The organism is Curtobacterium sp. MCSS17_005 (assembly GCF_003234225.2).
Classification (GTDB): domain Bacteria; phylum Actinomycetota; class Actinomycetes; order Actinomycetales; family Microbacteriaceae; genus Curtobacterium; species Curtobacterium flaccumfaciens.
This window is the reverse complement of sequence record NZ_CP126258.1, coordinates 1,755,954-1,810,739: the sequence shown is the minus strand read 5'-3', so window position 1 is coordinate 1,810,739 and position 54,786 is coordinate 1,755,954. Positions and strand designations below refer to the sequence as shown.

Annotated in this window: 59 protein-coding genes and 1 tRNA gene (2 of these 60 running past the window's edge); 33 read left to right on the top strand and 27 right to left on the bottom strand. The window is 72.1% G+C overall.

The window, feature by feature from the left end; all coding sequences use genetic code 11:
- On the top strand, positions 1-583 hold the 3' portion of the coding sequence (locus DEJ20_RS08755) for an amino acid ABC transporter ATP-binding protein (protein ID WP_111235946.1). It extends 191 nt beyond the left edge of the window; only the last 583 of its 774 coding nucleotides appear in the window; its start codon lies beyond the left edge, outside the window; the stop codon is at positions 581-583.
- A gap of 40 nt (positions 584-623) precedes the next feature.
- The gene (locus tag DEJ20_RS08750) at positions 624-1,640 is read left to right on the top strand and encodes a transporter substrate-binding domain-containing protein (RefSeq protein WP_111235947.1); all 1,017 of its coding nucleotides are present in this window, start codon (positions 624-626) and stop codon (positions 1,638-1,640) included.
- 141 nt (positions 1,641-1,781) lie between these two features.
- Here DEJ20_RS08750 and DEJ20_RS08745 read toward each other — a convergent pair whose 3' ends face one another.
- The 3 genes from DEJ20_RS08745 to DEJ20_RS08735 are packed head-to-tail and all read right to left on the bottom strand — an operon-like array spanning position 1,782 to position 5,547.
- Entirely contained in the window at positions 1,782-2,924 is a 1,143-nt protein-coding gene (locus DEJ20_RS08745) for an LLM class flavin-dependent oxidoreductase (RefSeq protein WP_111235948.1), read from the bottom strand.
- Positions 2,921-4,306, bottom strand: coding sequence for an NtaA/DmoA family FMN-dependent monooxygenase (locus DEJ20_RS08740; protein WP_111235949.1), 1,386 nt, complete (start codon positions 4,304-4,306; stop codon positions 2,921-2,923). Before DEJ20_RS08740 ends, DEJ20_RS08745 begins: the two co-directional genes overlap by 4 nt.
- Positions 4,303-5,547, bottom strand: coding sequence for an LLM class flavin-dependent oxidoreductase (locus DEJ20_RS08735; RefSeq protein ID WP_111235950.1), 1,245 nt, complete (start codon positions 5,545-5,547; stop codon positions 4,303-4,305). The genes DEJ20_RS08740 and DEJ20_RS08735 overlap by 4 nt, the downstream gene beginning before the upstream one ends.
- Positions 5,548-5,650: 103 nt before the next feature.
- On the opposite strand from DEJ20_RS08735, the gene DEJ20_RS08730 reads away from it, so the two are divergent.
- Complete coding sequence (locus DEJ20_RS08730; protein WP_111235951.1) at positions 5,651-6,211, top strand: histidine phosphatase family protein; 561 nt, start codon at positions 5,651-5,653, stop codon at positions 6,209-6,211.
- 69 nt (positions 6,212-6,280) lie between these two features.
- Here the strand turns inward: DEJ20_RS08730 and DEJ20_RS08725 are convergent, their stop codons facing one another.
- Both DEJ20_RS08725 and DEJ20_RS08720 read right to left on the bottom strand, forming a co-directional pair.
- On the bottom strand, positions 6,281-7,303 hold the full coding sequence (locus tag DEJ20_RS08725) for an SLAC1 family transporter (RefSeq protein ID WP_111235952.1): 1,023 nt from the start codon (positions 7,301-7,303) through the stop codon (positions 6,281-6,283).
- Between the two features lie 99 nt (positions 7,304-7,402).
- Positions 7,403-8,251: a DUF1684 domain-containing protein gene (locus DEJ20_RS08720; protein WP_220035009.1), complete on the bottom strand. Its 849-nt coding sequence runs from the start codon at positions 8,249-8,251 to the stop codon at positions 7,403-7,405.
- Between the two features lie 382 nt (positions 8,252-8,633).
- Here DEJ20_RS08720 and DEJ20_RS08715 point away from each other — a divergent pair, with 382 nt between their 5' ends.
- Complete coding sequence (locus tag DEJ20_RS08715) at positions 8,634-9,860, top strand: cobalamin-independent methionine synthase II family protein (RefSeq protein WP_111235115.1); 1,227 nt, start codon at positions 8,634-8,636, stop codon at positions 9,858-9,860.
- 215 nt (positions 9,861-10,075) lie between these two features.
- Here DEJ20_RS08715 and DEJ20_RS08710 read toward each other — a convergent pair whose 3' ends face one another.
- A complete protein-coding gene (locus DEJ20_RS08710) occupies positions 10,076-11,038 on the bottom strand; it encodes an SDR family NAD(P)-dependent oxidoreductase (RefSeq protein WP_111235116.1) in 963 nt (320 codons plus the stop codon).
- Between the two features lie 75 nt (positions 11,039-11,113).
- Between DEJ20_RS08710 and DEJ20_RS08705 the strand changes: the two genes are divergently transcribed.
- Entirely contained in the window at positions 11,114-11,374 is a 261-nt protein-coding gene (locus DEJ20_RS08705; RefSeq protein ID WP_110894369.1) for a hypothetical protein, read from the top strand.
- 125 nt (positions 11,375-11,499) lie between these two features.
- Positions 11,500-12,354: a glycoside hydrolase family 16 protein gene (locus DEJ20_RS08700; RefSeq protein ID WP_111235117.1), complete on the top strand. Its 855-nt coding sequence runs from the start codon at positions 11,500-11,502 to the stop codon at positions 12,352-12,354.
- Between the two features lie 25 nt (positions 12,355-12,379).
- Here DEJ20_RS08700 and DEJ20_RS08695 read toward each other — a convergent pair whose 3' ends face one another.
- Together DEJ20_RS08695 and DEJ20_RS08690 are read right to left on the bottom strand one after the other, a co-directional pair.
- Complete coding sequence (locus tag DEJ20_RS08695) at positions 12,380-12,595, bottom strand: hypothetical protein (protein ID WP_138803199.1); 216 nt, start codon at positions 12,593-12,595, stop codon at positions 12,380-12,382.
- 23 nt (positions 12,596-12,618) lie between these two features.
- Positions 12,619-12,957, bottom strand: a complete 339-nt coding sequence (locus tag DEJ20_RS08690) for a DUF3140 domain-containing protein (protein WP_111235118.1) — start codon at positions 12,955-12,957, stop codon at positions 12,619-12,621.
- A gap of 123 nt (positions 12,958-13,080) precedes the next feature.
- On the opposite strand from DEJ20_RS08690, the gene DEJ20_RS08685 reads away from it, so the two are divergent.
- The 3 genes from DEJ20_RS08685 (at position 13,081) to DEJ20_RS08675 (ending at position 15,585) form a co-directional block, all read left to right on the top strand.
- Complete coding sequence (locus DEJ20_RS08685; protein ID WP_111235119.1) at positions 13,081-14,301, top strand: alcohol dehydrogenase catalytic domain-containing protein; 1,221 nt, start codon at positions 13,081-13,083, stop codon at positions 14,299-14,301.
- Positions 14,302-14,426: 125 nt separating this feature from the next.
- Positions 14,427-14,573 carry a hypothetical protein gene (locus DEJ20_RS08680; protein ID WP_155896806.1) on the top strand — a complete coding sequence of 49 codons (147 nt, stop codon included), beginning with the start codon at positions 14,427-14,429 and terminating at the stop codon, positions 14,571-14,573.
- A gap of 64 nt (positions 14,574-14,637) precedes the next feature.
- A complete protein-coding gene (locus tag DEJ20_RS08675; protein ID WP_111235120.1) occupies positions 14,638-15,585 on the top strand; it encodes a methyltransferase family protein in 948 nt (315 codons plus the stop codon).
- On the opposite strand, the gene DEJ20_RS08670 is transcribed toward DEJ20_RS08675, so the two are convergent.
- The 3 genes from DEJ20_RS08670 to DEJ20_RS08660 form a co-directional block, all read right to left on the bottom strand.
- Positions 15,566-15,982 carry a VOC family protein gene (locus tag DEJ20_RS08670; protein ID WP_111235121.1) on the bottom strand — a complete coding sequence of 139 codons (417 nt, stop codon included), beginning with the start codon at positions 15,980-15,982 and terminating at the stop codon, positions 15,566-15,568. The genes DEJ20_RS08675 and DEJ20_RS08670 overlap by 20 nt on opposite strands.
- A gap of 242 nt (positions 15,983-16,224) precedes the next feature.
- Positions 16,225-16,839, bottom strand: coding sequence for a DapH/DapD/GlmU-related protein (locus tag DEJ20_RS08665; protein WP_111235122.1), 615 nt, complete (start codon positions 16,837-16,839; stop codon positions 16,225-16,227).
- Between the two features lie 119 nt (positions 16,840-16,958).
- On the bottom strand, positions 16,959-17,915 hold the full coding sequence (locus tag DEJ20_RS08660; protein ID WP_111235123.1) for an AraC family transcriptional regulator: 957 nt from the start codon (positions 17,913-17,915) through the stop codon (positions 16,959-16,961).
- A gap of 105 nt (positions 17,916-18,020) precedes the next feature.
- Between DEJ20_RS08660 and DEJ20_RS08655 the strand changes: the two genes are divergently transcribed.
- A complete protein-coding gene (locus DEJ20_RS08655; RefSeq protein WP_110862172.1) occupies positions 18,021-18,350 on the top strand; it encodes a hypothetical protein in 330 nt (109 codons plus the stop codon).
- A gap of 10 nt (positions 18,351-18,360) precedes the next feature.
- On the opposite strand, the gene DEJ20_RS08650 is transcribed toward DEJ20_RS08655, so the two are convergent.
- Positions 18,361-18,675, bottom strand: a complete 315-nt coding sequence (locus DEJ20_RS08650; RefSeq protein ID WP_111235124.1) for a hypothetical protein — start codon at positions 18,673-18,675, stop codon at positions 18,361-18,363.
- Positions 18,676-18,864: 189 nt separating this feature from the next.
- Here DEJ20_RS08650 and DEJ20_RS08645 point away from each other — a divergent pair, with 189 nt between their 5' ends.
- Entirely contained in the window at positions 18,865-19,698 is an 834-nt protein-coding gene (locus DEJ20_RS08645; protein WP_071405286.1) for an SDR family oxidoreductase, read from the top strand.
- A 137-nt stretch (positions 19,699-19,835) separates the two neighbouring features.
- The gene (locus DEJ20_RS08640) at positions 19,836-20,333 is read left to right on the top strand and encodes a hypothetical protein (RefSeq protein ID WP_111235125.1); all 498 of its coding nucleotides are present in this window, start codon (positions 19,836-19,838) and stop codon (positions 20,331-20,333) included.
- Between the two features lie 343 nt (positions 20,334-20,676).
- Here the strand turns inward: DEJ20_RS08640 and DEJ20_RS08635 are convergent, their stop codons facing one another.
- The 4 genes from DEJ20_RS08635 to DEJ20_RS08620 all read right to left on the bottom strand — a co-directional run bounded on the left by DEJ20_RS08635 (position 20,677) and on the right by DEJ20_RS08620 (position 26,763).
- A complete protein-coding gene (locus DEJ20_RS08635; RefSeq protein ID WP_181431521.1) occupies positions 20,677-22,446 on the bottom strand; it encodes a collagen-binding domain-containing protein in 1,770 nt (589 codons plus the stop codon).
- Positions 22,443-24,137 (bottom strand): aspartate 4-decarboxylase, encoded by a 1,695-nt coding sequence (aspD, locus tag DEJ20_RS08630; protein ID WP_111235127.1) that lies wholly within the window; start codon positions 24,135-24,137, stop codon positions 22,443-22,445. Before aspD ends, DEJ20_RS08635 begins: the two co-directional genes overlap by 4 nt.
- A 20-nt stretch (positions 24,138-24,157) precedes the next feature.
- On the bottom strand, positions 24,158-25,864 hold the full coding sequence (locus DEJ20_RS08625; RefSeq protein WP_111235128.1) for an aspartate:alanine exchanger family transporter: 1,707 nt from the start codon (positions 25,862-25,864) through the stop codon (positions 24,158-24,160).
- Positions 25,865-26,094: 230 nt separating this feature from the next.
- Positions 26,095-26,763, bottom strand: a complete 669-nt coding sequence (locus DEJ20_RS08620; RefSeq protein ID WP_111235129.1) for an arsenate reductase/protein-tyrosine-phosphatase family protein — start codon at positions 26,761-26,763, stop codon at positions 26,095-26,097.
- Between the two features lie 45 nt (positions 26,764-26,808).
- Here DEJ20_RS08620 and chrA point away from each other — a divergent pair, with 45 nt between their 5' ends.
- Together chrA and DEJ20_RS08610 are read left to right on the top strand one after the other, a co-directional pair.
- Positions 26,809-28,029, top strand: coding sequence for a chromate efflux transporter (chrA, locus tag DEJ20_RS08615; protein WP_111235130.1), 1,221 nt, complete (start codon positions 26,809-26,811; stop codon positions 28,027-28,029).
- Between the two features lie 14 nt (positions 28,030-28,043).
- A complete protein-coding gene (locus tag DEJ20_RS08610; RefSeq protein WP_111235131.1) occupies positions 28,044-28,439 on the top strand; it encodes an arsenate reductase ArsC in 396 nt (131 codons plus the stop codon).
- A 10-nt stretch (positions 28,440-28,449) separates the two neighbouring features.
- Here the strand turns inward: DEJ20_RS08610 and DEJ20_RS08605 are convergent, their stop codons facing one another.
- Both DEJ20_RS08605 and DEJ20_RS08600 read right to left on the bottom strand, forming a co-directional pair.
- Positions 28,450-29,025, bottom strand: a complete 576-nt coding sequence (locus tag DEJ20_RS08605) for a GrpB family protein (protein WP_111235132.1) — start codon at positions 29,023-29,025, stop codon at positions 28,450-28,452.
- Between the two features lie 65 nt (positions 29,026-29,090).
- Positions 29,091-30,290 (bottom strand): MFS transporter, encoded by a 1,200-nt coding sequence (locus DEJ20_RS08600; RefSeq protein ID WP_258377143.1) that lies wholly within the window; start codon positions 30,288-30,290, stop codon positions 29,091-29,093.
- A 124-nt stretch (positions 30,291-30,414) separates the two neighbouring features.
- Between DEJ20_RS08600 and DEJ20_RS08595 the strand changes: the two genes are divergently transcribed.
- From DEJ20_RS08595 to arr, 5 genes are all read left to right on the top strand, one after another.
- On the top strand, positions 30,415-31,257 hold the full coding sequence (locus DEJ20_RS08595) for an SDR family oxidoreductase (protein WP_111235174.1): 843 nt from the start codon (positions 30,415-30,417) through the stop codon (positions 31,255-31,257).
- A gap of 73 nt (positions 31,258-31,330) precedes the next feature.
- Positions 31,331-32,179, top strand: a complete 849-nt coding sequence (locus DEJ20_RS08590; RefSeq protein ID WP_111235134.1) for an alpha/beta fold hydrolase — start codon at positions 31,331-31,333, stop codon at positions 32,177-32,179.
- On the top strand, positions 32,172-32,744 hold the full coding sequence (locus DEJ20_RS08585; RefSeq protein ID WP_111235135.1) for a TetR/AcrR family transcriptional regulator: 573 nt from the start codon (positions 32,172-32,174) through the stop codon (positions 32,742-32,744). Before DEJ20_RS08590 ends, DEJ20_RS08585 begins: the two co-directional genes overlap by 8 nt.
- Positions 32,745-32,833: 89 nt before the next feature.
- Complete coding sequence (locus DEJ20_RS08580; RefSeq protein ID WP_258377144.1) at positions 32,834-33,133, top strand: hypothetical protein; 300 nt, start codon at positions 32,834-32,836, stop codon at positions 33,131-33,133.
- Between the two features lie 20 nt (positions 33,134-33,153).
- Positions 33,154-33,576 (top strand): NAD(+)--rifampin ADP-ribosyltransferase, encoded by a 423-nt coding sequence (gene arr / locus DEJ20_RS08575; RefSeq protein WP_111235137.1) that lies wholly within the window; start codon positions 33,154-33,156, stop codon positions 33,574-33,576.
- Between the two features lie 6 nt (positions 33,577-33,582).
- Here arr and DEJ20_RS08570 read toward each other — a convergent pair whose 3' ends face one another.
- The gene (locus DEJ20_RS08570) at positions 33,583-34,887 is read right to left on the bottom strand and encodes a glutathionylspermidine synthase family protein (protein WP_111235138.1); all 1,305 of its coding nucleotides are present in this window, start codon (positions 34,885-34,887) and stop codon (positions 33,583-33,585) included.
- Positions 34,887-35,258 (bottom strand): tRNA-dihydrouridine synthase, encoded by a 372-nt coding sequence (locus DEJ20_RS08565; RefSeq protein ID WP_258377145.1) that lies wholly within the window; start codon positions 35,256-35,258, stop codon positions 34,887-34,889. Before DEJ20_RS08565 ends, DEJ20_RS08570 begins: the two co-directional genes overlap by 1 nt.
- Before the next feature lie 160 nt (positions 35,259-35,418).
- Here DEJ20_RS08565 and DEJ20_RS08560 point away from each other — a divergent pair, with 160 nt between their 5' ends.
- Positions 35,419-35,928 (top strand): hypothetical protein, encoded by a 510-nt coding sequence (locus DEJ20_RS08560; protein WP_146245411.1) that lies wholly within the window; start codon positions 35,419-35,421, stop codon positions 35,926-35,928.
- Positions 35,929-35,942: 14 nt separating this feature from the next.
- Here DEJ20_RS08560 and DEJ20_RS08555 read toward each other — a convergent pair whose 3' ends face one another.
- Positions 35,943-36,113: a hypothetical protein gene (locus tag DEJ20_RS08555; RefSeq protein ID WP_181431522.1), complete on the bottom strand. Its 171-nt coding sequence runs from the start codon at positions 36,111-36,113 to the stop codon at positions 35,943-35,945.
- Between the two features lie 39 nt (positions 36,114-36,152).
- On the bottom strand, positions 36,153-37,124 hold the full coding sequence (locus tag DEJ20_RS08550) for an SDR family NAD(P)-dependent oxidoreductase (protein ID WP_111235140.1): 972 nt from the start codon (positions 37,122-37,124) through the stop codon (positions 36,153-36,155).
- Between the two features lie 106 nt (positions 37,125-37,230).
- On the opposite strand from DEJ20_RS08550, the gene DEJ20_RS08545 reads away from it, so the two are divergent.
- A complete protein-coding gene (locus DEJ20_RS08545) occupies positions 37,231-38,157 on the top strand; it encodes a helix-turn-helix transcriptional regulator (protein ID WP_111235141.1) in 927 nt (308 codons plus the stop codon).
- A gap of 16 nt (positions 38,158-38,173) precedes the next feature.
- Here DEJ20_RS08545 and DEJ20_RS08540 read toward each other — a convergent pair.
- Positions 38,174-38,246, bottom strand: a tRNA-Val gene (locus DEJ20_RS08540).
- An 85-nt stretch (positions 38,247-38,331) separates the two neighbouring features.
- Between DEJ20_RS08540 and DEJ20_RS08535 the strand changes: the two genes are divergently transcribed.
- From DEJ20_RS08535 to DEJ20_RS08515, 5 genes are read left to right on the top strand one after another with little or no spacing between them, the layout of a single operon-like run.
- Positions 38,332-38,976, top strand: a complete 645-nt coding sequence (locus tag DEJ20_RS08535; RefSeq protein WP_111235142.1) for a SatD family protein — start codon at positions 38,332-38,334, stop codon at positions 38,974-38,976.
- Positions 38,976-39,854 carry a hypothetical protein gene (locus DEJ20_RS08530; RefSeq protein WP_111235143.1) on the top strand — a complete coding sequence of 293 codons (879 nt, stop codon included), beginning with the start codon at positions 38,976-38,978 and terminating at the stop codon, positions 39,852-39,854. Before DEJ20_RS08535 ends, DEJ20_RS08530 begins: the two co-directional genes overlap by 1 nt.
- Positions 39,855-39,898: 44 nt before the next feature.
- Positions 39,899-40,432, top strand: coding sequence for a hypothetical protein (locus tag DEJ20_RS08525; protein WP_111235144.1), 534 nt, complete (start codon positions 39,899-39,901; stop codon positions 40,430-40,432).
- Positions 40,433-40,466: 34 nt separating this feature from the next.
- Positions 40,467-41,447 (top strand): aldo/keto reductase, encoded by a 981-nt coding sequence (locus tag DEJ20_RS08520; RefSeq protein WP_111235145.1) that lies wholly within the window; start codon positions 40,467-40,469, stop codon positions 41,445-41,447.
- Positions 41,444-41,992 (top strand): hypothetical protein, encoded by a 549-nt coding sequence (locus DEJ20_RS08515; protein ID WP_111235146.1) that lies wholly within the window; start codon positions 41,444-41,446, stop codon positions 41,990-41,992. The genes DEJ20_RS08520 and DEJ20_RS08515 overlap by 4 nt, the downstream gene beginning before the upstream one ends.
- A gap of 18 nt (positions 41,993-42,010) precedes the next feature.
- On the opposite strand, the gene DEJ20_RS08510 is transcribed toward DEJ20_RS08515, so the two are convergent.
- Together DEJ20_RS08510 and DEJ20_RS08505 are read right to left on the bottom strand one after the other, a co-directional pair.
- On the bottom strand, positions 42,011-43,585 hold the full coding sequence (locus tag DEJ20_RS08510) for a phenylacetate--CoA ligase family protein (protein ID WP_258377146.1): 1,575 nt from the start codon (positions 43,583-43,585) through the stop codon (positions 42,011-42,013).
- Complete coding sequence (locus DEJ20_RS08505; RefSeq protein ID WP_258377147.1) at positions 43,582-44,442, bottom strand: nitroreductase family protein; 861 nt, start codon at positions 44,440-44,442, stop codon at positions 43,582-43,584. The genes DEJ20_RS08510 and DEJ20_RS08505 overlap by 4 nt, the downstream gene beginning before the upstream one ends.
- 282 nt (positions 44,443-44,724) lie before the next feature.
- Here DEJ20_RS08505 and DEJ20_RS08500 point away from each other — a divergent pair, with 282 nt between their 5' ends.
- From DEJ20_RS08500 to DEJ20_RS08480, 5 genes are all read left to right on the top strand, one after another.
- The gene (locus DEJ20_RS08500; protein ID WP_171907809.1) at positions 44,725-45,099 is read left to right on the top strand and encodes a holo-ACP synthase; all 375 of its coding nucleotides are present in this window, start codon (positions 44,725-44,727) and stop codon (positions 45,097-45,099) included.
- Between the two features lie 81 nt (positions 45,100-45,180).
- Complete coding sequence (locus tag DEJ20_RS08495) at positions 45,181-45,480, top strand: acyl carrier protein (protein WP_111055374.1); 300 nt, start codon at positions 45,181-45,183, stop codon at positions 45,478-45,480.
- On the top strand, positions 45,477-46,652 hold the full coding sequence (locus DEJ20_RS08490; RefSeq protein ID WP_071405339.1) for an acyl-CoA dehydrogenase family protein: 1,176 nt from the start codon (positions 45,477-45,479) through the stop codon (positions 46,650-46,652). Before DEJ20_RS08495 ends, DEJ20_RS08490 begins: the two co-directional genes overlap by 4 nt.
- Entirely contained in the window at positions 46,649-47,635 is a 987-nt protein-coding gene (locus DEJ20_RS08485) for an amino acid--[acyl-carrier-protein] ligase (protein WP_220034979.1), read from the top strand. Before DEJ20_RS08490 ends, DEJ20_RS08485 begins: the two co-directional genes overlap by 4 nt.
- The gene (locus tag DEJ20_RS08480) at positions 47,632-49,218 is read left to right on the top strand and encodes an alpha/beta fold hydrolase (RefSeq protein ID WP_111235147.1); all 1,587 of its coding nucleotides are present in this window, start codon (positions 47,632-47,634) and stop codon (positions 49,216-49,218) included. The genes DEJ20_RS08485 and DEJ20_RS08480 overlap by 4 nt, the downstream gene beginning before the upstream one ends.
- A 15-nt stretch (positions 49,219-49,233) precedes the next feature.
- Here DEJ20_RS08480 and DEJ20_RS08475 read toward each other — a convergent pair whose 3' ends face one another.
- Positions 49,234-50,160 (bottom strand): alpha/beta fold hydrolase, encoded by a 927-nt coding sequence (locus DEJ20_RS08475; RefSeq protein WP_181431523.1) that lies wholly within the window; start codon positions 50,158-50,160, stop codon positions 49,234-49,236.
- 56 nt (positions 50,161-50,216) lie between these two features.
- Positions 50,217-50,705: a peroxiredoxin gene (locus DEJ20_RS08470; protein ID WP_071248033.1), complete on the bottom strand. Its 489-nt coding sequence runs from the start codon at positions 50,703-50,705 to the stop codon at positions 50,217-50,219.
- Between the two features lie 241 nt (positions 50,706-50,946).
- Between DEJ20_RS08470 and aceE the strand changes: the two genes are divergently transcribed.
- Together aceE and DEJ20_RS08460 are read left to right on the top strand one after the other, a co-directional pair.
- Positions 50,947-53,691: a pyruvate dehydrogenase (acetyl-transferring), homodimeric type gene (gene aceE / locus DEJ20_RS08465; protein ID WP_111235148.1), complete on the top strand. Its 2,745-nt coding sequence runs from the start codon at positions 50,947-50,949 to the stop codon at positions 53,689-53,691.
- Positions 53,692-53,698: 7 nt separating this feature from the next.
- A protein-coding gene (locus tag DEJ20_RS08460) for a PucR family transcriptional regulator (RefSeq protein WP_111033506.1) crosses the window boundary here: on the top strand, positions 53,699-54,786 show its 5' portion. 139 nt of this gene lie beyond the right edge of the window; the window shows 1,088 of its 1,227 coding nt (coding positions 1-1,088); the start codon lies at positions 53,699-53,701; its stop codon lies off the right edge, out of view.

Here is a 54,786-nt window from a genome sequence, read left to right as displayed (position 1 = left end):
TGACGAGCCCATCGGGGTCCGCCTGCGCACCGGCCGCGACAGGGTCCCGCGCTGGAAGGAGCTGCCCGAGCGGCACATCCTGCGGCAGCGTGCCCGGATCGGGTTCGTGTTCCAGCACTTCAACCTGTTCCCGCACCTCACCGCGCTCGAGAACGTCGCCGAGGGGCCGATCGCCGCCGGGGTCCCCGTCGCCACGGCCCGAGCGCGGGCTCAGACCCTGCTCGAGCGGGTCGGACTCGGCGACCGCGGCTCCGCCCGCCCCCGGCAGCTGTCCGGCGGGCAGCAGCAGCGCGTCGCGATCGCCCGGGCCCTGGCGCTCGAGCCGTCGGTGGTCCTGCTCGACGAGCCGACCTCGGCGCTCGACCCGGAGCTCGTCGGCGAGGTGCTCGGGGTCATCCGGGGGTTGGCGGACACGGGCACCACGCTCGTCATCGTCACGCACGAGATTGCCTTCGCCCGCGAGGTCGCCGACCACGTCGTGTTCCTCGACCACGGGCGGGTCGTCGAGCAGGGGCCGCCGGCCCAGGTGCTCGACCACCCGCAGCACACCCGCACGCGCGACTTCCTGTCCCGCGTCCGCTGACCCCCGACCCCCGATCCCCGCACGCACCCCAAGGAGAACCATGTCCACGATCACCCCCGCCCGCTGGCGCAACCGCGCCGGCTTCCTCGTCCTCGCAGCCGGCGTCGTCGTCGCCCTCGCCGGGTGCTCCGCGGGCGCTTCCGCCGACACGAGCGGCGCACCCGACGGCTCCGTCACCATCGGCGCCGCCTCGAACGGTGCGGCGAAGGAGACGACCGTCGAGGTCACCGAGGACACGAAGCTGCACGACGCGCTCCCCGCCGCAGTCCGGAAGTCCGGCAAGCTCACGATCGGCGTGGGGGCCCTGCCCGCCGGGTTCCCGCCGCTCGCCTTCACCGGTGACGACCAGAAGACGATCACCGGTTCGGAGCCCGACCTCGGACGGCTCGTCGCAGCGAAGCTCGGGCTGCGCGCGGACGTGCAGAACGCCACGTGGGACAACCTGTTCGTCGGCATCGACAGCGGCAAGTACGACGCCGGCTTCTCGAACGTCACGGTCACCGAGGAGCGCAAGGAGAAGTACGACTTCGCCTCGTACCGGCAGGACAACCTGGCGTTCCAGGTGCTGGCGTCGAGCTCGCTGCGCTTCGACGGCGACCCGTCCGTGCTCGCGGGGAAGACCCTGTCCGTGAGTTCCGGCACGAACCAGGAGAACATCCTGCTCGAGTGGCAGAAGGAACTCCGGGCGACGGGCGAGGACTTCACGATCAAGTACTACCCGGACGGCAACGCGATCAAGCTCGCGCTCGACTCGGGCAAGATCGACGCGTACTTCGGCCCGAACCCGACGATCGCCTACCAGAACACGCAGAGCAAGGGCACCGCGAAGGCGACGAAGACCGCGGGCACGTACTCCGGCGCCGGCTCGTCACTGCAGGGGCTCATCGCAGCGACGACGAAGCAGGGCAGCGGGATCGCGAAGCCCGTCGCGGCGGCGATCAACGAGCTGATCGAGGACGGCACCTACGCGAAGTGGCTCGCGGCCTACAACCTGTCGAACGAGGCCGTGAAGACGTCCGAGGTGAACCCCGAGGGCCTGCCGCTCGACAACAGCTGAGGTGTGCCGGGACACCCCCGTGGCCATCGTGGTCGCGGGGGTGTCGTGCGTGCGGGGGCCATGCAGCCGATGTGTGCGCAACGAACGACGTCCCACCCGTCGAACGACAGGTGGGACGTCGGAACATGCACACGCAGCGAGCTAGCGCGCAGCCAGAGCGGACTCCCCTTGGACGACAGGCGCCGCCCACTCCGCGGCGAGCAGTTCGTAGGAGCGCACCCGAGCGTCGTGGTCGTGCGCGATCGTCGTGACGAGCAACTCGTCCGCTCCCGTGACCCGTCGGAGCGTCTCGAGCCGTTCCGCGACGTGTGCCGGGTCGCCGACGAACCGGGTCGCGAGCCGGTCCGCCACCGACGCGGCGGCCTCGTCCGGGAGCCGAGCTGCTCGTGCCTCGTCCGGCGTCGAGTACTCGATCGCCCCGACGCCGGAGCGGATCGAGTGCACCCACTGGGCGTACCCGTTCCCGAGCTCGTCCGCCTCGGCCGCGGTCGGCGCCACGAGCACGTCGGCCGACACGATGACGTGCGGGGCCTGGAGCACCCCCGGGCGGAAGGCGTCGCGGTAGGCCTGCACCGACGCCAGGACCGTGCCGGGCGACGTGTGGTAGTTCGCGCCGTACGGCAGCCCGAGCGCGGCGGCGATCCGGGCACTCTCGCCGCCGGTGGAGCCGTGGATCCACAGTTCGACGGCGGCGCCCGCGGCCGGCGGGGCCTCGATCAGCGCACCGTCCCGTGACCACGTGCCCGCGAACAGGCCGCGGATCAGGTCGAGTTCGCCCGCGAACCGCTCGACGTCGCCCGGCACCCGGCCGAGCATCTCTCCCTGCAGGGCGAACCTGCTACCCGGCGCGATGCGGAACTCGAACGGCGCGGGGACGAGCAGGCCGTCGACGACCTGGTCGGTCCGCGGGGCGAGCGACGGCGGCTTCGGGGTGCCGGGTGCTGGTGCTCCTGAGCGGCCGAGCCCGAGGTCGATGCGCGGCCCGTACAGCGCGGCGAGCGTGCCGAAGGTCTCGGCGATCTGCAGCCCCCGGGTGTTGCCGACCAGGGTCGCCGCGCTGCCGACCCGGATGGTCGAGGTGGCTGCGGCGACCGCACCGATGACGATCGTCGGGGCGCTGCCGGCGACCCCGGGGTTCAAGTGGTGCTCGGCGAGCCAGTAGCGGGCGTACCCGGCGCGTTCCGCGGCGACGGCCAGGTCGACCGTGTTCGCCAGGGCCTGGGCCGGCGTCGACCCGGTGCTCACCGGGACGAGGTCGAGGACGGAGAGCGGGACCCGGCTCATGCGAGCACCCGCTGCCGGTCGAGGACCCGTCCGGGCAGGTCGAGCGTCTGCCGGAGCGTTGCCCCCTCGTCGTACGACCTCCGGTAGACCCCGCGCTCCTGCAGCAGCGGGACGACCCGGTCGACGAACTCGTCGAGGCCGTAGGGGTTGGTGTGCGGCACGACGACGAACCCGTCGGTGGCGCGCTCCTGCACGTACCGGTCGATCTCGGCGGCGATGTGTGCGGGCGTCCCGACGAAGCCGCCACGGGTCGAGGCGCGGATGACCAGGTCACGGATCGACAGGTGTTCGGCCGCGGCGAGGTCGCGCCACGACTGCACCAGCGCGGGGACGTCGCGGGTGTGGCGGACGCGGCCACGGGTGATGTCGGCGCCCTCCAGGTCCGGCTCGATCGAGGGCAACGGCCCGTCGACGTCGTACGACGACAGGTCACGGTTCCACACCTGTTCGAGGAACGCGATCGCGGTCGCCGGGCTGACCTGGGCGCGGCGGATCGCCCGGGAACGTTCCTCGGCCTCGTCCGCCGTGTCGCCGAGCACGAAGGTCGCGCCGGGCAGGATCAGCAGCTCGTCCTTCGACCGGCCGACCCGTTCGAGTCGCTCGGTCACGTCGCGGTAGAACGACTGCGCGTCGTCGAACTCGGTGTGCAGCGAGAAGATCACCTCGGCGTGCCCGGCGGCGAGGTCGCGGCCCTCGTCGGAGTCGCCGGCCTGCACGATCACGGGGTGACGCTGGGGGCTGCGCGGGACCGGGAACGTGCCGGCCACGTCGAACTGCGGGCCGTGGTGGTCGACGTCGTGGATGCGGGAGCGGTCGGCGAACACGCCGGCCGCCAGCGGCCCGGCGGCGCCCGACCCGTTCGCCACGATCGCGTCCGACTCCCACGAGTCCCAGAGCTCGCGCGACAGCTCCACGAACTCGGCGGCTCGCGTGTACCGGTCGGCGTGGTCGAGGAACCCGCCACGGCGGAAGTTCGCACCGTGGAACGCGTCCGAGCTCGTCACGACGTTCCAGCCGGCGCGGCCGACGGTCAGGTGGTCGAGCGTGGCGAGCTGCTTCGCGAGCTCGACGGGCTCGTTGAAGGTCGTCTGCAGGGTGCCGACGAGCCCGATGTGGTCGGTGACGCCGGCCAGCGCCGCAAGGATCGCGAGCGTGTTCGGACGCCCGACGACGTCGAGGTCGTGGATGCGTCCCTTCTGCTCGCGCAGCCGCAGCCCCTCGGCGAGGAACAGGAAGTCGAAGAACCCGCGCTCGGCGTTCCGGGCGAAGTGCTCGAACGACGAGAACGCGATCTGGCTCTCGGCGCGGTCGTCGCTCCAGACGGTGGTGTTGTTGACGCCCGGGAAGTGGGCGGCGAGGTGGACCTGACGCTTGACGCTCATGCTGAGACCCCCGAGGAGACGGAACCGACACCGACACCGGAACCGACACCGGCACCGGTGACCGCAGGACGCGCGTACCGGCTGACCGCCGGCGCGATGCCGAGCCGCGTGCGCAGGTCGGCGGTGGGACGGGACGCCACGTCGGCGCGGAGCCCCGCGGTGACGAGCGCCGGGACGAGCTGGCGCGCGATGGCGGTGCTGTCGACCGGGATGCGCAGCGGACGGAGCCGCACGCCGGCGTACCCGAGCGCCCGCAGGTCCGCGATCCGTGTCACCAGGTCCGGCACCGTCGTCGCGAGGACGGACGTGTCCGACCCGGAGCCGACGGCGTACGGGCCGCCGGCGGCCGCGTCGAGCGCGGCGAGCTCGTCGGCGGCGGCGGCCGGCGACGACCCGATGAGCACCGCGAGATCCGCGAGGACGGGACGACGGAGGTCGGACCCGGCCGCCTGCTCGGCGTCACGGACGAGTGCCAGCGCAGCACGTTCCTCCAGGCCGTCGAAGCCGGGCGTGACCAGCACGACGTCCGCGGCGTCCACGGCGAACGCCGCAGCGTCGGCGCGGTGTGCGAGCGAGAAGACCGGCGGCCGTCCCTGCGGCGACCGCGGCACGATGGACGCGCCGTGCACCGACACGAACGAGCCGGAGAACGCCGCGTCGTGGATGCGGTCGCGGTCGATGAAGCGGCCGGTCGTGACGTCGCGGATGATCGCGTCGTCGTCCCAGCTGTCCCAGAGGCGGGCGACGACCTCGGCGGCCTCGCGGGCCTCGTCGAACAGCGTGGCCGCGTCGTCGCCGCCGGGGCGGCGGCCGAACAGCGCGGCCTCGCGGGTCGTCGGGCTCACCTGGATCCGCCATCCGGCTCGCCCCAGCGAGACGTGATCGAGGGTCTGGAGGCCCGTGGCGACGTGGAACGGTTCCGTGTGCGTGACCGAGACGGTCGGCACCAGACCGATCGCGCGGGTCGCGGGGGCGACCGCGCTCGCGACCAGGAGGGCATCGAGGCGGCCGACGACGGTCGACGTGTCGAGGTCGCCGTCGGGGTCGGTGGGGCCGGCGGTGAACGAGTCCTCGAGGGTGACGGCGTCGATGCCGAGCCGGTCCTGCTCGACGACGACGTCGCGCCAGTGCCGGAGGCTCGTGAGGCGCTGTGCTGCCGGGCCGGCGGCGCGCCAGGCGGCGGGGTGCCACCCGGCGCCCTGCAGCGCGGTGACGAGGGTGATGCGGTCGGGCACGGTCATGGGGCGACGCTAGGACGGTTCGGCCGGGCGGCGAAGCGGTGTTGCGGAACGTGACCGACGGTGTCGCCGTGTGACGCGCCTCGCACCGTGCGAGGATCGCCGGATGGTCTCGTCGTTCCTGACCCACGCTGAAGTGGTGGTCGACCCCGCGGTGCCGATCGAGTCGTGGGGGCTGTCGCCCGAGGGTCGCGTCCGGGCCGCCGCCGCACACCGGCTCGCGTGGGCCCCGGGCTCGCGGCGGATCGTCTCGAGCACCGAGCGCAAGGCCGTCGAGACCGCCGACCTGCTCGCCAGCGCCGTCGGGCTGCCGGTCGAGCACGACCCCCTGCTGGGCGAGATCGACCGGAGCGCGACCGGGTACCTGCCGCCGTCCGAGTTCGAGGCCGTCGTCGACGCGTTCTTCGCGGAGCCCGAGCAGTCGGTCCGCGGCTGGGAGCGAGCCATCGACGCCCAGGCGCGCATCGTCGCGGCCGTCCGCCGGCACTGCGCCACCGGCGACGCCACGATCGTGTCGCACGGCGCGGTCGGCGCGCTGCTCCTGGCCCACCTGCGCGGCGTCCCGATCACGCGCGCCCTCGACCAGCCCGGCATGGGCAGCGTCTTCCACTTCGACGCGCCCGCCTGGCGGGCGACCGGCGGCTGGAGACGCGTCCCCGCGACCTGACGGGAGGCGCGGGGCGGGGCCGCCACGGGCCTCCCGTCCGCCGCCTGTGCAGCCCGACCGCCCTGCTCGTCAGACCACGCGGGTCGCGCCCGTCACGGGGCCGGGGGCGGCGTCCTCGTCGTCGGCGTCGTGCAGGGTCCGCTCGGCCTGCCCGAGCAGGTGGTGCACGGCGAGGCCGATCGAGCGGGCACCGACGACCGCGACGAGCACGCTCAGCAGCGCCAGCAACGCGGCGGTGGGGATCCAGGCGGACGGCAGCGCGAGTGCCCGGAACCACTCCACTGCGGCGGTGGCGACCGCGGCGGCCGGGAACACGAACGACCAGAACCCGAGCGAGAACGCCAGGCGGACGTACCGCGGCAGCAGGGCCAGCTGCACGAGGACCATCAGGACGCCGAGGCCCGCGATGGCCTGCACGGGCAGGGTCACAGCACCGTCGGTGAGGGCGAACACCGACAGGGTGGCGACCGCCGGCGGCGCGACCAGGATCGCCATCGTCGGCACGAGCGGCCCCGGCAGCGCCGGTCGGAACGCCAGCCGGATGAGCAGCAGGCCGGTCATGACGCCCCAGAAGAACACGCCGACGCCGAGGGCCGGCCAGGACAGCCAGCCGACGCCGACCTCGTGCGTGGCGACCGAGGCGACCAGGGCCGCGGCGACGGTCGGCAGCAGGTAGCCGCCGTGCACGGACTCCAGGGCGAGTCGACCCTCGAACCAGGTGCTCAGCAGCCAGGCGGCGAACCCCGCCGCGGTGGCCACGGCGGCGAGCACCACGACCTGCCCGGCGACGGGGGCGAACCGCGCCAGGTCGACGCCGAGCAGCATCGCGGTCGCGGGGACGAGCGCGGCGATCGGGCCCTGCGCCGGGTGGCGGAGCTGGTCGACGAGCCGTTCGCTGACGCGTGCGCCGCGGACGGCGTGCGCACCGAGCAGCCACACCCACGCGACGGCTGCGATCGCCCAGAACACCTGCGGCACCACGTCGGGCAGGTGCAGCACGGGGGCGGCGTACGACCACGTCTCGGCGAAACCGGCGAGGCCGAACGGGACGGCGAGGGTGTTGAGCGGGATGCGGGAGGTGGGTCGTGGCATGGCTCCCCCATTCTCCTGGACGGGTCGGCTGCACCGGTGCGCGGCCGCGGGCCGTGCGCGCTCGGCCGTGCGCGCCCGCGGGCCGTGCGTGCTCCGCGGTCAGGCTGCGGGCAGCTGCTCGCCTGCCTCGACCGCGACGTCGAGCCGGTTCTCGGCGGGCGGCAGCGGGCAGGTCGCGTGCGGGGTGTAGGCGCACGGCAGGTTCGTCGCCCGGTTGAAGTCGATGCGGGTGGCACCGTCGGCATCCGGTGCGGCGATGTCGAGACTCCGGTTCGCCGCGTAGGTCGTGACCCCGCTCGTGCGGTCGGTGAACAGCACATGCAGGCCGCCGGCGTGCCCGTTGAACGCCAGGAGCGACCGTGGCCCGTCGAGGTCGAACGTCAGGACGCCGGGGGCCTCGTACACGTGCAGCAAGCCGTCGACGACGCTGCCGACGGTGACCTCACGCGGAGTGTCGAACGGCTCGAAGTGCGCGTCCACGACGAAGCGCTCAGCAGGGGCGTACGCCGGGGTGCCCTGGTACTCGACGCGAGTCGGGTTCGACGGGTGCCGCGGGCGCAGCAGGTCACTGCCGCCGCGCCGGGCGACCTCGATCACCCCGGTCTCGTCGCCGTCGTGCCACACCACGTTCGTGCTCGAGCGCTCCGGCAGCGGGCCGAACCGGTGCGTCCCGGTGACCGGCTGTCCGTCGACGTCGATCGTCTCGTCGTCGGCCAGTGCGACCACCGGGCCGTCCTCGTCCGTCGACCAGCTGCCCGGGGCGTCCTCGAACCGTTCCGGCGTCGCGGTGAGCCAACGGATGCTCGTGATCGCGAGGAAGCCGTGTTCGCTCGCCCGGGCCTGCTCGTGGTCGTCGTGCCACGTGGTCCACGCTTCGGCGAAGGTCGGTGCGGTCGGGGCGGTCGGGTTCGTCGTGGTGGTGTCGCTCGTCGGGGTCGTCGTGCTCATGGGTCGACCGTACGACTCGTGGCCCGGTGGCGCGACGATCGTGTCGCCGTGCGTCGGCGGGGGTCGGGCGCGGGCGGGGCGGGGGCGGGCGGCGGGCGGGGGCGGGCGCGCACGGGCCGGGCCGATGCGGAACGACACCGTCGACGTCGTACGACATCGACCCTGTCGTTCGCACGCGCCCGCAACTGTCCGCGCGCGCAACAGGCGACCGAGTCGGTGTCGTACGACATCGACCCTGTCGTTCGGCGTCCACACGAAGCCACAGTCGCGCAACGTAACGGGCCCGTCCCCTCGTGGCAGAGTGGCACTGCAGCGCACCGCGAAGCCTCGCGCGCGGCCCCCGACTCCCGACAGTCCGCACCCATCGAGAGGAAGGCAGCGCATGCCCTTCGAGAACACCGACCGCATCCAGGCCACCACCGCCGGATCGCTCCCCCGCACCCCGGAGCTCATCGCCGCGAACGCCGCGCGGCCCGTGGCCGCCGACGGCTTCACGCTCGAGGCCACCGACGAGGTCCGTGCCCTGACGAGCGCGGCCGTCGACGACGTGGTCGCACGGCAGACCGCGCTGGGCATCACGCAGCCCGGCGACGGCGAGTTCGGCAAGGCGATGTCGAACAGCGTCGACTACGGCGCCTGGTGGGGCTACTCGTTCCAGCGCGTCAGCGGCCTGAGCCTGACCGACGAGAACATCTTCTCGCAGCAGCCGGTCCGGTCCACCCCGGGAGACATCCGGCTGACGAGCTTCCCGGATCGCCGCGACTGGACGATCTTCCACGACGCCTACACCGACCCCGAGTCGGGCATCGGCACCGGCAAGAACGCCACCGCGTTCCCCACCACGACCGGCCCGATCACCTACACCGGCCACGAGGCCGCAGCCACCGACGCCGCCAACCTCAAGCACGCGGTCGAGGCCGCCGGCGCGGACAACGGCTTCATCACGGCGCTCTCCCCCGGTTCAGCCGCCCGCATCGCGAACGAGTACTACGCGACGGAGGACGAACACATCTGGGCGTGGGCCGACGCCCTGCGCGAGGAGTACACGACGATCCTCGACGCCGGCCTCGTGCTGCAGATCGACGACCCCTCGATCGCCGAGAACTGGGACCAGATCAACCCCGAGCCGAGCATCGAGGACTACCGCGCCTTCACCCGCATCCGTGTCGAGGCGCTCAACCACGCACTGCGGGGCCTCGACACCAGCCGCGTGCGCTTCCACCTGTGCTGGGGTTCCTGGCACGGACCGCACACCACCGACATCGAGCTCCGCCACATCGTCGACCTGATGCTCGACATCGACGCCGGCGCCTACTCGTTCGAGGCCGCGAACGCCCGCCACGAGCACGAGTGGACCGTCTGGCAGGACGTCACCCTGCCCGAGGGCAAGGTCATCGTCCCCGGTGTCGTCGGCCATGCCACGAACGTCGTCGAGCACCCCGACCTCGTCGCGCAGCGCATCGAGCGGTTCGCCTCGGTGGTCGGGCGTGAGCGCGTCATCGCCGGCACGGACTGCGGCCTCGGCGGCCGCGTGCACCCGCAGATCGCCGCGGCGAAGCTCGAGTCGCTCGGTGAGGGTGCCCGGCGCGCGAGCGCGAAGCTCTTCTAGCCGCCCGTTCCTTCCCAGAACGGCCGCGATAGCTGGCGAGATCGGGCGTACCTGCTACGAAAGACACGGCAGGTACGCCCGATTCCGCCAGGTACGCCCGATTCCGCCAGGTACGCCCGGTTCGGGCAGGTACGCCCGGATTCGGACGCATGCGCGGACGGACGGGAGGCCCGGTGCCAGCTGGCACCGGGCCTCCAGTCCGTCCGCGGATGCGTCTACCGACGCGAGCGGCCGAGCACGACCGCCGCGCCCGCAGCGGCGACGCCGAGCCAGACGAGGGGGCGCGTGACGCGCCGTCGCTTCGCGACCCAGCCGCCGTCCGTCGCGTTCGCGGCGTCGGCGGGGGCGTAGAGGTTCCCGTCGGTCGGGGCGCCCTCGCCACGGAGCGCGAACGTCTCCACCATCGGCTTCGTGATCTTGTGGAACAGGCCCGGGAACACGTACTGCAGCGGCACGAGCGATGCCTGGATGCGTCCGACGAAGCGGTAGCGCTTGGGGTGCGTGGCGGCCTGCACGACGGCACGTCCGGCCCGCTCGACCGAGACGGTGGGCGGCAGCGGGTGCGAGGTCTTGCCGGTGTAGTTGGCACCGTTCTGGTAGATCGGGGTGTCGATCGTGGACGGCAGCAGCGCGGTGAACTTGATGCCGGTGCCCGCGAACTCGTCACCGAGCACGTCGACCAGGCCGAGCGCAGCGTGCTTGCTCGTCACGTACGCCGACTGGTACGGCGCCGAGAGCAGCGACTGGATCGAGCCGACGAGCACGTAGGTGCCCTTCCCGCGCTGCTTCCAGTGCGGCAGCAGGTGCGTGATGGCGTTGAGGTGCCCGTACAGGTTCGTGTCGACGACGCGCTTGAACGCCTCGGTGGGGGTCTGCTCGAACAGGCCGTAGACGAACAGGGCCGCGTTGCCGACGAAGACGTCGATGCGACCGAAGCGGGTCGTCACCGTGCCGATGAGGTCCTTGACCTGGTGCTCGTCGGCGACATCCGTCGGGATCGCGATGGCTTCGGCGCCGAGCTTCCGGCACTCGGCGGCTGCGGCCTCGAGCGAGTCGTGCCCGCGTGCGGCGAGCACGAGCGTGGCGCCCTGCCGGGCGAACTCGTGTGCGGCGGCCCTCCCGATGCCGCTCGATGCTCCGGTGATGACGACGATCTTCCCGCGGTACCGATGTCCCATGTGTCCTTGGTACCCGGCCGTGGTCCGTTCCCGCACAGCCGGGTCGTACCCCTGCACGCGGTGCGAAGATGGAGCATGCGCAAGGACGACCTGACCGTCGACGAAGCCGCGGTCATCGCCGAGCACGCCCGCGCCGGTGTCCTCGACGTCGACGACCCCGAGGTGCGGAAGGTCGTCGAGCAGGCGAACCGGGTGCTGGTCCGTGCACAGATGTGGGGCGAGGAGCGGAGCCCGAAGCTGCGCCGCCGCCGACGGTTCATCGCGGTCGGCGCCCTCGTGATGGTGCTCGTCTGGGTTGCGGGGTTGCTCGTGCCGCTGGCGATGCGCTTCGGCTGACGGGTCCGTCAGCGCCGGCTGCGGTGTGCGCGGGGTGGATCAACCACGGTGCGGCCCTGGTCTGACTCGTCCGGATGGTGCATGATCCGACGACCACACCACCATCGCGCTGCAGGGAGCACGACATGGACCAGCACATCGATCGACGGCGCTTCATGACGCTCGGACTCGCCGGAGCCGCGACGACCGCCCTCGGCGCGACGGCGATCCCGGATGGCTCGGCACAGGCCGTGACCCGAGTTGCGGCGCCGGCCGCTGCCCCTGTGCTGCTCGCCGCCGACGAGTTCGACGGCTCGGCCGGCAGCGCGCCGAACCCGGGGATCTGGCGGTACGACCTGGGCGCGGGCGGCTGGGGCAACGCGGAGCTGCAGACCTACACGGACTCGCGGCGGAACGCGGCGCTCGACGGTGCCGGCAACCTCGTGATCACCGCACACCGCGAAGCCGACGGCTCGTACTCGTCGGCCCGGCTGAAGTCCGAGAGCACCTACACCGCGCAGTACGGCCGCATCGAGGCGCGGATCCGGATCCCCCGCGGCCAGGGCATCTGGCCGGCGTTCTGGATGCTCGGCGCGGACATCGGGCAGGTCGGGTGGCCGGCGTGCGGGGAGATCGACGTGATGGAGAACGTCGGGTACGAGCCGGGGATCGTGCACGGCACGGTGCACGGGCCCGGGTACTCCGGCGCGCAGGGCATCTCGGCGGCGTACACGAACCCGTCCGGAGCAGCGTTCGCCGACGACTTCCACGTGTACGGGGTCGACTGGCGCCCCGGCTCGATCACCTGGACGGTCGACGGTGTCGCGTACCGGACGGTCACCCGGGCCGACGTCGGCTCGGCCCCGTGGGTGTTCGACAAGCCGTTCTTCGTGATCCTCAACGTCGCGGTCGGCGGGGACTGGCCGGGTTCGCCGGACGCCTCGACGCGGTTCCCGCAGCAGATGACGATCGACTGGCTGCGGGTCCACCAGAACGCCTAGCCGGGATCCCCGAGGCGGAAGAGCGTCAGGGACGGCGGTTCGCCCGGGCGACGAGCCACAGGTAGGTGCTGTGCCCGACCAGGGCGAGTCCGAAGAACACCGCGGCGACCGCGTACACCCGGTCGAGCTTGCCCTGCCCGATCACGAGCATCACGACGCAGAACGCGACGGCGATCGCGAGGACCCCGACCTGCACGGTCGACCAGATCCGTCGGAAGCGCGGCATGCCCGTCTCGTTCACGCCACCCATTCTGCCCGATGCCGTCAGTGCTTCTCCGGGTCGTGGCCCCAGTTCATGAGCGAGTACCGCCAGGGGGTGTCGTGCACGTCGCCGTCGGGCCGCTGCTCCGAGTGCCGGGCGACGTAGCCGACGACCTTCCGCATGTGCGCCAGGTCGTCGTCGGTGCGGTCGGCCTTGTGCTTCTCGAGGATGCGGATGATGTGCCGGCCGCTCTCGTGCCCGGTCGATTCGCCGCCGCCGGAGGGCTTCTGCCCGACGGCTTTCGACTCGTCGGTGTCGAGCCACTTCCGCAGCTCGGTGGCCGTCATGTTCACCGCGTGGTCGAAGTCGGCCCGGGTCTGCTCGTCGTCGTGCTCGCTCATGCGGTCGAGACAACCCGACGGCGCTGGACGACCGCGCAGGGCGGATGCGCCTCCGACCGCGCCCAGCCCCTCGCGCGTTTCCTGACCCTGCGAACCCCGCACCCGAACAGGAAGAGGCATCACATGCGCGCAGTCGTGTGGCACGGCATCGGCGACATCCGGCTCGACGAGGTCCCGCAGCCGTCGATCCAGGACCCGGAGGACGCGATCGTCCGGATCACCCGCAGTGCGATCTGCGGCACCGATCTGCACTTCGTCCGCGGCACCATGGCACCGATGGTCGAGGGCACGATCCTCGGTCACGAGGCCGTCGGCGTCGTCACCGAGGTCGGGGACGCGGTGCGCGGCTTCAGCCCCGGCGACCGCGTCGTCATCAACTCCACGGTGTCCTGCGGTGCCTGCCGGTACTGCCGGATGGGCAAGACCGCCCAGTGCGACCGCTCGAACAGCAACGGACCGCAGGCGGGCACCGCATTCTTCGGCGGCCCCGCCTCGACCGGACCGGTCGACGGCATGCAGGCCGAGTACGTCCGCGTCCCGTGGGCCCGCAACACCATGCACCCGCTCCCGGACACCGTCTCCGACGAGCAGGCGATCCTGCTGTCCGACATCTTCCCCACGGGGTGGTTCGGCGCGGAGCTCGCGGGCGTCACGCGCGGTGACGTCGTGGTGGTGTTCGGCGCCGGGATCGTCGGACAGTTCGCGGCGGCCTCGGCGTACAAGCAGGGTGCTGCCCGCGTCATCGTCGTCGACGGCGAGGAGACCCGGCTCGCCGCCGCGCTCGCCCAGCACTGCGAGGTCGTCGACTACAACGCCGAGGACCCGGTCGAGACGATCATGTCGCTGACCGACGGCATCGGTGCGGACTGCGTGATCGATGCGGTCGGCGTGGACGCCGAGCGCCCGAAGCGCGGCCCGGCGGCGGTCGACCAGGACCAGGCGGCGGCGTTCGACGCCGAGGTCGCGGCGGTCGCGCCCGATGCCGCGCCCGACGGTTTCGGGGAGCAGCAGCAGTGGAAGCCCGGCGACGGCCCCTCGCAGGTGGCTCGCTGGGCGGTGGCGAGCGTGGCGAAGTACGGCCGCATCGGGATCATCGGGGTGTACGGACCGACCGCCGAGCACTACCCGATCGGCGAGGCGATGCTCAAGAACCTGACCGTGCGGATGGGGAACTGCGACCACCACTCCGTCACCCCGCCGCTGATCGACATGGTGGCCGCCGGACAGTTCGACCCGACGGCCCTGATCACCGAGCACGAGCCGATCACCGACGCGATCGCTGCCTACCAGGCGTTCGACCGACGCGAACCCGGCTGGATCAAGGTCGAGCTCGGCACCTCCTGAACCGAACGCGACGCACCGGAACGCGCTGCACCGGAACGCGCTGCGCCGGACCGAGACGACACCGGGTGGGAATGGAACGGCCCCGCCCGGTGTCGAACTCTCCACCGACCACGAAGGAGCCCACCATGAGCCTTGACCTCCACAAGAGCACCGGCACCGGAACCGTCACCGACGAGCGCACCTGCCTGCCGAAGCCCGTCCTGCCCAGCCTGCACGACGAGCGCACCCCGTCCTTCGGCCGCTGGCTCGGACAGATCAACCACACCGACTGACCCACCAGCGGGGGCGAGGGTGCCCACGGCCCGGGCCCTCGCCGCGCACTGCTACCGTGCACCCATGTCCTGGGGCCGGCGGTACTACGCGCTGCAAGCCGTCGGCGGAGCGGCCTGGTGGATCGCCGTCGCGACGCTGCCGTGGATCCGCACGGCGACGCTCGGCTCGCTCGACCCGGTGCTCGTCGCCGTGTTCGACATCCCGCTGTTCGTCGTCGGTTCGGCCCTCGCCGCCGCCGGTGTCCGAGCCGCCGCGGTGGTCACGACGGTGTGGACCGCCCTGGTGCTCGTCGCCCTGAGCGTCTGGGCCACCGTGACCGGCGAGGCCGGCTGGGGCGTGCTCGTCATGCTGGCCGCCACGATCGGCTCGGCCCTCGCCCTCGCCCTGGTGCTGCTCGGACGGGTCCCGACGGAGTGGGTGACGACCGGTCCGCTGCGGATCCGAACCGCTGACGCCAGCGCCCCGCGCTCCCGCCACGTCACCGCGACCGTGCTGCAGATCATCGTCTTCTGGGGCCTGTTCCTCGGGGTGTTCCCCCTGGTCATCGCGTTCGCCGAGCACCGCTGGGGCCTGCACCCGCAGCTGCCGACACCCTTCGTCACCACCCTCACCGTCGTCGGTGTGGTCGTGCTCCTGCTGGCGAGCGCGCTCGGCATCGCGTCGGCAGCGGCGATGTCGACGAAGGGCGCGGGCACGCCGCTGCCCTCGGCCACCGCGAACCGCCTGGTGGTCGCCGGGCCGTACCGGTCGGTGCGGAACCCGATGGCACTGGCCGGCATCACCCAGGGCGTCGCCGTCGGCCTGCTGCTGTCGTCGTGGCTGATCGTCGTCTACGCGGTCGCCGGTTCCGTGGTCTGGAACTGCGTCGTCCGCCCGGTCGAGGAATCCGACCTGGCGGAACGGTTCGGCGACGACTTCCGTCGCTACGCCGAGCAGGTCCGGTGCTGGGTGCCGCGGTGGCCGGTGCCGGCACGCGTGGGTTCGGTGCCGCTCAGCTCGTCGCGCCGCTGATGTTGACCAGCCACGACACCCCGTGGCGGTCGGTCAGCATGCCGAAGGTGTCGCCCCAGGGCGCGGTGGTGAGTGGTTCGATGATCGTCGCGCCCTGGGCGAGGCCGTTCCACCAGCGCGTCAGCAGTTCGTGGTCGTCACCGCTGAGCGACAGCGAGATGCTGCTCTCGGCCGGCGTCGGCATGCCGGACGGCGCGTCCGAGGCCATCAGGAGCAGGCCCTTGTCGCCGTCGAGCTGGCCGTGCATCACCTTGTCGGCGTCGGCGGGGTCCTGGCTCATGCCGGCTTCACCGAACGTGCCGATGGTGAGCGTGCCACCGAAGACCGAGTGGTAGAACTCGAGCGCTTCGCGGGCGCCGCTCCGGAACCCGAGGTAGGGGTTGAGGCGAACGGTCATGACGATCTCCCTCGTCCTGCGCGGGCGCCGTCGCCCGCGTCGTGATCATCGTGGCAGGTCCCGCGTCCCCGCGGAAGGAGACGCCGTCGTCTTCGTTCGGCGCCGCCAGGTCGTCGAGACGCCTCCACATTCGGCGGCGTCTCGACGACGGCACGGCGTCGCAGCAACACACCGGCGTGTTCGAAGCAGCACCAACGCCGGACGGGAGGCGCGTGGCGGCGCCGCCACGGGCCTCCAGGCCGTCACGCGGCGGGGTCCACCACCGGCGGTCGCGCGGACGGGGCGAGCTCACGGATCCGCTTCGCGGGGACGCCGGCGTAGACGCCGTGCGCCGCCAGGCGGCCGACGACCACGGCGCCGGCGGCGACCACGACGTCGTGCTCGATGTGGGCGCCCGGCAGGATCGTGGCGCGGCCGCCGATCCAGACGTGCTCCTCGACGACCACCGGGCGGCCGGTCGCGACGTCGCTCCACCGGCCCTCGGCGTCGATCTCGTGGTGGCTCGTCATGATGAGCACCTGCATCCCGATCGCGGTGTTCGCACCGATCGTCACGGGTGCCACGGCCTCGACGGTGACGTTGCGGTTGCAGAAGACGCCCCGGCCGATCGTGAGGTGCTTCGGGTCGCCCGTCAGTGAGAACCCGGTGCCCACACCGGACTCGGCGCGTGCACCGGCGGCACGGAGCAGCAGCCGCCGGACGATCCGGGGCAGCAGCGGGGATCCGAGCAGTGCGGTGAAGACGAAGTGCTCACGGGCGTAGGAGGCGTCCTCGACGAGCCGGCGGCCGAACGTCGACGGATCGGTGACCGGCGGGACGGCCGCAGTCGGGACGGGTGGTGCTGCTGAGCCGGCCATGGGGTCTCCAGTCGTCGTGGCTGCGTGTCCGTGCAGCGCAAACGTAGGGCGACGATCAGCGGCGATCGGCCGGACGGCGGGCGGTTGCGGGATTCTTGCGGGGCCGCGCGGCAGCTCGTCTACGCGCGGGCGCCGTCGCGCGCGGTGGACGCCGTCTGCCGGGGCAGCTCGCCGAACTCCTCGCGGTAGCTCCCCGCGAACCGGCCGAGGTGGGCGAACCCGGTGGCCCGGGCGATCTCGGCGATGCTCCGCCCGTCGCCCGACTCGAGCTGTTCGCGAGCGAGCAGCAGCCGGATGCGGCGCAGGTACATGGTCGGGGTGATGCCGTGGTGCCGCTGGAACGCAGCCTGCACGCCGCGCACGCTCAGGCCGGCGGCCTCGGCGACGTCGTCGACGGTGATCGGCTCGGTGGCGTGCTCGAGCAGGAAGGTCTCGGCACGGGCGAAGCGGGCGGTGGCGGCCATCGCCGGTTCGTGCTGCCCGACCGGCCAGTGCGGGATCGCGGTGAGCAGACCACCGGCGGCGAAGCGCGCGAGCTCCCGCTCGCGTTCGATCGGGACGGCGTCAGGTCCGGCCAGCACCTCTTGTGCGACGGACCGCACCATGAGCCACCAGGCAGCGAGCGGTGCGCCCTCGGGCACGTGCCGCGGACGGAACTCGATGGGACCGGGGGCCCAGTCGCCGCGCTCGGCCGCGACCTGTTCGACGACCGAGCGGTCGATGCGCAGGACGTCCTTGTTGCAGGCGATCCAGCGGAAGCGCTGGGGGCCCTGGCGGAAGAGCGTCGGGCGGCCGATCTTCACGGCGTTCTCGTCGAGCTGGGCGACGCCGGACTTCATCCAGAAGATCATCACCGCGCTGCCCGGCTCGATCGCGCCGCTGAGGACCCCGGTGCAGCGTGTCGACTCGAGCGACAGCAGTGCCGTCCCACGCACGCGCTCCTCGAACACGAACTCGGCGTCCGTCGGTTCGACCGACAGCCCGTGGGTGATGTGGGTCCGAGCCATCGCCTCGGCCGCGATCGACGGCTCGGCGGTCTGGATCTCCCGCAGCATGCGGTGCATCGTCTCGGGCACGTGATGATCCTCCCGACAAGTCGGCGTCTGCGCAACGCGCGACGCGCCGCGTTCCTGTACGGCGACCAGCGGGCGCGCTGTTGGCTGTGCTCCAGGAGGTCGAACATGAAGTACATCCAGTACGACCGCTCGACGATCCTGACGAGCGACGACGTGGCCGATGCCGTGATCGAGTACGCGGCCGCACTGGCCGGGGGCAGCCGTGCGGACACCGTGGCGATCCCCGCCGTGGCGGCCGACGGCACCATGACGACCACCAAGGTGCTCATCGGTCCGTCGAGTCAGCTCGTCGTCGAGGACGCCGAGGAGGACGAACTCGAAGGTGAGGACACCGTGTTCGTGGCACGGCTGCGCGCCGCCGCGCTGACGTTCGACCATGACGAGGTGATCCACGCGGACACCCGGTCGGACCTGACCGAGGGGCCGGTGGCGTAGGGGCGCCGGCTCAGCGCCCGAAGTCCGGCGGCGACGCGTTGGTGTCGACGGCGAGCACGGCCTCGGTGCGCCGCCCGAGTTCGAGCAGGAAGGCATCGCCCTCGGGTTCGAGGTCGTCGTCCGGAGCGGGCTCGAGGGCGACCGGGATCGCCGGGGCCAGGAGCACCTCGATGGTGCTCGCCACCCCGAAGTCGTCGGCCGTCGGGATCGACACGACGTCGCTCAGCCGACTCTGGTGCAGAGCGGCGGCGTACCGGATCACCGCGTCCGCGATCGTGTCGCTCGTCAGGACACGGACCGTGCCCGCGTAGTTCACGTACTTCACACTTGCTCCCTGGTGAAGAGGAGCTTCCGTCGCGGTGACGGTTCCCTGATCCGGTGCCACGGTAGGCCGCCGTCGCGCGCCGCACACATCTTCGCTTTCCGGACGGGGTACGCCCGGAGCCTGAACCGGTGCTCAGTGGGGGTCGCAGACGATCGGGAACGTCCAGGGAAACCGACCACAGGGAGAGACATGACCGAGCAGCAGCAGCCCCCGGGGAGCGACCAGGAACTCACGCCGAAGGCCGACCACGGCGAGGAGTCGTACCGCGGCTCCGGCAAGCTGACAGGCAAGCGCGCCGTCATCACCGGCGGGGACAGCGGCATCGGGAAGGCCGTCGCGATCGCGTTCGCGCGCGAGGGCGCTGACGTCCTGATCAGCTACCTGCCGGAAGAAGAGGACGACGCCCAGGACACGAAGCGCTGGATCGAGGAAGCCGGGCGGAAGGCCGTGCTGTTCCCGGGCGACGTGAGCGATCCCGCGTACTGCCGATCGGTCATCGACCAGGCCGTCTCGGAGCTCGGCGGGCTCGACGTCCTCGTGAACAACGCCGCCTACCAGATGACCCACGAGACGATCGAGGAGATCAGCGACGAGGAGTGGGACCACACCCTCGCGACGAACCTCAGCGCCTACTTCCACCTCGTCAAGGCCGCGCTGCCGCACCTCGGGCCAGGGTCGTCGATCATCGGCTCGAGTTCGGTGAACTCCGACAACCCGAAGCCGAACCTGGCGCCCTACGACGTCACGAAGGCCGGCGTCGCGAACCTGTCCGCCGCGCTCGCACAGCTGCTCGGCGAACGCGGCATCCGCGTGAACAGCGTCGCGCCCGGTCCGATCTGGACGCCGCTGATCCCGTCGACGATGCCGCCGGAGCAGGTCGAGCAGTTCGGCAAGCAGTCGCCACTCGGCCGTCCCGGCCAGCCGGCCGAGCTCGCCCCCGTCTACGTGCTGCTCGCCAGCGACGACGGCAGCTACGTCTCCGGCGCGCGGGTCGCCGTCACCGGCGGGACCCCGATCCTGTGACGGGACGCCGGTCCGGCAACGGGACCAGGTGACGGACGGGAGGCCCGGGGCACGACGTGCGCCGGGCCTCCCGTCCGTCGTCGGGGGACGCTCCTGGCTGAATCGCCGCCCACCGGGGCCGGCCTACGTTCAGGGCCATGTCCACGCGAGCGAAGACCGTCACGGCGCTGTTCGGCGCCGCCACCGTAGCCCTCCTGCTCACCGCCTGCGACCCCGGCGGAGCCCAGAACATCAACCCCGTCGGCAAGGTCCCCGGCTCCGAGGAGAAGTCCCAGTCGGCCCAGTGCGACGTGGCCGCCAGCGCCGCCGTCGACATGATCGACAAGGCGGTCGGGTCGCACGACACCACCGAGTTCGCGAACATCCAGAAGGGTGACGGCGGCTGGTACCTCGGTGCCGCGATCGTCCCGGCGGACAGCAACGACTCGAACGACGACGAGGTCACCATCTGGGCGACCACCGCCGACCCCACGGCCGACGACTTCGACGGCCCGCTGTACGCCGTGAACGACGTCGCCAAGCAGGCCGTCGCCGACGAGACCACCAACACCTCGGACGCACCGACGCCGTTCGCCGACGACTCGAAGGCCGCCCAGCAGGTCGAGAGCTGCGTCGTCGAGGCGTCCGACCGCTAGTCGTCGGACACGGTGCTGTGGCCGGTCAGCCCTCGGGCTGGTCGGCCACTTCCACGTCCACGTGGTGGTCGACACACCCGTCGGTGCCGTCCGTCGACGGTGGTGGGAAGGTGCGAGGACGTCTGCCACGAGTTCGGGTCAGGAGCAGACGTCCTCGCGCTACGACGCCGTCGGGTTCGACGCGGTGGTCATGACGAGGCCAGCCCGGTAACGGGGGGTCGGGCACCCGCCGGTAGGGTCCGACGGGGTAGCTTCCCGCGACTGTACGACGACCACGGCTCAGACGTGTACAGAATCCGCCGGAACCGGACAGGACCGACCCGTCCCCGATCCATCGCCGCGCTCACCGACCAGGGCCCGGCTCGTCGACACGACGGCCACGCGGGGGCGCGGCGGTCAGCGTCGCCCCGACGGTCAGCGTCGCCCCGGCGGTCAGCATCGCCACGGCGAGCAGCGTGAGGGGCAGCGGATCGGCGCCGGTGGCGGCCAGGCTCCCGGTCCCGCCGCCGGGCTCCACGCCGGCGATCGGCGCCGTGTCGACGCCACCGCCCGTGCCGGGTCCGCCGTCGCCGCCCTGGTTGCCGGCGCCGGTCCCGCCCGGGCCGGGGGTCGGGGTGCCGGACCCGCCACCGCCACCGGGCTCGCCGTTGCCACCGCCGCCGCCGCCGTTGCCGCCGCCGTTGCCGCCGTCCGACACCGCCGTGTTCACGATGGTGCAGACCACGTCGTCGCCGTCCGCGACGGTGACCACCCCGTCCGTCACCGGCGCGCCGGTGCAGGTCCAGTCCCCCGCCTCGTAGCCGTCGGGGCCGCCCGACTCGGTCAGCGTGTAGTCCCCCGGCGGCACCGGTCGGCCCGTCACCGCGTCGCTGCCCGACGTGCCGGAGACCGTGGTCGGTCCGCTCGCGGTCAGGGTCCAGTCACCCGGGTCCGCGTCGCCGCCGACGACCTGCTTGACCAGGGTGAGGTCTCCTTCGACCGCGTCGGTCGACAGGCACGACACCGTCGTCGAGAACGGGAACCCGTGGATCTCACGTGGCACCGGCCCGGCGGCGGTCGCGACCCCGTGCGTGAACGACGCCGCGACGACGTTGCCCTCGACGTTCTGCGTCACGTCCCACCGCAGGTCGGCGCGGGGAGCGTAGATCGTGCCCTCGAGGACGTCGGCACCGGTGACGTGCACGGTGGTCGCGTCCGGGAAGTTCCAGAGCACGAACGGTGCGTGGGCGTTCGTCAGGTTCGCGAGGTTCGGGACGGAACCGTCGAAGGTCGTCCCGGTGACGTTCACGACGAGCGGCGATCCGGGGCCGGGCAGACCGTCGAAGGTCAGCAGGTCGAGGGCGTCGAGGTCCTCGGCGGCCACCGTCAGCACGTTCGTGACGCCGGGCTGGACGTCGGCGTACGCGGCCGTCCCCGGCGCGATCGGCGTCGCCAGGGGTGCACCTGCGGCATCGTGGAGCACGGTCGTCACCGGGCACGTCCCGAGGTCGGCGGACAGCGACCGGTAGCGGGTGAACGACGACGCGAAGTCCAGCACCGACGGGTCGGCCATCGTCGGGACGGAACTCGCCGGCTGCCGAGTGGTCCCCTCGATGCGGGGGAACGTCTCGGCGGTGGTGCCCTCCGGAGCGAGCCGGTAGTCGATCGTCGCGCCGTTCTGGTCGGTGTCGAAGGCGTCGTAGCTCGCAGTGTCACCGACGTGGGCGTACCCGCCGTTCAGCACGCGGAGCACGGCCGACTGCGCCGACGGGAACCGGATGCCGCCGTCGACGTACAGGAAGGTGGGACGACTCTCCCCCGGCAGCGTCAGGGCGTTCGCGGGCGGGTTGCCCGCACCGACGTTGTAGCTGGTCTCGAAGGCCAGGTCACCACCGGCGGCGAGCGTGCCCTCGGCCTCGTCGGCGGCGAGTTCGACGTCGCCCTCGACGAAGACCAGGAACCCCTGGTTCGCCGGGTGCCCGTCCACCGGCACGGTGACGGGGTTGACGGGCGGGACGTCGGCCGCCGCTGCCGGCGCCGTCGCGAACAGGGCCGTCGGCGTGACCAGGGCCGCCGGCACGAGCAGCGCGGCGACGCCGAGCAGCGCCGCCCGGCCGCGGACCCGCGCCGTCACGGCCGGGCCGCCCGACCGGCGTCGGCCTCGGTGTCGGCGTCGGCGTCGGCGCCGGCTCCGGCGCCCTGCTCGTCGCGCCACTCGTCGAAGTACTGCTTGCCGATCGCCCGCAGGCTCCGGCCGATCTGCGTGTAGTCCTCGTCGCGCAGGTTCGCCAGCGACACCCGGACCGACCACTCGGGGCCGTCGAACCCGCCCCCGTTCAGCAGGATGATGCCGGTCTGGTCGGCGAGCCGGAACAGGATGTCGGTCGGTTCGTAGTGCTCGCGGAGGAACGCCCCGATGCCCGGCCCACGCAGCCGTTCGGCGTAGGCCAGCACGTCGAGTTCCACGTAGTAGCCGACCCGGTTGACGTCCTCGGGCAGGGTGACCTGCATGCCGTCGAGCAGCAGCTCCAGGCGGTGCCGGATCAGCCCCTGCGCCTGGTGCTTGTAGTGGTCGGTGTCGTCGAGCACGGCGTAGGCCGCGAAGAGCAGCATCTGGCACTGCTGCGGGAGTGACAGCCCGGCGGTGTGGTTGAGCGCCACCGAGCGGCTGTCGGCGACGAGCCGGTCGACGAACCGGATGTCGCGCGGGTGCAGGGAGAGGGTGCCGTACCGGGCGTCGAGGGCGGACCGGTCCGCTTCGGGCAGTGCGGCGAGCCGCTCGTCGAACACGTTGTCCCGGTTGACGGCCACGACGCCGAGCCGCCAGCCGGTCGCGCCGAAGTACTTCGAGAACGAGTAGACGCCGATCGTGTTCCGCGGGACCTCGGCCATCAGCGAGCGGAAGCCGTCGATGAAGGTGCCGTAGACGTCGTCGGTGATGATCGTCAGCTCGGGGTTGTCGGTGGCGACGACGTCGGCGATCGCGTCGAGCGTCTCCTGGGCGATGCGGACCGAGGGCGGGTTCGTCGGGTTGACGACGAACAGGGCCTTGATGGAGGGGTCGCGCAGCCGGTCGATCTCCTCCGGCGGGTACTGCCAGGTGTGCAAGCCGTCCCGGTCCACGGTGCTGGCGTGCAGGTGCACCTGCTCGAGGTCGTAGTCGGCCAGCGCGGGGATCTCGAGGTACGGGGTGAAGATGGGCGTCATCAGGGCGATCCGGTCGCCGCGGTGCATCAGCCGGTTCTCGAGCAGCGAGTCGAACACGTAGCACATCGCCGCGGTGCCGCCCTCGACTGCGAACAGGTCGTACGGCTGCGCCGGCGGTTCCCCGGCGCACATCTCCTGGACGAGGTACTCGTGCACGATCTGCTCGGCGTGGTGCAGCATCCGGTCCGGCTCCGGGTAGTGGTCGCCGATCACGGAGTCCGCGAGTTCCCAGACGAAGGAGTCGGGTGCGAAGCCGAGGTCGTCCACCCCGTGCCGGAGCACCCTGCGCAGCAGGTCGACCCCGGGTTCGCCGTCGTGCTCGGTCAGCCACGACCCGAAGCGTTCGGCGATGCCGTCCTTCTGCGGCACGCCGACGAGTTCGGGGTCCCACTCCCGGTTCTCACGCGAGACCGTGAGCGCGAACTGCCCGAGGGCGAAGAACGCCTCGCGTGGGGTGGGCGCGATGAAGTTCGGGTTGCCGCGGCCGGCGTTGAGCATCTGGAACGCGGTGCGTGCTTCGTGCTCGCCAGCGATGCGCTGGAGCTCGGCCTTGAGTTCGAACGGGGACAGCTGCTGCAGGCGCGCGATCTGCTCGCGGGAGACGCTGGCGACGGGCATGTGGTGCTCCTTGTGCGGGGTCAGTGTGCGGTGATCGCGACGACGACGGCGCCGCCGATGCTGAGGACGATGTTGCCGATGGCGTAGGGGACGGTGAAGCCGAGCAGCGGCACACTGCTCTTCGCCGTCTCCTGCAGGGACCCGACCGCCGCCGTGGTGGTCTGTGCACCCGTGAGCATGCCGAGGACCAGGACGGGGTCGGTCTTCCGGAAGAAGAACCGGCCGACGAAGGTCATGACGACCAGGGGCACGAGGGTGACGACGACCCCGGCGACGAGCAGCTGGACGCCGTACTGCGCGAGCCCGTCGATGAAGCCCGGCCCGGCGTTGATGCCGACGACGGCCACGAAGAGCGTGAGCCCGACGGTCTCGAAGAACCACTGTGCGCCGGGCGGGACGTGCCCGAACGTGGGGCTCTTCGAGCGTCGCCAGCCCAGGATCAGCCCGACGACGAGCGCGCCGACGCTGGTGGTGAGGGACAGCGGCACGGCGCCCACCGTGATCGACGGCACACCGATGACGGCACCGACGGTGATGCCCAGGGCGACGGTGACCATGTCGGTCTTCGGGTCGGTCCGCTCCGGGAACCCGACGTACCGGATCCCCTGCTCCAGCAACGGCAACGGCCCCTGGACCCGCAGCTCGTCACCGGCGTGCAGGGCCGTGTCGGGGCCGAACGGGATCGCGTGCCCACCCCGGCTGATGCCCTTCAGGAAGATCTGCCGGGCCCGTTCGGTGTGCCGGAGCTCCTCGACGGTCCGGCCGACGACCGCCTTGTTGGTCACGACGACGGACAGTTCCTCGATCGGCACGTCGAGCAGCGCCGGGTCGTCGATCTCGACCGCGAACGCGGCCAGGTCGTCCTCGATGATCGCCGCGTGGTGGCCGGCGACGACCACGACGTCGCCGGGGGCGAGCGTCTGGTCCAGGTGCGGCTCCACGATCGTGTCCCCGTGCCGCACCCGGGCGATGAAGACCCGGGAACCGACGCGGGCGTCCGAGGCCTGCTCGAACTCGCCGACGGTCTGCGGCGTGAAGGCCGACGTCAGCCGGTACGCGCGACGGACGACCTGCTGGTACGCCGACGTGACGTCGGGGTTGTCGTCGTGCACCCCGAGGCGCTGCTCCAGGTCGTGCGCGGCGGCGGGCAGGTCGCGGATGCCGAGGAACCGCGGGGCCACCAGGGAGATGTAGAGCGCCGCGCCGACGGTGCCGAAGATGTAGGTCACCGCGTACGCCACCGGGACCAGGTCGCTCCACGCCTTCGCCGTCGCGTCGCTCACCGGGAGTCCGGCGATGGAGTCCTGCGCGACGCCGATGATCGACGACTGCGTCAGCCCGCCGCCCGCCAGACCGGCGGCCAGACCCGGGTTGTAGCCGAGGATGCTGCTGATGACGATCGTCGTGCCGAAACCGACCACCGCGAGCACGACGGCGAAGACCGCCTGCGGCAGCCCGGAGCCCTTCAGCCCCGCGACGAACTGCGGGCCGAGCTTGTAGCCGAGCGAGAACAGGAAGATCAGGAAGAAGACCTGCTTGACGATCGGGTCCACCTGCAGGTCGTCCCCGAGCACCGCGCCGATGACGACGCCGGCGAGCAGGGTGCCCGTCACGGCCCCGAGACCGATGCCGCGGTAGCTGAAGCGCCCCACGAAGAACCCGACCCCGAGCGCCAGGAACACGGCGATCTCGGGGTGCTCGATGATGGTGTCCCTGACCCAGGTCATGCGGCCGCCCTCGCCCTCGGGGCCCCTGCCTGCCCCGTTGGCCGAGAACGTAAACCAACCTCACATCCGGCGTTCCCAGGAACGCGCGCGCCGCCCTGGGCGCACCACGGGACGGACGGGAGGCACGGTGCGGGCCCGCCCCGCGCCTCCAGTCAGCAGGCGGTCGAGCAAGGAGAACGCCCCGATGAGGAGGGGGGATCTCATCGGGGCGTTCCGTTCGTGGGGCCGCGTCAGGCGGCGAGGCGCGCAGCGAGCGCGGTGGCGCGGGACCGGAGGTCCGCGTAGGTGGCCTCGTACGCGTCCGGCGTGCCGATGCGCGAGGGGTTCGGCAGCGACCAGTGCAGGCTGCCGCCGCCGTCGATCGACTCGTGCGCACGGTCGCAGACCGTGACGACCAGGTCGCCGTCGGCGACGAGGTCGCGGAAGGCACGCGGGACGTGGCGGCCGAGGTCCAGGCCGTGGCGTTCCCCGACGGCGACCGCCCCGGGGGCGATGGCGGCCGCGGGACGTGTCCCGCCGGACAGCGAGCCGATCTCGCTGACCTGCGCCCAGACGCCCGCGGCCAACGGGGAGCGTGCGGAGTTGCCGGTGCAGACGAACAGCACGCGGGACACCGGTCTCGGCACCGCTGCCGAACCGTGCGGGACACCGCTCGGTTCGAGGTGCAGGTAGCTGCGGCGCCCGTCGCCGTCGGAGCGGCGTCGCGTGACCAGACCGGCCTGCTCGAGGACGCGCAGGTGGTGCGCCAGGAGCGGCCCCGAGATCCCGAGGGCGGCCCGCACCTCGCTCGGGCTGGCGTCGGACGCGGCGAGCAGGTCGACGATCGCCAGGCGGGCGACGTCGCCGAGGGCCGCGTGCTGCGCCGCACGCCGCTCGAGGTCCTGCCGCCGGGTGTTCATCGGTTCAATGTTGACTGAACCATCTGCCGTCGTCAAGATGAGCGGGTGACGACCAGCCCCGAGCCCCTGCGGTCGTCCGCGGGATCGGTGTTCCTGGTGTTCCTGCGGCTCGGGCTGACCTCGTTCGGCGGGCCGGTCGCGCACCTCGGGTACTTCCGTGAAGCCTTCGTGGTGCGTCGCCGCTGGCTGCGGGACGACGCCTACGCCGACCTCGTCGCGCTGTGCCAGTTCCTGCCCGGACCGGCGTCGAGCCAGGTCGGGATGGCACTCGGGCTGCAGCGCGCCGGACTGCTCGGACTCCTCGCCGCGTGGTGCGGGTTCACCCTGCCGTCCGCGATGCTGCTCGTCGCGTTCGCCCTGCTCGTGTCCGGCACGCCCGACCTGGCCGGCGCCGGGTGGCTGCTCGGGCTGCAGGCCGCCGCCGCCGCGGTGGTGGCGCAGGCGGTGCTCGGCATGGCGCGCTCGCTCACACCGGACCGCCGTCGGGCGACCATCGCGGCCGCCGCCGCGATCGTGGTGCTGCTCGTCCCCGGCCCGGCGGCGCAGGTCGCGGTCATCGCGGTGTGCGGTGTGGTCGGCGTGCTGTGGCTCGGTCGGGTGGTCGGCCCGGTCGAGGACGTCGGAGACACCGAGGACGCCGGCTCCCAGATCGCCGTGCGCCTCCCCCGCTGGGTCGCCGTGTCGGCGCTCGTCGCGTTCGCCGCCCTGCTCGTCGCGGCACCCGTCGCCGCGAGCGGCACCGGGGCCGTTCGCCTGTTCGGGGTCTTCGCGCAGGCGGGCTCGCTCGTCTTCGGCGGCGGCCACGTCGTCCTGCCGCTGCTCGAGTCACAGACCGTGGCCACGCACCTGGTGGGCCACGCGGACTTCCTGGCCGGGTACGGCGCCGCACAGGCCGTGCCCGGGCCGCTGTTCACCTTCGCCGCCTACCTCGGCGCCGTCGCCGACGGCAGTCCGAGCGGGCTCGTCGGCGCGGCGGTGGCACTCGTCGCGATCTTCCTGCCGGCGGCGCTCCTGGTCATCGGCGCGCTGCCGTTCTGGCACGTGCTCCGTGCCCTGCCGTGGGCCCGGCGCGTGCTGGCCGGCGTGAACGCGGGGGTCGTCGGGCTCCTCGCCGCGGCGCTCTGGGACCCGGTGATCACCGAGGGGGTCCGCTCGGCACCCGCACTGGCGCTCGCCGTGGCCGCCTTCACCGCCCTCACCCGCTGGTCCGCTCCCCCGTGGGCCGTCGTCATCGGAGCCGGCCTGCTCGGCGCCGTCGTCCTCTGATCGGAGCACCCCGCATGCCCACCGTCCTGTTCGTCTGCGTCCACAACGCCGGCCGTTCCCAGATGGCCGCCGGCTTCCTGCAGCACCTGGCCGGTGGCCACGTCGACGTCCGGAGCGCCGGCTCCGAACCGGCCGACCAGCTCAACCCCGTGGTCGTCGCGGCGATGCTCGAGGAGGGCATCGACATCCGGAGCGAGCAGCCGGCCCTGCTCAGCACCGACGCCGTCCGTGCCGCCGACGTCGTCATCACGATGGGGTGCGGGGACGCCTGCCCGGTGTTCCCAGGCAAGCGCTACGAGGACTGGGAGCTCACCGACCCCGCGGGGCTCGACCTCGACGCCGTCCGGCCGATCCGCGACGACGTGCGCGCCCGGGTGCAGGACCTGCTCGCCGGACTCGCGATCGCCTGAGCGGCGCGTCTCAGGACGCGCGGCTCCGTCGCGCCCGCTCCGTGATCACGGTGATCACGGCCGTCTTCGCGTCGGCGTAGGCGTTCATGTCGTCCCAGCGCCGGTCGAGCAGCTCCCGCTTCGTCCGTTCGTACAGTGCCCGGTCGTCGGCGTCGGCGCGCAGGTGGTCCCGGAGGAGCAGGTACTCGTCGACCGCCGTCGCGCCCCGCTCGTAGACGTGCACGTGGACGTCGCGGGCCGGCGTCCGGACCAGACGGTGGCCCGGCTCGCGGACACGCAGCTCGTACCCGGCGGCGAGGAGCTGGTCGAGGTACGCTGCCTCGGCGGTGATGTCGGCGACGACGACCACGATGTCGACGATGGGTTTTGCTGCCAGGCCGGGGACGGCCGTGGAGCCGATGTGCTCGACGACCGGGGCGTCCGTGCCGGAGCCGGGGAGGGCCTCCAGGATGCGTCGCCGGTGGTCCGCGAAGACCGCAGCCCACGCGCTGTCGGCTGGGTGCAGGGTCACGGTGACCGGTTCCGGGCCGCCGATGATCTCGACGGTCGTGACGTCCGGGCGGGGGTGGACTTCGTCGTGGTGCACCCGGACATGATCGCAGCCCGTGGTTGCGGTTGCGGTCGCGGTCGCGGTCGCGGTCGTCGATCGCGTCAGAGCTTCGCGGGGAACGCCGATCCGCGGCCGATGACGGTGAGGAGCGCCGCGACCGCCCCGAACACGATCATCACCACGGCGAGCACCAGCCCGTCGAAGGCAGTCAGCAGGGCGGCGCCGAACAGGCCGGCCGCGAAGATCGCGATGTTGAACGCGACCGGCAGGAACGCGCTCGCGACGTCGGCGTCCTCGCCGCCGGCGGTCGTCAGGGCGGCCTGCAGCTGCGTGGAGGACCCTCCGAAGCCGATGCCCCACAGGCCCGCGGCCACCAGGACCGCGACCGGCGACGTGTGCCCGACGAGCAGCACCACGCCCGCCAGGACGAACAGGCCGACGCTGCCGTGCAGCAGGGGTCGGGGGTGCCGGTCGAGCAGCGCGCCGGTCACGACGACGCCGAGGATCGCGGCGATCCCGTAGACGAGCAGCACCAGCCCGGCGCTCAGGTCGGTGCCGGTCGCCCGCAGGTACGGCGAGATGTACGTGTAGATCGTGTTGTGCGCCACCATCCACGTCGCGATCACGGCGAGGATGACCGCGATGCCGCGGATCCGGAACACCCGCACGACGGACAGCTTCGCGCCGCTCGTCTGCCCGGGGGCATCCGGCACGAACAGCGCGATCAGTGCCAGGACCACCACGCCGACCAGGCTCAGCCCGATGAACGACGACCGCCAGCCCAGGGCGTTGCCGATGAAGGACCCGAGCGGGGTGCCCAGCGCGAACCCCACCGGCGCGCCCGTCGAGACGATCGCGAGCGACACCCCGGCGGAGCGGGCCGGGCTGATCCGCCGGGCGTAGGTGGCGAACATGCCCCAGATCGTCCCCGACATCGCGCCGGCGACGAACCGGGTGACCAGCGCGACTGCGACGTTCGGCGCGAACGCGGTCAGGGTGTTCGCGACGAGCAGCACGGCGATGGCGGCCACGATGAGCGGCTTGCGGCGGAACCCGCGGGTCAGGGCGATCGCCGGGACCGTCGCGATGACCGTGCCCATCGCGTACGCGCTGACGAACAGGCCGACCGTGCCCTCGCTCGTGCCCATCCCGTCGGCGATCGCGGGCAACAGCCCGGCCGGCATCGTCTCCATGGCGACGAGGAGGAACCCGATCGCGGCGAGCAGGGCGAGCGGGAACCAGGGCAGTCGACCGTCGGTGGCCCGGTCGGTCGTGGGGAGGTCGGAGGTCGTCGTGGTCACGGACCGACGGTAGGGGCATGGTCCGGCGCACAGGGAAGTTCAGCTGGACCCCGTTTCGCCGGAGCCTCACTGGGCGGGTGGTGGTGGGGCTTCGATGGTGGTGTCCACGAACGAAGGGAACACCATGACCGGAACCAGCACCGTCCTCATCACCGGCACGAGCCGCGGGATGGGCGCCGACTTCGCCCGGACCGCCCTCGACGCCGGGCACCGGGTCGTGGCGACCGGACGCGACCCCGAGCGGGTCCGCGCCGTCCTCGGCGACCACGAGCGCCTGCTCGCCGTCGCGCTCGACGTGACCGACCCGGAGTCGGTCCGAGCCGCAGTCGACGCCGCGACCGACCACTTCGGCGGAGTCGACGTCCTGGTGAACAACGCCGGGAGCTTCCAGGCCGGGTACTTCGAGGAGATCTCGGCCGAGCAGTTCCGCGCGCAGATGGAGACGAACTTCTTCGGGGCGCTCGCGGTGACGCGTGCCGTGCTCCCGGTCATGCGACGGCAGCGCTCCGGGCACGTCATCAGCATCAGCTCCACCGCTGGCATCGTCGCCGGCGCCGGTGGGAGCGCCTACTCGGCGTCGAAGTTCGCGCTCGAGGGCTGGATGGAGGCCCTGCACGACGAGGTGGCGCCCTTCGGCATCCACACCACCGTGGTCGAGCCCGGCTTCTTCCGCACCGACCTGCTGGCCGAGGGCGACTCGACCTTCTGGGGCGACGTCGCGATCGACGACTACGCCCCGCTCTCGGCCGGGTCGAAGGAGTTCTTCCGCGGCATGCGGGGCAACCAGTCCGGCGACCCCGCGAAGCTCGCGCAGGTGCTGCTGACGCTGATCGCGATGCCCGAGCCGCCGCTGCGGTTCGCCGCCGGCGCGGACAGCGTGGCGGGGATCGTGCAGAAGGGACAGCAGCTCGTCGACCAGGCGCAGGCGTTCCCCGAGCTGTCGACGACGCTCGACCTGGATGCGTGACGACTGCCCCTTGCCAACGTCGGCTACGGGTATTAGCCTCTGAGTTACTACCCGTAGCCGAAGGAGCCACGTCATGCTCGAACACCTGGACACCGAGGGCGGCACGGTCGCCTACGACCTCTCCGGAACAGGCCCGCTCGTGGTCCTCGCCCACGGCATGGGCGACAGCCGGCACGCCTACCGTTTCGTCGTACCGGAGCTCGTCGCGGCCGGCTACCGGGTGGCGAACGTCGACCTCCGCGGCTGCGGCGACTCGAGCACCGGGTGGGACGGCTACCAGCGCACCGACATCGCACGTGACCTCGTCGCCGTGGCCCGCCACCTCGGTGGCCCGGCCGTGGTCGTCGGGCAGTCCATCAGCGGGGGCGCGGCGACCATCGCCGCAGCCACCGCACCGGACCTGGTCGCGGGCATCGTCGAACTGGCGCCGTTCACGCGCAAGCAGTCCGTCGACCTGGGCGGACTGCTGCGCAACCGCCGACACCGCGCCGGCACCGTCCAGCTCGCGCGGGTCATGACGAGCGGCAGCCTGCCCGGCTGGCTCGCGTACCTCGACATCGCGGTGCCCACCAAGCCCGCCGACTGGGCGACGGAACGCAGCCGCATCGAGACGACCCTGCGGCAACCGGAACGGATGGCGGTCCTCCGTGCCATGACCCGCACGTCCCCCGCCGACGCCGGCGAGCAGCTGGGCGCCGTCCGGTGCCCCGTGCTGGTCGTCGAGGGCAGTGCCGATCCGGACTGGGCCGTGCCCCGCGCCGAGGGCGAGCGGATCCTCGCCGACCTGCCGGACGGCCTCGGCGAACTCGCCGTGATCGACGGTGCCGGCCACTACCCCCACACCGAGACGCCGGCCGCACTCCTCGCCCTGCTGCTGCCGTTCCTCGCCCGCACGCTCCCCGTCGCAGGTCCCGTTGCCTAGGGCGGGGCTCGACCCGGCGACCGTCACCGAGGCCGCGGCGACGCTGGCCGACGAGATCGGCCTGGCCCAGCTGAGCATGAGCGTCGTCGCCGACCGCCTCGGGGTGAAGGCGCCGTCGCTGTACAAGCACGTCGACGGGCTCGGCGACCTCACCCGCAGGATCGCGATCCTCGGCGCGAACGAGCTCGGTGACGCGCTCCGCGACGCCATGCAGGGGCGCAGTGGTCGGAGTGCGCTCGAGGCGGCGGTGCAGACCGTGCGCCGGAGCGTCCGGGAGCACCCGGCGCGGTACCAGGCGGCCGTCAGCATCCGGCCGACCGGCGCCGAGGACCCCCTGGCGGTCGCTCTCGGCCGCACCCTGGCGTCCTTCGCCGCGGCGCTTCGCGACTACCCGCTCGACCCGGCCGACGAGATCCACGCGCTCCGGGTGCTCCGCAGCGTCCTGCACGGGTTCGCGACGATCGAGGCGTCCGGTGGGTTCCAGATGGACACGGACGTCGATGCGAGTGCTGCGTGGATGGTCGACTTCCTGGATCGCGGCTTCCGTGCCGCGACGACACGGTGACCGTGTCCACGGCGGCGCGCCCGTCGAGGCCTGTCGGTCACGACCCGCTCCGTGGCGGTCTGCGGTTCCTGGCGGAGCTCGTCGCGTGGGTGGCCATTCCCTGGGCGCTCTGGCCCCACTCGCCGGTGCTCGCGATCGCCGCCGTCCTGGTCCTCGTCGTGCCGCCCGCGGTGTTCGGGACCCCTGGTGACCGCCCCGGCGGCGACCCGCCGGTCGCGGCACCGGGAGCGGTCACCATCGCGTCGGTCCTCGCGCACCTCGTGGGGGCGGTCGCTGCAGCCTGGGTCCTGTGGCCGACGGCGGTCGCGATCGTCGTCACCGCCCTGAGCGTCGCCGTCGTCGTCTCGGAACAGCCGCGGTGGCGCGCGCTGGTCGGACGCAGGCGCTGAGCCGTTCGTAGGCTGACGCCATGGCAGCAGCAGTCGAGACCGGTCCGTTCTGGCACGGCACAGTGGCAGCCCTGCGGCCCGGGGAGTTCCTCTCCCCCGGCTTCCGCTCGAACTACCGCCCCGACGTCGTGATGAACCACGTCTACTTCACGGCGACCCGCGACGGAGCAGGGCTCGCGGCCGAACTCGCGGCCGAGCTCGTGCCCGGCGACCGCGAGCCGCGTGTGTACCGCGTCGAGCCGACCGGCCCCTTCGAGGACGACCCGAACGTGACCGACAAGAAGTTCCCCGGCAACCCGACCCGGTCGTACCGCAGTGCCCTCCCGCTCCGCGTGGTCGGCGAGGAGACCGGGTGGACACGGCTCACCCCGGAGGCGTTGCGCCGGTGGCGGGAACGGCTCGTCGCGCTCCCACCCGAGGAACGCGGCGAGATCGTCAACTGACCGGCGTCAGGCCGCGATGACGTTCGGGGCGAACCGGCACCAGTAGTCCGTGATCGGCCCGTCGGACTCGCGGATGCCGACCCCGAAGGACTCGCCGCCGACGACCCATGACCCGAGCACCGGGTGGTTGTGCCCGTTCGATCCCGGGAAGTCCGGGAGCTCGTGGTACTGCTGCCACACCCGCTCGGCCCCGGTGCCGGCGCGTCGGTACTCGCGACCGTTCGTCGTGACCGAACCGTCGGCCCGGTGCACCGCGATGCCGTCGCCCTCGCGCCCGAAGACGGGCTTCACGACGAAGTCGCGCATGCCGTTCGGACCGTCCGCGAAGGCCGGCAGCAGGTTCGGGTGGCCGGGGAACAAGCGCCAGAGCGCGACGAGCAGGAGCTTGTTCGACAGGAACATCTTCCACGCCGGCTCGTACCAGCGGCCGAGCCGTCCGCGGTCGCTGACCAGGAAGGCGCCGAACTCCTCGTCGCCCTGCGCCCGGTCGTCCCCGGAGACGAGGTCCTCCCACGGGTACAGCTTGAACAGGTTGCGGATCACCGGGTACTGGGTCCCCGGCTCGTCCCCGGCCAGCGTGAACACGCTCCGCGACGAACCGACGGGCTCCTGGTCGCCGACGAACTGACGGGCCGTCGCGTGCCAGCCGATGTCCTTCATCTCGATGCCGGTGTGCTCCCACCCGGCCTCCCCCGCCAGGTCACGCATGTAGGCGACCGTGTCCCAGTCCTCGCCCGCCGTGTCGAGGTCGGAGTGCGCCACGAACAGTCGGCCACCGTCCTCGGCGCGCAGGGACTCGTGCAGCAGTGTCCGCCAGCGCGCCACCATCGCCTCGTGGATGCCGTTCCACTGGTCGGTCTCGGCGGACAGCTCCCCGGTTGCGAGCCGGTCCTGCATCCAGTGCCACTGCGTGACCGATGCCTCGATCAACCCGGTCGGGGTGTCCCCGTTGTACTCGAGCATCTTGGCGGGTGAACCGTCTCCGGCGTAGGCCAGGTCGAACCGCGCGTACAGGTCGGGCTCATCGTGCGCGAGCGACCAGGCGGCGAGGTCGAACCCGGCTCGCGTCAGGCCCAGCGTGCCGAGGGCGCCGGTGGCGAGGTACCGCGCGGCTTCGAGGCACATCCGGTGCAGTTCCTCGGTCTGCCGCTCGAGCGCCTCGACCTCCGGCAGCGTGAAGACGTACGCGGCGGTGTCGTTCCAGTACTCGACGGGCGTGCCGTCGTCACGGACGGACCGCGAGTAGATCAGCCCCGTCTGCTGGATCCGGCGCCGCCAGTCCGGACGCTCGGGGAACTCGATGCGCTCCATCAGCCGCCGAACCCACCGTGTCCGCCTGCTCCGCCGAAGCCGCCCTTGGTGACGGAGCTCCCACGGGACGAGACGCCGGACTTCGCGGTCTTCCCGGCGGGCAGGGTACTCGTGCCGCCGGAGACGGCGTCCCCCACGCCGGGGACCTTCGTGGCACGGTTGGCGAAGAGCGGCAGGAAGTACCAGCCGGCGTGCCCGCCGTGGTTGTTGCAGTCGTCGTCCGGCAACCGCTTCTCGGTCGCGTTGTCACGGCAGATCTTCGCGTAGTCGCTGTCGACGCCGGCTCCCTCGCCGCACCCGGTCAACGACGCTGCCAGAGCTGCGACCACCCCGATGGAGACGACACGGGAAGCACGGCGACGAACACTCACGAAGGGGAACAGTACCGCTCCCGACGAACCGGTGTCCGCGTCGGCGCGATCTCCGCGCGCCATGGACCCGCCGATCAGCACCATCCAGCGCACGACGTGCAGCACCGGCCCCCGAAGCGGTGGTGCCGGTGCGCGCCCGGTTGCTGCCAGGATGACCGACGTGACCACGACCACGCCCCGCGCCGATCCCGACGCCGCTGCCGACGGCTTCGAAGGCGGCTGGTTCCGCATCGACGACGAGGTCGAGTTCCTGGACGACGTGGTGTGGCGGCCCGCCCCGGACAGCGACTCGGCACCGGCAACGGCTCCCGCTGCGGTCATCGTCGGTGGTTCCCCCCGTGAACACATCGGATCGACACTGCCGCTCGCCCGGCTGGACGAACTCGACGCCGCCCGGCAGCGAAGGGTGCGCAAGCTCTGGCTGACCCCGATCACCCTCGTCGTCACCGCGCTCGTCTTCACCGCGCTCGAGGTCTCGGGGCTGCCGTGGCGCACGGACCTCGGCCGGCAGCTCCTGGTCGGGCTCGGCACGGCCCTGCCGGTCGACGCGCTCTGCATCGCGATCTGGTGGTGGATCACGCGTGACCCGTCGGGCGCAGTCGTGCGGAAGACGGGCGGACACCGGACCTGCCAGCAGTACGACCAGCAGCGCGCCGTCCTCGAGAACTGACCGACGACGACCCTTCACCGAACCGGCGCTGACACCGCCGCGTGCTCCGTCTCCGGCTCCGTCTCCGGCTCCGGCTCCGGCGAAGGCCGCACCCCTCGACCAGGCCGGAGCACCGCGTCGATCCGCTCACGGTCGACCAGGCCCTGCCACGCCGTGTGGATCCCGAGCAGGGGTTCGTCGGTCACGACCGCATGCTCTCACGCAGCACGCTCCTGCGCATCACATCAACGTTGGGCCGCAGGCCGCACGACGATCTCGTTCACGTCGACGTCGGGTCGCTCGGCCACCGCGTAGGAGACGGCGCGGGCGATCGCGTCGGCGGAGATCGACTCGGCACGGTAGACGACCATCGCGGCGGCGGCGGAGGCGTCGGTGATGGTTGCGGCGAGCTCGGACTCGGTGACTCCGGGCGACACGGTGGTGACACGGATTCCACGCGGTGACTCCTGGCGGAGCCCCTCGGTGATCGCCCGTGCTGCGAACTTCGTGCCGCAGTAGACGGCAGCCGTGGGCGAGACGTCGTAGGCGCCGACGGACGCGATCGTCACGACGTGGCCCGTGCCCTGCGCGAGCATGGTGGGCAGTGTCGCCGCGATGCCGTGGAGGAGGCCGCGGACGTTGACGTCGATCATCCTGTCCCACTCGTCGACGAGACCTGCGGCGAGGGGCGACAGCGGCATCACGCCGGCGTTCGCGACGAGCACGTCGATCCGCCCGAAGCGTGCCCGGGCGGCAGCCGCGAACTCCTGCACCGAGACGAGGGCGGTGACGTCGAGCGGCACTGCCATCGCCGTGCCACCCGCCGCCTCGATCTCGCTGACGAGCTCGTCGAGCCGGTCGGTGCGCCGGGCCCCGAGCACGACGGGGTGGCCGGCCGCGGCGAGACGGACGGCCGTCGCGCGCCCGATGCCGCTCGAGGCGCCCGTCACCAGGACGACCTTCCGTCGGTGCAGCACCATGCCCGCGTGGTGCAGGACGTCGTCCCTGAAGTCGCCGTCCGCGGTGAAGCCGGTGTCGTCTCGGTAGTCGATGTGGTCGCCGTCAACCTCGTAGGCGCCCACGTAGGCCGCCTCACGGTCACCTCGGGCCTCCACGTAGCGGCCGTCGGGCCGCAGCTCGTAGCGGATGCGGCCATCGGCGGTGACCCAGAGGCCGAGGTAGGGGTGAACGGGCCGGGCTGTGCTGTTGGTGTCCATGCTCCCAGCCTCGACGCCGTGCAGCCCCGGACCATCGCCCTGTCCTCCCGGGGTGCGGCAGGACCAGGGAGACGGAACTCCTGCCACCTACCCTGGTCCCGTGCCCATGCCCGCCGACGACCTCACCCTCGCCGCGTACCTGCGCGCCGTCCGCGGCCGCCTCGCCCCGGAGTCGCTCGGACTGCCAGGCGGAGGTGTCCGCCGGGTTCCCGGGCTCCGCCGCGAGGAACTCGCGGTGCTGGGCGGCCTCAGCGTCGACTACTACACGCGTCTCGAGCAAGGGCGGGAGGTGAGCCCCGGTGCCGCCGTGCTCGAGGGCATCGCCGACGGGCTCGAGCTCCAGGGCGACGAGCGCGACCACCTGTTCTCGTTGGCAGGGCTGGTTGCTTCGCCGCGACTCCCCCGCGTGGCGACGTCGGTGACGCCGGCTCTCGGGCAACTGCTCGACTCGTGGTCGACACACCCCGCGTTCGTGATCGACCCCGCGCACGAGGTCCTCGCCGCGAACGCCCTGGCCCGTGCGGTGTACGCACCCTTCGGACGTTTCGACAACCTCGTGCGGATGACCTTCCTCGACCCGACGGCGCGGCACTTCCACGCCGACTGGGCCCGCGCCGCCGACGCAACCGTCGCGAGCCTGCGGGCGGCGACCGCGGAGTTCGGGGGCGACCCGCGCCTCCTTCGTCTCATTGCGGAAGTGAACGACGGCAGCCCGGAGTTCGCCGACCGGTGGAGTACGCAACGGGTACGGCGCAAGACGACCACCGCGAAACAGTTCGAGCACGGGGAGGTCGGGCGGCTGGAGTTCGACGCACACACCTTCGCCGTCGAGGGGTCACCCGGCCTGCAGCTCGTCGTCTACGGGTGCGAGGCCGGCTCCGCAACGGCGCGCGCGCTGATCCTGCTGTCCGTGGGCACGGCGAGCACATCGACGATCAGCGAGCCGGCGGCGACCTCGAAGCCGGATGGCCGTGGCACCTCAGCGACTGACGGATCGTCGGCCGGTCCCGGTGAAGGACCGGCCACGCGCTGAACCCGGGTCTTCTGGGTGGGCCCTGCCGGGATCGAACCGACGACATCCACGGTGTAAACGTGGCGCTCTACCAGCTGAGCTAAAGGCCCTCACGACCATCCTAGAGCGTCACGGCAGCCGGTGGAGTTTAGCCCCAGACTTACTTTCGACGATATGAAGCTCTACGCTTAACCCATGCAGTCCGAGCCCGTGATCGCCGTGATCGTCGACCTGGTCGACTCCCGCACGCTCGATGACCGCTCCGCAGCCCAGCAGGACGTCGAGCACGCCTTCGACAGTACCGCGGACATCACCGCGCTCGACCCCCTCCGCGCCACGGTCGGCGACGAGTTCCAGGTCATCTACAGCACGCTCACCGACGCGCTGCTGGCCACGACGGCCGCGACCCTCGCACTCCCCCCGACCGTGCAGATCCGCCTCGGCATCGGCCGCGGGCAGGTCCGGACGATCGGCACCGGCGGCGCCGGCCCGCTGCAGGACGGCCCGGGCTGGTGGTCGGCGCGGGACGCCATCAACGAGACCCACCGGCGCGAGGACGGCCGGACCGCGTTCCTGCGGTCCTGGTACCACGACGCCGACGACCGCCACGGAACGACGGAGCGACTCGTGAACGCCTACTTCCTCAGCCGGGACCACGTCGTCTCGCGGCTCGCACCCCGTGCGCGCCGGATCGCACTCGGTCTGGTCCAGGGCCGGACGCAGGCGCAGATCGCCGCGGACGAGGGGATCACCCCGTCGGCGGTGTCCCAGTCCGTGCAGAGGTCGGGCGTCGCCGCCCTGGTCGAGGGCCTGCGTGTCCTCGGGGACGGGGGCCGCTGATGCTCGCCGGAGTCCTCCTGACCCTCGTCGGGCTCGCCGACGTCGTCCGCGCACGCACCGGGACCGACGCGACACCACGGCGCGTGCTGACCACCACGGTGATCGTGCTGCTCTGGGCCGCCGTGACGACGGTGGCGGTGCTCGGCCTCGGCCTCGCCGTCTGGTCGGTGCTGGTCGCGGTCGTCCTCGCAGCCCTGTGGGTCGCGACCACGATCCCGGTGCGGTCCGGGGGCGCACCCGGCGGTCGCGATCGGGCACTCCCCTGGCTCCGCCGCTCGGGTTCCTGGCCGGCCGTCCTGCTCGCGGTCGCCGTCGCCGCGCTGCTGCTCTGGGCACCGACTGCCGACGCGTCCGGCTTCGTGGTCGACTGGCACCGCGACGCCGGCCCGGCGTTCGTCGGAGCGGTGCCGCTCGCGGCGCTCGTCGCCGGCATCGGATCGGCGCTGTTCCTGGTCGACTCGGCCAACGTGGTCGTCGCCCAGGCGCTGCCGCCGGGGCTGTCGCCCGACGCACGGCCCGGTGCAGTGGTGGCCGGGCCGACCAGCCGGAAGCGCTTCGGCTGGCACCGCACCACCCGGGCACGCGAAGCCGACGAGAACGCAGACGCAGACGCAGGTACGGACACGGACGGCACGGTCACCCTCAAGGGCGGGCGCATGATCGGCCCGATCGAGCGCCTGCTGTTGGCCGGGTTCTCGCTGGCCGGCGCCTTCCCCGTTGTGGCGGCACTGATCGCTGCGAAGGGGATCGTCCGGTTCCCCGAGATCCGCCGCGAGACGACCGGGTACCAGGCCGAGTACTTCCTGATCGGTAGCCTGGTGAGCTGGGCGATGGCCTTCGCCGCCGCCGGCATGTGCTGGTTGCTGGCACTGAGCTGAACGAACGCCCCGGGGCCCCGATCACCGCAGGTACGCTCTCCCCCGTGAACGGTGTCGGAGTCGGTGTCCTCGACGAAGCCGGGCGGCTCCGCCTGCTCGGTGCGGGTGTGACGGGAGCGGCCTTCGCCGTCGTCCTGGTCATGCTGGTCCTGTCCTCGTGGACCGAGGCGACCACCGCCGTCCTGGTCTCGGTCGGCATCCCGACCGCCGTGGCGGGTGCCGCGATCGCCGTCGTCCTGCAGCGCCGCGCCTGGCGCACCGAGGGCGGCTACGAACGGTCGATCGTCGTCCGCGAGTGGATCGCCGACGGCCAGGTGCCCGCCGGTGTGCCGGCGGACCAGTGGATCCCGCTCGTCCAGGCGCAGGCCGACCGAGAGGGCGCCGGCTGGGGCAAGGTCGTCCTCGGCGTGCTGTGGATCGCGATGACCTGGTCGATGCGCGACCAGCACGGCACGCTCATCACGACGATGCTCATCCTGCTGTGGAGCGCGATGGCTCTGTGGGCAGCCGTGTGGGTCATCCCCCGCGCCCGGGCGGCGCGAGCGCTCCTGCGCCGCGGCGTCTCCACGATCGGCTGAACCCGCCCGCGCACGTCTGACTACGCTCGGACCCATGCAGAGTCGCACCCTCGGCCGCACCGGCCGCTCCGTCTCCCCCATCGGTCTCGGCACCTGGCAGTTCGGCGGTGACTGGGGCCCCGTCTCCGAAGCCGACGCCAACGCCGTCATGGACGCCTCCGTCGAGTCGGGCGTCACCCTGTTCGACACCGCCGACGTCTACGGCGACGGCCGGAGCGAGCAGCTCATCGGCGCGTGGCGTGCCGCGAACCCCGACGTGCCGCTGACGATCACCACGAAGATGGGCCGGCGCGCCGACCAGGTCCCCGAGAACTACGTCGCCGCGAACTTCCGCGAGTGGGTGGACCGCTCGCGGCAGAACCTCCGGCAGGACACCCTCGACCTCGTGCAGCTGCACTGCCCGCCGACCCCGGTCTACGAGGACGACGCCGTCTACGACGCCCTCGACGCGCTGGTCGCCGACGGCTCGGTCGCCGCCTACGGCGTCAGCGTCGAGACCGCCGACCAGGCCCTCACCGCGATTGCCCGGCCCGGCGTCGCGAGCGTCCAGATCATCCTCAACGCGTTCCGCCTCAAGCCGCTCGACCGCGTGCTGCCGGCCGCCCTGGAGGCAGGGGTCGGCATCCTGGCGCGCGTCCCGTTGGCCTCGGGGCTGCTCTCGGGCAAGTACACGACCGACACGTCGTTCGCCGAGGGCGACCACCGCAACTACAACCGCCACGGCGAGGCCTTCGACCAGGGCGAGACCTTCAGCGGCGTCGACTACGACGACGGCGTGCGCGCGGCGCAGACCTTCGCGGCGTCCCTGCCGGACGCCGTCTCGGTCCCGCAGGCGGCACTCGCGTGGATCCTCGCTCAGGACGGCGTCACCGCGGCGATCCCGGGCGCGCGCAACCCGGAGCAGGCGCGCTCGAACGCCGCCGCCGGCGACCTGCCGCCGATCGAGGGGCTCGACGCCACCGTGCACGACCTGTACGACACGTGGTTCCGCGCGAGCGTCCACGACCGTTGGTGAACCTGCGGAGCGTCGCGGTCGCGGCCGCACTCCTGCTGCTGTCCGGGTGCGCCGTATCCGGACCGGCCACCGCCCGCGACGCTCCGCCGTGGCCACGGCCGACCGACCTGACGGCCCGCGCCGAGTCCGCCGGACTCCGGAACGTCTGGGGCGAACGGCTGGCCGAGCACGTGCACACGCACCTGACGATCCTGGACGGCGACGAGCCGGTGACCGTCCCCGCGAACGTCGGGCACTCCGACAGCCGGAAGTTCGCCGCGGAGATCCACACGCACGACACCTCGGGCATCGTGCACGTCGAGTCCCCGACGGAGCAGACGTTCACGCTCGGCCAGTTCTTCGACGAGTGGGGCGTCTCGCTCGGTCCGGAGCACGTCGGTGGCCTGCGCGGCGAACTGACGGTGTGGGTCGACGGGCACCGGAGGATCGGCAACCCGCGCTCGGTCGAACTGTCGAACCTGCGACAGATCGTCCTCGTCGTCACGACCGTCGGCGAGGTCCCGCACCTGCCGGCGCCCTTCGACTGGCCCCCGCAGTACGACTAGCGCCGGAACCGGCTCGGCTCAGGCCTCCTTCGCCGCGACCCACGACAGGTCGAGGTCCCACTGCGCGACCGACCCGGCCGGCAGCTGCCACACGTACTCGTTCTTGAGCTTCTTGCCGTCCTCGCGGAACGGCCCCGTCCGGTACGGGTAGAACGCGACCGTCGGCAGCGTGCCCGGCGGCGCCGTACGGATCGCGTTCGAGAAGTCCTTGTTCAACCGCCGCAGCTCGGCGATCACGTCGCCCCGGGCGGCGTCCGCGTCGAACCCGCCGGCACCCGAGGCGAGCTGGAACGCGATGTGCAGCTGCCGGTCACCGCGGTCGTCCTCGTAGCTGATCAGCCGGTGGTTCTCGACGGCCTCGAGCAGCTCCGGGTCGCCGTACACGACGTCCCGCACCACGTCGGGTGCGACGACGGCGCCGTTGTAGTCGACGGACAGGTCGGACCGGCCGTAGTGGAACAGCAGCGGCAGGTCGAGCTCGGCCTCCGCGGCGAGCGCCGCGTGTCCGGTCGCCCGCAGCACGGACCGCAGCTCCTTCATCCGCACCACGTGTCCGCGATCGTGGATGTTGTAGCGGATGCGTGGGCTGATGTTCTCGGAGCGGGCAATGGTGACGACGAGTTCGCCGAGGTCGTTCGTCTCGATCAGGTAGCCGAACGGGTTGAACTGGAACACCATCGGGAGCACCCCGTACTCGCCCTGCTTGGTCAGGGCGGCGGAGAGTTCCGGTGAGGCGGCGATCGCCCGGCGCAGCTGCACGCTGAACGGGGTCTCGATGCCGAGGTTGATCTCGAGGTCGCTCGCCCCGTAGGAGCCGAGCACGGCCTGCGCGTACTGCTCGATGTGGGCGCGCATGTTCTCGCTGATGCCCTCGCCCCCGAACGCGGCGACGATCGTGTACTGGCTCCAGTCGAGTCGGTCGTCTTCGAACAGGGCCTTCAGGAACGGCGGGTAGCTGCAGATGATGTAGGTGAAGTCGGTGCCGAACTCGCGCATCGTCTGCACGATCTTGTCGCCGTCCGGGCCGATCGACTTGATCATGGACGACTCGGTGAGCGAGGCGGTCACGTTCATCCCGGTGGCCCAGGCCCCGAGCGAGAAGGCGTTGAGCACGAACGGCTGCTTCGACAGGTCCTTCGCGGTGCGGGAGAACCCGAGCTGCAGCAGCTGTCGGGTGGCCTGGCGTTCGTCGGGGCCGCGCACCCAGCTGGTCGGGGTGCCGCTCGAGCCGCTGGACTCGTCGACGACGACGCCGCGTCGGGGCAGGCGTCCGTCGATGCAGCGCTCGGGGATGCTCCAGCGCTTGACGTAGGAGTCCTTGTCCATCTCGGGCAGTCCCGAGATCGCCGCGGCGATCCCACCACGGGTGTCGAGCCTGGAGGCGCGTCCGGACTCCGCCAGGAACGCCCGGTACGCGGGGACCCGCTTCGCAGCCCGTTCCGCGGTCCGCCAGGCACGCCAGCGTCCGAGGGTCCAGCGGAGCGGCTCGATGCCCGGTGTGAGCAGGAGCTTGTGGGTGCCGACGCGGGGCATGAACAGCGCGACGAACGTCTCGACCACCCACACCACCGAGAACACCGCTGCGCGCTTCACCGGGCACCGCCGACGGTCATCGCTGCGGCGGGTCGGCGGTGTGCCAGGGGTGGTGGGTCGCTGCGTCCGAAGCGGAACAGCATCCAGGCCATCCGCCCGTCGGACTCGTCGACGCCCGCCCGTTCCACGAACGCCGCGTGTGACCGCGGGTTGGTGATCACGGTGCCGAAGGGGTGCATCGCGATGCCGCGTGCGGAGAACTCGAGCCAGATGCGCATGAAGACCCGTCCGGCCTCGACGTACTCGGCCGGGGTGCTGAACGGTCCCTCGAGCCAGGCGAGCTGTCGGACGCCCCGCATGGTGGACAGGTACACCCTGCGGAAGACCCCGCCGATGCCCGGGGCCTGCCAGAGTCCGCGGTGCTCCATGGCGAACCGGAGCACCGGGCCGGGCATGAGCATCGTCTCGGCGGACAGCCCGTCGCCGGTGGCCGCTGCCTGTCGCTTCGAGAACCGCAGCCAGTGCAGGATCTCGTCGTGCACGGCGTCGTGCTGCAGGTCGTCGAACAGGGTCTCCTGGTTGACGCGCACGATCTCGTCGACGGTGGTCCGGTCGTCGGAGGTGCGGAAGCGTTGTCCGGCCGCCGACGCGATGGCGGACGCGGCCTCGATCGCGGTGGCGTCGACGAGCGTTGCGTCGTAGGGCCTGCGCGAGGTTCGCCGTGCGAGGAAGCCGGCCAGGGCCTCCCGGTCGTCCGCGGTGACCACGTGCGGACGCAACGTCACCGTGCCCAGTCGGTGCAGGTGGTCGTCCGCACCGGCGCCGAGCCGACCGAAGTCCATCTCGGCGTGGTCGAGCCGTTCCTGCACGGTGAACCCGTGCGCCCGCGCCACCACGTCGAGCCCGGCCAGGAACACCCGGCGCAGACGTGCCCGAACGGGATGCCGAACGACTCCGCCGGCAACCCCCGATGCAGGTCGTAGAAAACGGTCGCGGTGCGGTCGTCCTCGACGCGCACGACGATCGGTTGCGAGTTGTGCGGCGACGGGTAGTGCCGCGCGTCCTCGATGATGCCCGCCCACGGTGATGCCATCGTTCCCCCTCGGTGGTCCCTGGCGACGATCATACGAACCCCCGGCGTGCCCCATGCCGGTCAGGGCATGCACTGTGGACAACCGGTGCGTAGCCTGCTCCTCGTGATGACCATCCGCACCGGCACCGACCTCGCCGCGGTCGAGGACGTCGTCGACGCCGTGACCGCGCACGGCGAGCGGTACCTGGACCGGGTGTTCACCCTGCGGGAGCGCACCGACACCGGCGACGACCCAGAGCGCCTCGCTGCCCGGTTCGCGGGCAAGGAGGCCGTCGTGAAACTGCTGCGGCCGGCTCCGGACCAGGCGATCCCGCTGCGTGACGTCGCCGTCGTGCTCGACGCCGGCGGCGCCCCCACGGTCGAGCTGTCCGGAGCGGCCGCGGCCCTGGCGGAGTCGATCGGGTGCGGCCCGATCGCGGTCTCGTTGGCACACGAACGGGGGCTCGCGGTGGCGACGGCGGTGGCCCTCTCGGAGCGCTGACCCGGCGCTCCGGACAGGGGTGCGGTTTCCCGCACCCGCACGGCGGTTTCCCGAGGGCCGTTCCTCTTTACGGTTGCAGTCATGGAACAGGACCCGAACCCCTCCAGCACGACCGCGACGATCGCCGACCCGGCCACCGACCGGGCCGTCCGTCGCGCCCTCGCCGAGCACGGCCGGCTGACGGTCGACGCGTGGGACGTCGCGTCGATCGCCGACCTCTACGCCCTCGGCCTGACCTCGCACGCCACCGTCAACGTGATGCTCGCGGTGGAGTCCGACCTCGACGTCGAGTTCCCCGACTCCGTGCTGAACCGGTCCACCTTCGCGAGCGTCGAGTCGATCGTCGCCGCGGCGGAGCTCGCCGCGGAGCTCGCCTCGTGACCCTCGTCCTGCCGGCACCGTCGGTCGTCGACCGCTTCGCCGAGCGTGCGAGCGCGGTGGCCGAGGTCGCCGCACAGTTCGCCGACGAGGTCGACCGCGACGCCCGACCCCCGCGCGAGGCCATCGCCGCGATGCGGGAGTACGGCCTGCTCGCGGCAGCGGTGCCGACCGAGCACGGTGGCGAGGGTGCCTCCGTGGCGGAGCTCTCCGCGATCGCGACCGAACTCGGCCGGGCCTGCGCCGCGACCGGCATGGTGTTCGCGATGCACCAGGGCCAGGTCATGGCGCTCTGGCGGCACGGCGGCGACGGCGCCGGCGTGCTCGAGACGATCGAGGCCGTCCGGGGTGGGGCACTCGTCGCGTCGGCCACCACCGAGCGCGGCGTCGGCGGCGACGCCCGGCGGTCCACCTGCTCCATCGAGCCGACCGACGACGGCCGGATCCGCCTGCGCAAGGACGCGCCGGTGATCTCGTACGCCACCGAGGCCGACGCGGTGTTCGTCACCGCCCGCCGCGACCCCGACGCCCCGGCGTCGGACCAGCGACTGCTCATCTGCCGCACCGACACGATGGTCCTGTCGCAGACGTCCACCTGGGACACCATGGGGCTCCGCGGCACGTGCAGCAACGGGTGGATCCTCGACACCGAGACGACGACCGACCGGGTGTTCCGCGACGACTACGCCGCGATCTCCGCCCAGACCGTCCTGCCGGTGTCGCACGTGCTCTGGGCCTCGGTCTGGCTCGGCATCGCGGTCTCGTCCGCCGAACGTGCCCGCAGCGCCGTCCGCAAGCAGGCCCGCGCCGCCGTGGGGACGACCCCGCCCGGTGCCCTGCGGCTGGCCGAGCTCCTGGTCGACCTGCAGGCCCTGGCCGACTCGGTGCGCCACGCCGCCGAACGGTTCGACGCCGCCGCCGACGACCCGGACGTGCTGGCCTCGAGCGCGTACGCCCTGGCCGCGAACGCCCTGAAGATCGGTGCGTCCGAGCGCGTCACCGACATCGTCACGAAGGCGCTGCGCATCGTCGGGATCGCGGGCTACGCCGCCTCGGGTCCGATGAGCATCGCCCGACACCTCCGAGACGCCCACGGGGCCGCCGTCATGGTGAGCAACGACCGCCTCCTCAAGAACGACGCCGACCTGGCCATCATGACGGGAGTGATCCTGTGACCATCACGGACACCACCACGCACACCACCGACACCACCACCGCGGACAGCGCCGCCGCGGACACCACCGCGGCGCTCGACGCCGCCCGCGCCGCCCTCCGCGCCCGCCTGCTCACCGACGACGTCCTCCTCGACCTCGGTACACCCGGCCTCTACGGCCGCACCGGGGTCTTCGAGCGCGTGTACGCCGCGGTCGACGCCGCTGCGGTCCGCAGCCAGCAGCACCTCGGCGCCGAGGTCCTGCGCTTCCCGCCGGTCGAGCCGCTCGCGTCGTTCGAGCGCACCGACTACATCGCGTCGTTCCCGGACCTCGCCGCGTCGATCTCCGGGTTCACCGGTGACGACCGCACCCACCGCGCACTGCTCGCCGCCCGCGAGCGCGGTGAGCGCTGGGAGGGGTTCCTCGAGCCGGCCGACCTCATGCTCACCCCCGCGGTCTGCCACCCGGTCTACGGCCTGATCGGCGACACCGTGCCGCAGCAGGGGCGGTTCTTCGACGTCCTCGGCGACTCCTTCCGCCGCGAGCCCTCGCTCGACCCGATGCGCCTGCAGGCCTTCCACATGCACGAGTTCGTGCACGTCGGCACACCCGCGTCCGCAGCGGCTCACCGAGACGGCAGCATCCCGGTGATGCGCGCCCTGCTCGAGTCGTTCGGGCTCGAGATCGACGTCGTCCCCGCCAACGACCCCTTCTTCGGCCGCGTCGGGCAGATGCTCGCTCGCAACCAGGTCGAGCAGGCGCTCAAGTTCGAGTTCGTGACGAAGGTCTACGGCCCCGACCACGACGCCACCGCGATCAGCTCCGCGAACCTGCACGAGGACCACTTCGGCACCTCGTTCGGCCTCCGCACCGAGGACGGACAGGTCGCGCACAGCGCCTGCATCGCGTTCGGCCTGGAGCGCATCACCATCGCCCTGTTCGCCGCCCACGGCACGGACCTCGACGCCTGGCCGGCGTCCGCCCGCGCCGCCCTCGCCCTGTGACCACGCTGCACGGCTGGTCCGGATCGCCGGCGATCCGCGCCGCGGTCCAGCTCCCCGCCGCCGCGCGCGCCGGCGTCGTCATCTGCCCGCCGCTCGGGCAGGAGGGCGTCATCGCGTACCGCACGCTCCGTCTGCTGGCAGACCGTCTGGAGGCCCGTGGCATCGCCTCGGTGCGCTACGACCCGTCCGGACGTGGTGACGGCGCCCCCGACACCACACCGGACGCGCAGGTGCGGTCCGCACGCCACGCCGCCGCCGTGCTCCGCACGACCGGGGTACAGCACGTCGCGTTCGTCGGGCTCGCCTCGGCCGCCCTCGTCGCGGCGAACGCGGCCGCGGACACCGACGGCCTCGTCGTCTGGGACGCCCCGGCATCGGGCAAGGGGTGGCTCCGTCGGCAGCGCGCCCTCGCGACCATCACGATCGGTGCCGACCGCGTGGTCGACGGCGTCGAGAGCCTCATCGGGTTCGACGTCGAGCCCGACGAGGCCGCCGCGCTCTCGGACCTCGCCTTCGCCCCGCGCACCGGGCCCACCGTCGCGCTCGTCCGTCCCGGTGCCCGGCCGCCGAAGCCGCTCGGTGGCGTCGACGTGACCGAGGTCACCGGCAGCGCCGAGCTCCTCGACGGCACGAGCATCCACGCCCGCATCCCCGGAGCCGCCGTCGACACCGTCGTCGCCTGGCTCGGCACCTGGGCCCCCGGGTCAGCGGTGCCCGTCCGCACGCCCGTCCTCGACGAGGTCCTCGACGTCGACGGCCGCGTGTCGGAGCGCATCGTCCACCTCGGCCAACAGGGCCTGTTCGGGATCGAGACCGTCTCGTCCGCCCAGCACCACGACGCCCCCGTCGTCGTGCTCCACAGCGGCGGCGCCGAGCACCGCGTGGGTGCCACCGACTACCAGGTCGAACTCGCCCGCGCCCTCGCCCGCGACGGCGCCCGGGTCGTCCGGGTCGACCGTCGTGCCACCGGCGAGAGCACCGGCGTGCACGAGGACGAGCGGAGTTTCCTGTTCGCGCAGGAGTGGGTGGAGGACCAGACCGCCGTCGTCACCGCACTCGCCACACCATCGGACCGGCTCGTGCTCGTCGGCATGTGCGCCGGCGCCTGGGTCGCGGGCCGCGCCGTCGAGGAGGCCCCGCGTCTGGTCGTCGAGATCAGCCCGAACGACTACCGTCGCGTCCCGGCCGAGCCCGGCTCGTACGCCGACGGGGTCCGGGCGATCGACGCCCCGTCGCCCGCACGGATGTGGGTTCGCGAGCGGTACAACCGGTTCGTGCCGAAGGCCGTCCGAGACCGCATCGCCCGCCGCGACCGGATGGGCGGGGTCGTCGGCCACGTCCGCCCGCTCGTCGAGCACGGCACCGACGTCGTCGTGATCGTCGCTCCCGAGGACGCCGCCCTGTTCGACCGGCTCGGTGGGCAGAAGGCCGTCCGGCGCTGGCCCGGTGACGACCGTCGCGGCTCGGTGTCCGTCGTCCGCGTCGAGGACGGCGACCACGCGCTGTTCTCCCCGGCGATGCGCGAGGCCGTCGTCGCCGAGGTGCGCTCCCGCGTCGCGGCGACGTTCCCCGTCCACACCTGACGCGGTCCGCCCGGGTCAGCGGAGGCCGAGCTCCCGCGCGACGGCGTCGGGACGCTCGACGTGGGCGAAGTGGCCGCAGTCGTCGAGGAGCACCGTCCGGGTCTGCGGCACGATCTCCCGCAGGGCCTCGAGGTCCGAGACACGGGCGAACACGTCGTCGTGGCCGGCGATCGCCGTCACCGGGCAGGTGACGGCACGCCACCGGTCGACGTCGTACGCCGCCGCCGACCGTGCCGCCTCGGTGAACTGCTCCGGCCGGAGCTCCTCGACGAAGGCCTCGAGCACGCTCGGGTCCAGGCGTCGCACGTGCGTGAACACCGGCGCCGCGACGAGCGGCAACAGACCGATCCGCGCGATCCCCCGGAGCAGCCAACGAGCGGTGCCACCGGTCACCGTGAGACCCGCACGCAGCAGGGTGAACGCCGGCAGCGTGCCGATCGCCCGCACTGGGTGCCGAGCCGCGCCGGCCGTCGCGACCGTGGTGCCGGACACCAGGGCGAGCGACCGCACCCGCTCGGGCGCCACCACGGCCAGGTGCAACCCGACGAACGCACCCATGGAGTGCCCGACCACGTCGACCGCGCCGAGGCCCAGCGCACCGAGGACCGCCGACACGGCACCCGTGACGGCGTCGAGGTCGAGCGGTCCGTCCGGCGCCGGCGACGATCCCCACCCGGGCAGGTCGACGAGCACCAGCCCGCGGTCCCCGATCCCGTCCGCGGCGCGCAGCAACGGGGTCCACGTCGACCAGGAGCCGGCGACGCCGTGGAGCAGCAGGAGCGGGTCGTGCCCCGGCCGGTGGTGCACCACGACGGGGCCGGACGTCGTCGGGACCTCGAGGCGCCGGAGGTCCCACGTGGCGGGCGTGGCCGACACCGGGAAGGGCGCGTAGGGCTCAGCAGTGACCCCGCGACCACGTGGGTCGGTGTCGATGGCGTGCACCGGGCCTCCTGTCCGACCGTCGACGCGGACGCGTCCGTCAGGAGGGATTCGGAACGCTAGCCGACGGGGACGGGTGCCGAGCAGGCGGCGAGCCGGTCGAGGGCTGCCTTGTACTCGGCGACGTCGCGCTGCAGGCCGGGCTCGGTGATGATCGAGGCCTTGATGCGGCCCTGCACGTCGATGACGAAGGTCGCGCGGGTGGCGAAGCCCTTGTTCTCGAGGAACACGCCGTACTCCTTCGAGACCGCGCCGTGCGGCCAGAAGTCGGCGAGCAGCTCGAAGTCGTAGCCGTTCGTCTCGGCGAACGACCGGAGCGTCGCCTTCGAGTCGACCGAGATGCCGAGCAGCTCGATGCGCTGGTCCTGGAACATCGTGATGTTGTCCTGCAGGGTGCAGAGCTCGTTCGTGCACCCGGACGAGAACGCCAGCGGGAAGAAGACGAGTGCGACCGGGCGGTTGCCGCGGAAGTCGCTGAGTCGGACGTGCTCACCGAACTGGTTCGGGAGCTCGAAGTCCGGCGCGAGTGAGCCGATCTCCAGTGCCATCGCTACGTGTGCTTCTTCCTCGGGCGTGGGGTGTGCCCGTCGGGTCCGTGCGCCGCGGATCGCGTGTGCACGATCGGCCATGCTACGCCGACGACACCCGAATGCAAGCACCCGTCCACCTGCACGTCACCATCAGCATCAGCGTCGGTCCTGGGGCCTAGAGTGGACGGGGCCCCAGCCGGTCGCGACCCGACCACCGGAGCCACCATGTCCACCACCACGAGAACGAACGAGGTCAAGGGTGACGGTGAACGACCAGGACCCGTACAGCACCGGGGCGAACGACCAGGATCCGCAGGAGACCGCCGAATGGCGTGAGTCCCTCGACGGGCTGGTCCAGACCCACGGACACCAGCGCGGTCGCGAGATCATGCTGAGCCTGCTCAAGCGGTCCAAGGAACTGCACCTCGGTGTGCCGATGGTCCCGACGACGGACTACGTGAACACCATCGCGCCGGAGAACGAGCCGGAGTTCCCCGGCGACGAAGAGCTGGAGCGCCGGTACCGCCGCTGGATCCGCTGGAACGCGGCCATCACGGTGCACCGCGCACAGCGTCCGGGCATCGCGGTCGGCGGGCACATCTCGACGTACGCGTCGAGCGCCGCGATGTACGAGGTCGGCTACAACCACTTCTTCCGCGCGCAGGACCACCCCTCCGGTGGCGACCAGGTCTTCTTCCAGGGCCACGCCTCCCCCGGCATGTACGCCCGCGCGTACATGGAAGGGCGCCTCTCCGAGGACCAGCTCGACGGGTTCCGGCAGGAGAAGTCGCACGCCGGCGGCGGCCTGTCCTCGTACCCGCACCCGCGCCTCATGCCGCACTTCTGGCAGTTCCCGACCGTGTCGATGGGCATCGGCCCGATCAACGCGATCTACCAGGCGCAGCAGGCCAAGTACCTGTCGAACCGCGGCATCAAGGACGCCATGGACCAGCAGGTCTGGGCGTTCCTGGGCGACGGCGAGATGGACGAGGTCGAGTCCCGCGGGCAGCTCCAGGTCGCCGCGAACGACGGCCTCGACAACCTGAACTTCGTCATCAACTGCAACCTGCAGCGACTCGACGGTCCGGTCCGTGGCAACGGCAAGATCATCCAGGAGCTCGAGGCGTTCTTCCGCGGTGCGGGCTGGAACGTCATCAAGGTCGTCTGGGGCCGCGAGTGGGACGACCTGCTCGCCCGTGACACCGAGGGCGCACTCCTCAACCTGATGAACCAGACGCCGGACGGCGACTACCAGACGTACAAGGCCGAGAACGGTGCCTACGTGCGCGAGAACTTCTTCGGGCGCGACCCGAAGGCGCTCGAGCTCGTCAAGGACTACACCGACGACCAGATCTGGAACCTCAAGCGTGGCGGCCACGACTACCGCAAGGTCTACGCCGCGTTCAAGGCCGCGACCGAGCACAAGGGCCAGCCGACCGTCATCCTGGCGAAGACGGTCAAGGGCTACGGCCTCGGCCCGAGCTTCGAGGGCCGCAACGCGACCCACCAGATGAAGAAGCTCACGCTCGACAACCTCAAGCAGTTCCGCGACGAGATGCGCATCCCGATCTCCGACGCGCAGCTGGAAGAGAACCCGTACACGCCGCCGTACTACCACCCGGGCAACGACGACGAGGCGATCCAGTACATGCACGAGCGTCGTCGCGCGCTCGGTGGCTACGTGCCGGAACGTCGCACGAAGTACACGCAGTTCACGCTGCCGGACGACTCGAAGTACCAGGTCGTCAAGAAGGGCTCCGGCAAGCAGGAGGTCGCCACCACCATGGCGTTCGCGCGCCTGCTGAAGGACCTGCTGCGCTCGCCCGACTTCGGTGACCGCGTGGTCCCGATCATCCCGGACGAAGCACGCACGTTCGGCATGGACGCCTACTTCCCGTCGGCGAAGATCTACAACCCGAACGGCCAGCACTACACGTCGGTCGACCGCGAGCTCCTGTTGGCCTACAAGGAGAGCCCGCAGGGCCAGATCATCCACGTCGGCATCAACGAGGCGGGCGCCCTCGCGGCGTTCACCGCGGTCGGTACCTCGTACTCGACGCAGGGCGAGCCGCTCATCCCGGTCTACGTCTTCTACTCGATGTTCGGGTTCCAGCGCACCGGCGACGCCATCTGGGCCGCCGGTGACCAGATGACCCGTGGCTTCATGATCGGCGCGACGGCCGGCCGCACCACGCTGACGGGCGAGGGCCTGCAGCACGCGGACGGCCACTCGCCGCTCCTCGCCACGACGAACCCGGCCGTCGTCTCGTACGACCCGGCGTACGGCTACGAGATCGGCCACATCGTCAAGGCCGGCCTCGACCGCATGTACGGCACGAACGAGGACGGCTCGCCGAAGCACGCCGACCCGAACGTCATGTACTACCTGACGGTCTACAACGAGCCGCTGGTCCAGCCGGCCGAGCCCGAGGGCGTCGACGTCGAGGGCATCCTCAAGGGGATGTACCTGCTCAAGCCGAGCGAGCACGACGGCCCGAAGGCCCAGCTGCTCGCGTCCGGTGTCGCCGTGCCGTGGATCCTCGAGGCGCAGCAGCTCCTCGCCGAGGACTGGGGCGTGTCGGCCGACGTGTGGAGCGTCACGAGCTGGGGTGAGCTGTACCGCGACGGTGTGGCCGCCGAGCAGCAGGCGTTCCTCAACCCGAACGAGCCGGCCCGCACGCCGTTCGTCACCGAGCGGCTGCTCGGCACCGAGGGGCCGGTCGTCGCCGTGAGCGACTTCATGCACCTGGTGCAGGAGCAGATCCGCCCGTTCGTGCCGACCGACTACGCCACCCTCGGCGCCGACGGCTTCGGCTTCTCGGACACCCGTCCGGCCGCTCGCCGCTTCTTCCACATCGACGGCCCCTCGGTCGTCGTGCGGACGCTGCAGCAGCTCGCCCGCCAGGGCAAGGTCGACGGCGCGCTCGTCCAGCAGGCGATCGACAAGTACCGCCTGCACGACGTGACCGCCGGCACCACCGGCAGCGCGGGCGGCGAGAGCTGATCAACCCGTGACGACGGTCCGCCCGGACCACGAGAGCCAGGAGAGCGCGCGCGAGCGTGCGCTCTCCTGGCTCCGTCAGGTGTCCGGAGAACTCTCCACCGCCACGATCAAGCGGCTCGAGGACACGCTCCCCTGGTACAGCGAGATGCCACCGGGGCGCCGCTCCGCCGTGGGCCTCGTCGCCCAGGCCGGGATCACCTCGTTCATCAGCTGGCTCGAGGGCACCGCGTCGACGCCGTGGATCGCCGCGGCCGACGTCTTCGGGTCCGCGCCGCGGGAACTCCTGCGCTCGGTGAGCCTGCAGCAGACCCTGCAGCTCATCCGCGTCGTGGTGACCGTGGTCGAGGAACGCGCCGCCGACGACGAGATGCTGCAGGAGGCGATCCTCAAGTACTCCCGCGACATCGCGTTCGCCGCAGCCGACGTGTACGCCCGTGCGGCCGAGGCCCGCGGCCTGTGGGACGCCCGGCTCGAAGCGCTCGTGGTCGACTCGATCCTCTCCGGCGAGTACGACGACGAACTGCCCTCGCGCATCGCCGCCCTCGGGTGGCACGGCCACGGCGAGGTCGCGGTGCTCGTCGGCACCGCACCGAAGCAGCTCGAGGTCGACCAGGTCCGGCGCACCGCACGACACATGGACGCCGACGTGCTCGTCGGGGTCCAGGGGTCGCGGCTCGTCGTGGTGATCGGCCGCGCCACCCCGCGCGACGACGTCCCCGAGGGCGAGGAGCCCGTCTCCTTCACGACCATCGCGCAGGCCCTCGAACCGCTGTTCGGTGACGGCCACCTGGTGCTCGGCAACGAGGTCCCCGGGGTCGTCGACGCCTCGACGAGCGCGAAGGCCGCCCTCGCCGGGTTCGCCGTCGCGCGGGCCTGGCGTGGCGTGCCCCGCCCGGCCCTGGCCGACGACCTGCTGCCCGAACGGGCCCTGGCCGGCGATCCGCTCGCCCGGTCGGCCCTGGTGCAGCGCATCTACGTCCCGCTCAAGGACCAGTCCACCGAGCTCCTGCAGACGCTGTGGTGCTACCTGGACACCGGGCGTTCGCTCGAAGCCACGGCGCGCGAGCTCTTCGTGCACCCGAACACCGTGCGCTA

Excerpts from the sequence above, each read along its gene's own strand:
- DEJ20_RS08595 (WP_111235174.1), top strand. The coding sequence starts at position 30,415 with ATGACCGGAACCAGCACCGTCCTCATCACCGGCACGAGCCGCGGGATG.
- DEJ20_RS08625 (WP_111235128.1), bottom strand. The coding sequence starts at position 25,864 with ATGACCTGGGTCAGGGACACCATCATCGAGCACCCCGAGATCGCCGTG.
- DEJ20_RS08500 (WP_171907809.1), top strand. The coding sequence starts at position 44,725 with ATGACCATCCGCACCGGCACCGACCTCGCCGCGGTCGAGGACGTCGTC.
- DEJ20_RS08675 (WP_111235120.1), top strand. The coding sequence starts at position 14,638 with ATGTCCTGGGGCCGGCGGTACTACGCGCTGCAAGCCGTCGGCGGAGCG.
- DEJ20_RS08685 (WP_111235119.1), top strand. The coding sequence starts at position 13,081 with ATGCGCGCAGTCGTGTGGCACGGCATCGGCGACATCCGGCTCGACGAG.
- DEJ20_RS08550 (WP_111235140.1), bottom strand. The coding sequence starts at position 37,124 with ATGGACACCAACAGCACAGCCCGGCCCGTTCACCCCTACCTCGGCCTC.
- DEJ20_RS08705 (WP_110894369.1), top strand. The coding sequence starts at position 11,114 with ATGCGCAAGGACGACCTGACCGTCGACGAAGCCGCGGTCATCGCCGAG.
- DEJ20_RS08665 (WP_111235122.1), bottom strand. The coding sequence starts at position 16,839 with ATGGCCGGCTCAGCAGCACCACCCGTCCCGACTGCGGCCGTCCCGCCG.
- DEJ20_RS08700 (WP_111235117.1), top strand. The coding sequence starts at position 11,500 with ATGGACCAGCACATCGATCGACGGCGCTTCATGACGCTCGGACTCGCC.
- DEJ20_RS08720 (WP_220035009.1), bottom strand. The coding sequence starts at position 8,251 with ATGAGCACGACGACCCCGACGAGCGACACCACCACGACGAACCCGACC.
- DEJ20_RS08570 (WP_111235138.1), bottom strand. The coding sequence starts at position 34,887 with ATGGAGCGCATCGAGTTCCCCGAGCGTCCGGACTGGCGGCGCCGGATC.
- DEJ20_RS08610 (WP_111235131.1), top strand. The coding sequence starts at position 28,044 with ATGCCCACCGTCCTGTTCGTCTGCGTCCACAACGCCGGCCGTTCCCAG.
- DEJ20_RS08725 (WP_111235952.1), bottom strand. The coding sequence starts at position 7,303 with ATGCCACGACCCACCTCCCGCATCCCGCTCAACACCCTCGCCGTCCCG.
- DEJ20_RS08530 (WP_111235143.1), top strand. The coding sequence starts at position 38,976 with ATGCTCGCCGGAGTCCTCCTGACCCTCGTCGGGCTCGCCGACGTCGTC.
- DEJ20_RS08495 (WP_111055374.1), top strand. The coding sequence starts at position 45,181 with ATGGAACAGGACCCGAACCCCTCCAGCACGACCGCGACGATCGCCGAC.
- DEJ20_RS08620 (WP_111235129.1), bottom strand. The coding sequence starts at position 26,763 with ATGAACACCCGGCGGCAGGACCTCGAGCGGCGTGCGGCGCAGCACGCG.
- DEJ20_RS08670 (WP_111235121.1), bottom strand. The coding sequence starts at position 15,982 with ATGACCGTTCGCCTCAACCCCTACCTCGGGTTCCGGAGCGGCGCCCGC.
- DEJ20_RS08645 (WP_071405286.1), top strand. The coding sequence starts at position 18,865 with ATGACCGAGCAGCAGCAGCCCCCGGGGAGCGACCAGGAACTCACGCCG.
- aspD (WP_111235127.1), bottom strand. The coding sequence starts at position 24,137 with ATGCCCGTCGCCAGCGTCTCCCGCGAGCAGATCGCGCGCCTGCAGCAG.
- DEJ20_RS08690 (WP_111235118.1), bottom strand. The coding sequence starts at position 12,957 with ATGAGCGAGCACGACGACGAGCAGACCCGGGCCGACTTCGACCACGCG.
- DEJ20_RS08710 (WP_111235116.1), bottom strand. The coding sequence starts at position 11,038 with ATGGGACATCGGTACCGCGGGAAGATCGTCGTCATCACCGGAGCATCG.
- DEJ20_RS08590 (WP_111235134.1), top strand. The coding sequence starts at position 31,331 with ATGCTCGAACACCTGGACACCGAGGGCGGCACGGTCGCCTACGACCTC.
- DEJ20_RS08750 (WP_111235947.1), top strand. The coding sequence starts at position 624 with ATGTCCACGATCACCCCCGCCCGCTGGCGCAACCGCGCCGGCTTCCTC.
- DEJ20_RS08545 (WP_111235141.1), top strand. The coding sequence starts at position 37,231 with ATGCCCGCCGACGACCTCACCCTCGCCGCGTACCTGCGCGCCGTCCGC.
- DEJ20_RS08740 (WP_111235949.1), bottom strand. The coding sequence starts at position 4,306 with ATGAGCGTCAAGCGTCAGGTCCACCTCGCCGCCCACTTCCCGGGCGTC.
- DEJ20_RS08715 (WP_111235115.1), top strand. The coding sequence starts at position 8,634 with ATGCCCTTCGAGAACACCGACCGCATCCAGGCCACCACCGCCGGATCG.
- arr (WP_111235137.1), top strand. The coding sequence starts at position 33,154 with ATGGCAGCAGCAGTCGAGACCGGTCCGTTCTGGCACGGCACAGTGGCA.
- DEJ20_RS08745 (WP_111235948.1), bottom strand. The coding sequence starts at position 2,924 with ATGAGCCGGGTCCCGCTCTCCGTCCTCGACCTCGTCCCGGTGAGCACC.
- DEJ20_RS08535 (WP_111235142.1), top strand. The coding sequence starts at position 38,332 with ATGCAGTCCGAGCCCGTGATCGCCGTGATCGTCGACCTGGTCGACTCC.
- DEJ20_RS08735 (WP_111235950.1), bottom strand. The coding sequence starts at position 5,547 with ATGACCGTGCCCGACCGCATCACCCTCGTCACCGCGCTGCAGGGCGCC.
- DEJ20_RS08520 (WP_111235145.1), top strand. The coding sequence starts at position 40,467 with ATGCAGAGTCGCACCCTCGGCCGCACCGGCCGCTCCGTCTCCCCCATC.
- DEJ20_RS08640 (WP_111235125.1), top strand. The coding sequence starts at position 19,836 with ATGTCCACGCGAGCGAAGACCGTCACGGCGCTGTTCGGCGCCGCCACC.
- DEJ20_RS08655 (WP_110862172.1), top strand. The coding sequence starts at position 18,021 with ATGAAGTACATCCAGTACGACCGCTCGACGATCCTGACGAGCGACGAC.
- DEJ20_RS08680 (WP_155896806.1), top strand. The coding sequence starts at position 14,427 with ATGAGCCTTGACCTCCACAAGAGCACCGGCACCGGAACCGTCACCGAC.
- DEJ20_RS08470 (WP_071248033.1), bottom strand. The coding sequence starts at position 50,705 with ATGGCACTGGAGATCGGCTCACTCGCGCCGGACTTCGAGCTCCCGAAC.
- DEJ20_RS08730 (WP_111235951.1), top strand. The coding sequence starts at position 5,651 with ATGGTCTCGTCGTTCCTGACCCACGCTGAAGTGGTGGTCGACCCCGCG.